The organism is Soehngenia longivitae (assembly GCF_004684055.1).
Lineage (GTDB): Bacteria > Bacillota > Clostridia > Tissierellales > Tissierellaceae > Soehngenia > Soehngenia longivitae.
This window is the reverse complement of the sequence record NZ_SRIB01000004.1, coordinates 115343-156927: the sequence shown is the minus strand read 5'-3', so window position 1 is coordinate 156927 and position 41585 is coordinate 115343. Positions and strand designations below refer to the sequence as shown.

General features: G+C 30.6%; 33 protein-coding genes and 1 pseudogene (1 of these 34 cut by a window edge). 31 read left to right on the top strand and 3 right to left on the bottom strand.

All coding sequences use genetic code 11. The annotated features are described in order from the left end of the window. Positions 1-201: 201 nt before the first annotated feature. From E4100_RS09590 to E4100_RS04305, 27 genes and pseudogenes are all read left to right on the top strand, one after another. Positions 202-1337 (top strand): annotated as a pseudogene (locus E4100_RS09590) (EpsG family protein). Positions 1338-1403: 66 nt separating this feature from the next. Further along, a complete protein-coding gene (gene rfbA, locus E4100_RS04435; protein ID WP_135270836.1) occupies positions 1404-2288 on the top strand; it encodes a glucose-1-phosphate thymidylyltransferase RfbA in 885 nt (294 codons plus the stop codon). A 13-nt stretch (positions 2289-2301) separates the two neighbouring features. Beyond that, positions 2302-3702: a dTDP-4-dehydrorhamnose reductase gene (gene rfbD / locus E4100_RS04430; RefSeq protein WP_135270835.1), complete on the top strand. Its 1401-nt coding sequence runs from the start codon at positions 2302-2304 to the stop codon at positions 3700-3702. Positions 3703-3706: 4 nt separating this feature from the next. Next, positions 3707-4762 carry a dTDP-glucose 4,6-dehydratase gene (gene rfbB / locus E4100_RS04425; RefSeq protein ID WP_135270834.1) on the top strand — a complete coding sequence of 352 codons (1056 nt, stop codon included), beginning with the start codon at positions 3707-3709 and terminating at the stop codon, positions 4760-4762. 313 nt (positions 4763-5075) lie between these two features. Further along, positions 5076-7490, top strand: coding sequence for a hypothetical protein (locus tag E4100_RS04420; protein ID WP_135270833.1), 2415 nt, complete (start codon positions 5076-5078; stop codon positions 7488-7490). 307 nt (positions 7491-7797) lie between these two features. Further along, on the top strand, positions 7798-8529 hold the full coding sequence (locus E4100_RS04415) for a plasmid pRiA4b ORF-3 family protein (RefSeq protein WP_135270832.1): 732 nt from the start codon (positions 7798-7800) through the stop codon (positions 8527-8529). Between the two features lie 51 nt (positions 8530-8580). Then, entirely contained in the window at positions 8581-8799 is a 219-nt protein-coding gene (relB, locus tag E4100_RS04410) for a type II toxin-antitoxin system RelB family antitoxin (RefSeq protein WP_135270831.1), read from the top strand. 742 nt (positions 8800-9541) lie between these two features. Continuing rightward, positions 9542-10546 (top strand): UDP-N-acetylglucosamine 4,6-dehydratase (inverting), encoded by a 1005-nt coding sequence (gene pseB / locus E4100_RS04400; RefSeq protein ID WP_135270829.1) that lies wholly within the window; start codon positions 9542-9544, stop codon positions 10544-10546. A 15-nt stretch (positions 10547-10561) separates the two neighbouring features. After that, positions 10562-11752: a UDP-4-amino-4,6-dideoxy-N-acetyl-beta-L-altrosamine transaminase gene (gene pseC / locus E4100_RS04395; protein ID WP_135270828.1), complete on the top strand. Its 1191-nt coding sequence runs from the start codon at positions 10562-10564 to the stop codon at positions 11750-11752. 8 nt (positions 11753-11760) lie between these two features. Continuing rightward, positions 11761-12495, top strand: a complete 735-nt coding sequence (locus E4100_RS04390; protein WP_135270827.1) for a cytidylyltransferase domain-containing protein — start codon at positions 11761-11763, stop codon at positions 12493-12495. 15 nt (positions 12496-12510) lie between these two features. Continuing rightward, the gene (locus E4100_RS04385; protein WP_135270826.1) at positions 12511-13491 is read left to right on the top strand and encodes a PseG/SpsG family protein; all 981 of its coding nucleotides are present in this window, start codon (positions 12511-12513) and stop codon (positions 13489-13491) included. A 4-nt stretch (positions 13492-13495) separates the two neighbouring features. Further along, entirely contained in the window at positions 13496-14266 is a 771-nt protein-coding gene (locus tag E4100_RS04380; protein WP_135270825.1) for an SDR family NAD(P)-dependent oxidoreductase, read from the top strand. A gap of 4 nt (positions 14267-14270) precedes the next feature. Further along, complete coding sequence (locus tag E4100_RS04375; protein ID WP_135270824.1) at positions 14271-14975, top strand: metallophosphoesterase family protein; 705 nt, start codon at positions 14271-14273, stop codon at positions 14973-14975. Then, on the top strand, positions 14965-15945 hold the full coding sequence (locus E4100_RS04370) for an ATP-grasp domain-containing protein (protein WP_135270823.1): 981 nt from the start codon (positions 14965-14967) through the stop codon (positions 15943-15945). Before E4100_RS04375 ends, E4100_RS04370 begins: the two co-directional genes overlap by 11 nt. Beyond that, positions 15935-16981, top strand: coding sequence for a pseudaminic acid synthase (gene pseI / locus E4100_RS04365; protein WP_135270822.1), 1047 nt, complete (start codon positions 15935-15937; stop codon positions 16979-16981). Before E4100_RS04370 ends, pseI begins: the two co-directional genes overlap by 11 nt. Positions 16982-17924: 943 nt before the next feature. Continuing rightward, entirely contained in the window at positions 17925-19325 is a 1401-nt protein-coding gene (locus E4100_RS04360) for a hypothetical protein (RefSeq protein ID WP_135270821.1), read from the top strand. A 326-nt stretch (positions 19326-19651) separates the two neighbouring features. After that, the gene (locus E4100_RS04355) at positions 19652-20383 is read left to right on the top strand and encodes a plasmid pRiA4b ORF-3 family protein (RefSeq protein ID WP_135270820.1); all 732 of its coding nucleotides are present in this window, start codon (positions 19652-19654) and stop codon (positions 20381-20383) included. Positions 20384-20580: 197 nt separating this feature from the next. Further along, positions 20581-20946, top strand: coding sequence for a helix-turn-helix domain-containing protein (locus E4100_RS04350; protein ID WP_135270819.1), 366 nt, complete (start codon positions 20581-20583; stop codon positions 20944-20946). After that, positions 20924-21802 carry an ImmA/IrrE family metallo-endopeptidase gene (locus E4100_RS04345; RefSeq protein WP_135270818.1) on the top strand — a complete coding sequence of 293 codons (879 nt, stop codon included), beginning with the start codon at positions 20924-20926 and terminating at the stop codon, positions 21800-21802. The genes E4100_RS04350 and E4100_RS04345 overlap by 23 nt, the downstream gene beginning before the upstream one ends. Continuing rightward, entirely contained in the window at positions 21792-22493 is a 702-nt protein-coding gene (locus E4100_RS04340; RefSeq protein WP_135270817.1) for a hypothetical protein, read from the top strand. The genes E4100_RS04345 and E4100_RS04340 overlap by 11 nt, the downstream gene beginning before the upstream one ends. A 489-nt stretch (positions 22494-22982) precedes the next feature. Then, positions 22983-26024: a PD-(D/E)XK nuclease family protein gene (locus E4100_RS04335; RefSeq protein WP_135270816.1), complete on the top strand. Its 3042-nt coding sequence runs from the start codon at positions 22983-22985 to the stop codon at positions 26022-26024. Further along, positions 26021-29209, top strand: a complete 3189-nt coding sequence (locus E4100_RS04330) for a UvrD-helicase domain-containing protein (protein ID WP_135270815.1) — start codon at positions 26021-26023, stop codon at positions 29207-29209. The genes E4100_RS04335 and E4100_RS04330 overlap by 4 nt, the downstream gene beginning before the upstream one ends. Before the next feature lie 116 nt (positions 29210-29325). Then, entirely contained in the window at positions 29326-29832 is a 507-nt protein-coding gene (locus E4100_RS04325) for a GNAT family N-acetyltransferase (RefSeq protein ID WP_135270814.1), read from the top strand. A gap of 12 nt (positions 29833-29844) precedes the next feature. Then, complete coding sequence (larE, locus tag E4100_RS04320; protein WP_209315261.1) at positions 29845-30660, top strand: ATP-dependent sacrificial sulfur transferase LarE; 816 nt, start codon at positions 29845-29847, stop codon at positions 30658-30660. Between the two features lie 4 nt (positions 30661-30664). Further along, positions 30665-31417: a nickel pincer cofactor biosynthesis protein LarB gene (gene larB, locus E4100_RS04315; protein WP_135270813.1), complete on the top strand. Its 753-nt coding sequence runs from the start codon at positions 30665-30667 to the stop codon at positions 31415-31417. Further along, positions 31407-32678 carry a nickel pincer cofactor biosynthesis protein LarC gene (gene larC, locus E4100_RS04310; protein ID WP_245196357.1) on the top strand — a complete coding sequence of 424 codons (1272 nt, stop codon included), beginning with the start codon at positions 31407-31409 and terminating at the stop codon, positions 32676-32678. The genes larB and larC overlap by 11 nt, the downstream gene beginning before the upstream one ends. Positions 32679-32760: 82 nt before the next feature. Beyond that, positions 32761-33579 (top strand): SDH family Clp fold serine proteinase, encoded by an 819-nt coding sequence (locus tag E4100_RS04305; protein ID WP_135270812.1) that lies wholly within the window; start codon positions 32761-32763, stop codon positions 33577-33579. Positions 33580-33616: 37 nt separating this feature from the next. Here E4100_RS04305 and E4100_RS04300 read toward each other — a convergent pair whose 3' ends face one another. The 3 genes from E4100_RS04300 to E4100_RS04290 are packed head-to-tail and all read right to left on the bottom strand — an operon-like array spanning position 33617 to position 37658. After that, positions 33617-35311: a [FeFe] hydrogenase, group A gene (locus E4100_RS04300; protein WP_135270811.1), complete on the bottom strand. Its 1695-nt coding sequence runs from the start codon at positions 35309-35311 to the stop codon at positions 33617-33619. Between the two features lie 2 nt (positions 35312-35313). Continuing rightward, the gene (locus tag E4100_RS04295) at positions 35314-37191 is read right to left on the bottom strand and encodes an NADH-quinone oxidoreductase subunit NuoF (protein ID WP_135270810.1); all 1878 of its coding nucleotides are present in this window, start codon (positions 37189-37191) and stop codon (positions 35314-35316) included. Then, a complete protein-coding gene (locus E4100_RS04290) occupies positions 37191-37658 on the bottom strand; it encodes a complex I 24 kDa subunit family protein (protein WP_135270809.1) in 468 nt (155 codons plus the stop codon). Before E4100_RS04290 ends, E4100_RS04295 begins: the two co-directional genes overlap by 1 nt. Positions 37659-37917: 259 nt before the next feature. On the opposite strand from E4100_RS04290, the gene E4100_RS04285 reads away from it, so the two are divergent. The 4 genes from E4100_RS04285 to E4100_RS04270 form a co-directional block, all read left to right on the top strand. Beyond that, the gene (locus E4100_RS04285) at positions 37918-38607 is read left to right on the top strand and encodes a response regulator transcription factor (protein WP_135270808.1); all 690 of its coding nucleotides are present in this window, start codon (positions 37918-37920) and stop codon (positions 38605-38607) included. A 43-nt stretch (positions 38608-38650) separates the two neighbouring features. Next, positions 38651-40024 carry a sensor histidine kinase gene (locus tag E4100_RS04280; protein ID WP_167792070.1) on the top strand — a complete coding sequence of 458 codons (1374 nt, stop codon included), beginning with the start codon at positions 38651-38653 and terminating at the stop codon, positions 40022-40024. Positions 40025-40088: 64 nt separating this feature from the next. Continuing rightward, complete coding sequence (locus E4100_RS04275; RefSeq protein WP_135270806.1) at positions 40089-40667, top strand: HD domain-containing protein; 579 nt, start codon at positions 40089-40091, stop codon at positions 40665-40667. 11 nt (positions 40668-40678) lie between these two features. Next, positions 40679-41585 carry the 5' portion of a tryptophanase gene (locus tag E4100_RS04270; RefSeq protein WP_135270805.1) on the top strand. The gene runs 473 nt beyond the window's last position, so the window shows 907 of its 1380 coding nt (coding positions 1-907); its start codon is at positions 40679-40681; the stop codon falls past the right edge of the window.

Sequence of the window (41585 nt, the reverse complement as noted above, 5' to 3'; positions counted from 1 at the left end):
AATAGAGAAAGAAAGTCATCTTGATTTTGATTATAAAACTTATCAAAATCATTAGAAATATCACAAAGATTTAATTGTTTAGCTGAAACTGGCATAAGATTCTCCTTTCTGTTTTGTTTTGAGTTATACACATTTTGACACTGTATATATACCCAAAATGGGGGAAATCTAGCCATTTCAATATATAAAAAGGCAGTAAATATGGGAGTTGTAGAGTTCTACAACCAGCTGCTAAAGATGATTAGAAGGGAGGGAGGAGCTTTGATTTATGCTTTGACTGTTATTACTATTTTTCAATCTATAATAAAAATTTCAAGGAAAAAAAGTTCTTACATAATTCTTTTGATTATGATGTTAGTTATATCAATGGGGAATTATTTCAACGCTGATTATTTAGTTTATGAAAGAATGTATAATAATGCAGAATATTCAAGACTAGAACCGGTTTTCTCTCTACTTATGGCTTTAGGAAGAACAATTGGTTTATCATACCATCAATTTGCAGTGATGGTTATATTAATAGGATTTATAATTATTTTGAGTTCGATTAAAAATAAGAATATAACTAATTATGTACTGCTAGCGTACTTGTTCTACCCATTTTTATTAGATGTAACTCAAATAAGGTTTTTTTAAGTGTGGCAATATTTGTATATTCTTCTAAGTATCTAATAAATGATGATAAGATAAGTATTGTAAAATATTTAGTATGCATTTTTTTATCCGCATCAATACATATTTCCTCTCTGTTTTATTTAATATTTATTTTGCTAAAGGTAAAAAACAATTCAATTAAAAAATTTTTAAAACTTTATACGTTTTTTTTAGCAATCTCGTTTGTTTTCATTGTTTTATTAAATAACAATCAAATTCCGTTCATAGATAATCTGCTAAAAATCTTTGATATGGAGATGTATTACGTTTATTTTAATACAAAAGTTGATTTTGGCTTTATCATCCCAGTGTTCTATTATTTAGCAAGTATTTATTTATTAAAGAAATCTTTATCTATTCTCAGAAAAAGTGAGTATTATGGGGGTAAAGAAGAAAAGTTCGTGAATTTGGTATTAGGAATGCACATTATAAGTATTATATTATTTCCTTTGTTTTTAGTGAATCTACAGTTTCTTCGCTTTTATCGTAGTTTGGCAATATTGAAATATTCAGTTTTTGCACTAACAGATTTAAGTATTAAAAGAAAAACTAAATTGAGATATTCGTATAACATTCAAGTGGCACTTTTTGTAGTTATTAATTTTGTCATGGAATTGATTTTACAGGATAGGTTTACAAGAGTATTTATTCCTATATTCGATAATAATCTCTTATTTAAATAAAATATGAATATATAAAATTTAAGTACGATAAATGAGCACTACCTAATAATTAAAGGAGGTAAAATAATGAAAGGTATAATTTTAGCTGGAGGATCAGGAACGCGTTTATATCCACTAACAATGGTTACTTCAAAACAACTATTACCAGTATATGACAAACCAATGATATATTATCCCCTCTCAGTACTTATGTTAGCAGGTATCAGAGAAATTTTAATTATCTCTACACCTCATGATTTACCTAATTTTAAGAGGTTGCTGGGTGATGGTAGTGAGTTTGGAATTAGTTTATCATATGCTGAACAACCTTCACCTGATGGATTAGCACAAGCGTTTATTATTGGTGAAGACTTCATAGGTGACGATAAAGTAGCCATGATTCTTGGAGATAACATATATTATGGGAATGGATTTACTCACATACTTAAAGAAGCAGCTGAAAATGCAAAGGATGGTAAAGCTACAATTTTTGGATATTATGTCAATGATCCAGAAAGGTTTGGCATTGTAGAATTTGATGAAAATGGCAAGGTAATTTCAGTTGAGGAAAAGCCAAAAAATCCAAAATCTAATTATTGTATAACCGGTCTTTATTTCTATGATAATAGAGTAGTAGAGTTTGCTAAGAAAGTGAAACCCTCAGCAAGAGGAGAACTCGAGATTACTGACTTAAACAGAATGTATCTTGAAGATGGTAGTTTATGTGTAAAATTACTTGGCAGGGGATATGCATGGCTTGATACTGGAACAATGGATAGTCTAATTGAAGCAGCAGAATTTGTTCAAATGATTGAAAAGAGACAAAGTATAAAGATTTCTGCTCTTGAGGAAATAGCTTATCGTAACAATTGGATTGATAGACAGACACTTTTAGCATCAGCTGAAAAATATGGGAAATCACCATATGGAGAGCATCTCAAAAAGGTTGCAGAAGGGAAAATTAGATACTAAGAGAGGTAACTCAATGAATATTATAAAAACAGAAATAGAAGATTTATTGATAATAGAACCAGAAGTTTTCGGAGATCATCGAGGTTGGTTTTCAGAAACTTATTCTAAAGCTAAGTTTAAAGATTTAGGAATAGATATTGAATTTGTTCAGGATAATCATTCTATGTCAGCACAAAAAGGAACATTAAGAGGATTGCATTTTCAAAAAAATCCAAAAGCACAAACAAAGTTAGTGAGATGTACAAAAGGAAAGATTTTAGATGTTGCTGTTGACTTAAGGAAAGGTTCCCCTACATATAAACAATGGGTAGGAGTCGAGCTATCTGAGGATAATAAAAAGCAGCTTCTCATTCCAAAAGGCTTTGCTCATGGGTTTTTAACTTTAACTGATGATGTAGAAGTTCAATATAAAGTTGATGAATATTATGTACCTGAGTGTGATAGAAGTATACGATTTGATGATCCAGATATTGGAATAAATTGGGGTATTAAAACTCCAATACTTTCAGAAAAAGATTTAAAAGCACCATTACTCAAAGACAGTGACGTAGATTTCAGCCTAAAATTTATGGTTACAGGAGTAAATGGTCAACTTGGTCATGATGTCATGATGAAATTAAAAGAAATGGATTTTGATGTTATTGCTCCTATGCGAGATGAATTTAATCTTACAGATAAGAACCAAGTTAAAAAATATATTTTAAAAGAAAGACCAAATGTAATTATTCATTGTGCTGCTTATACAGCTGTTGATAAAGCAGAAGAAGAGAAAGATTTATGCTACTTAGTTAATGTAGAGGGGACTAGAGCTATCGTTGAAGCAGCGAAAGAGATTAATGCAAAAGTAGTTTATATAAGTACAGATTATGTATTCGATGGCACAGGATTAGAGCCACATTCTGAAGACAAAGCAACTAATCCTATTAATTACTATGGGTACACAAAAGAGCAAGGGGAGAAAATCGTCAGAGAATTAATTGATAAACACTTCATAGTCCGAACTTCTTGGGTTTATGGATTGAATGGCAATAATTTTGTTAAAACTATGCTAAAACTTGCTGAATCAAGAAATGAAATTAATGTAGTGAATGATCAAATTGGAGCACCAACGTATACAAAGGACTTAGCTGATTTTATTGTCAAATTAATTAAAACAAAAGCATATGGAACTTACCATGGCGTGAATGAAGGTTATTGCAGTTGGTATGAATTTGCTGAATCGATTTTCAAAAAAACTGGGATTGACATAAGAGTAAATCCGATCTCTACTAAAGATTATCCAACGAAAGCAAAACGTCCTTCAAACTCAAGATTATCAAAAGAAAATACAACAAAAGCTGGTATTGATAAAATGCCACATTGGGAAGATGCATTAACCAGATTTATCGAAGAACTAAATAAGCAGGAGGATTAAGAAAATGAAAACTATTTTGGTAACAGGTGGGGCAGGATTTATTGGTAGCAATTTTGTTAAATTAATGCTCGAAAAGCATCCGGATTATAGAATTATCAATGTAGATGCTCTTACATATGCTGGAAATCTAGAGAATTTAAAAGATATTGATAACAACCCTAATTATAAATTCATCAAAGCTGACATTAGAGATAGAGAAAAAATTGAAGAAATTTTCAAGAACAATGATATTACTTCAGTTGTAAACTTTGCAGCAGAATCACATGTAGACAGAAGTATTGAAGAACCAGAAGTGTTTTTAACTACAAATATTATAGGAACTCAAGTACTTTTAGATGTAGCTAAGAAATATTGGAAAGTTAATCCAAGTGATAAATATTGTAAGGAGTATAAAGAAGGAGTAAAATTCTTGCAAGTGTCAACTGATGAAGTTTATGGAGCATTAGGCAAAATTGGAAAGTTTGTCGAGACAATGCCTCTCATGCCAAATAGTCCATATTCAGCTTCAAAAGCAAGTGCTGATATGATTGTAAGAGCATACCACGAAACATTTGGAATGCCAATAAATATAACAAGATGTAGCAACAACTATGGTCCATATCAGTTCCCAGAGAAGCTCATTCCACTAATGATTAACAATTGCTTAAAAGATAAAGAACTTCCTGTTTACGGTGATGGAATGCAAGTGAGAGATTGGCTTCATGTGTATGATCATTGTTCTGCAATTGATACGGTTCTACATAAAGGAAGAGTTGGAGAAGTATATAATGTCGGTGGAAATAATGAGAAGACAAATATTGAGATTGTAAAATTTATTATTCATACTATTGGTAAATCAGAAAGCTTAATAAAATACGTAAAAGATCGACCAGGGCATGATAGAAGATATGCTATTGATAACACAAAGATTACTACAGAACTTGGTTGGAAGCCAGTATATACATTTGAACAAGGTATGAAAGAAACAATTCAGTGGTACCTTGAGAACACTGAATGGATTGAGAATATCATTTCTGGTGATTATGCTAATTACTATGATAAAATGTACTCAAGAGTATAATTTTTGAATATGAATTTTATATTATAAAGTTTTTATGTCAGCCTTTTATCGACATATTCACCTTTAAACATAGCGTTATATAATTATAAATGTGAGCTGACTTGGGACTGTTATTAAGATGATGTAGAAAAGCTACACTTACTTAATATAAAAGTTATTAAAAGAAACTAGTATTATTAGGGTAAAGTTTATATGAGATAAAATTAGTATTAAATCAAAACGGGCATTTAAAACCTGAAGATTTGCCCGTTTAACTTTTATAAAGAAATGTCAGAATATTGCATAAATAGGTTTGCGTGGGAGGTGAATTGTGATGATTAAAACAAGAAAATTGATATTAACTACTTTATTGATTCTATTGTTTGGCATATTTATGGACATTTTATCTTATCAAGGAATCTCACTGATTAGTGTAAGTAAAGAATACATTTATTACGTGTACACAGCTATAGTGACAATTGCTGCCATAAGTGCAACATTACTTACAATAGTTGTGAACTCATTTGATGAAAAATATTATGGATTTTCAATTAAAGAGATTGCAAATTTCAGAAATGATTATTTAATATTATCTCGTATAATTCCTGTAGTATTATCATCAATAGTTATCTCAACATTGATATTAGCTATAGGTATGATAAACACTCTAGTGGCAATTCTTATTACTGTGGTTCTTTTGATCTCAACAACAAGTAAATATACATGGAAGCTAATCAGCGACGAGAACTTTTGTACAGATAGAGTATCGGAAGAAATCAATATTATTGTTGAAAAGAATAATAACAAAGAGATTGAGAGCTTATTTAAAAGATTATTTGCGGGCCTGAATTATTCAATTGAAACATATGGGATTTCAAGTATTGACAAACATTTAAATATGATTTCAAATACTATAGTGAAAAGCAAGTTAACAGAGGATATTTCTATATTGATAGATAAAGAATTAAGGGATACTTTTAAAATTGTTAGTAATTCTATTGGATTTATTCCGGCTATCGACAAAGTTCTTAAACTTTATAACTCAATGGAGCAAAAGTATAGTAGCTATGACAAAAGAGAAATTTTTTATAAAGAGCTTCAAGACATTCAATTTCTAAATGATAAAGAACTTAATTCAAGCTCTATGATTGAGATCTCAAATGGATTTGAGGATCAAAGTTATATAGAGGACGATGATAAGATATTCATACTATACCAATATTTTTTGAACATATATTTCAATGATATTATCAATAAAGGAGTAAAAAATAGTTTGTTAGAAAAGTTGATAATTCATGTTTCTGAATTTCGCTATCCAGTTGAAAACAACTATGATACTATTAAACAGAAGACATTATTATATATCGTCAGAGATTTCATACTGGTTAATAAAGAAATTGAAGATGCAAAGGATATATTAATTAGTATATCAAAGGTTTTATATTCTCAAAGGAATTCAAAAAGCGATAAGCTATTTGAAACAATCGCAATAATCTATTTAGCAATATATCTGTATTCTGAATTTGAAACAGAGACTTTATATAAAGAGCACCGTAAGAAATTGAAATCTTTAATTTATGAATATGAGCGAAACATTCATACAAGTAGAATATCTTTTAACTTAGTTATTAAAACATGTTTTAAGCAAATAGTGAAGGCACTTTGGAACTTGTCTCCTCAAGATTATAAAGAATTAAAATTTCTTGAATACTTTCCTCCGAAATTTATTGTCAAGACTAGTGTGTGGAATATAGATATGGGAGTAAACTTTGCTATATTTAATTACTTATTATCATATTATGAGTTTGGACTAATTCCATATAAGATGATAAATAATTGGGATGGAATAGAAAACAAAAAATTTTACATTGGTTCTATGTTGGATTTCTTTGACTATGACACTCAGACTATTAAAAAGCCAAATCTGGATAAGATGGAAGAAATATCAGAGTGGATTGGTATTAGATACTCATTAACACTGGATGTTCAAAAGGGTATGTTCAAAAACTTAAATGAAGAAATGGAACGATTAGTGGACGAAGAATTAGAAAAAGCAGTTGATACTGTACCAAAAATACCTGATATAAATTATCTATTAAAACAGCGTTTTAAAGATTTTTATGGATATAACGAATCGATCGATGTTAAAAATTCTAAAGAAATGCGTTTTAGACCTTTGATAGTGGATTTACAATATTGCAACAATGAACTAAACATTTCGGAGAGACTTGCTGGATATTTTGAAAGTTTTTTAAATGATCAAATTGAAAAAGAACTTTCTGTAGTGGAATTGAGCTTTGATTTGGATGGAGTAAAAGTGCTACTTGATCAATTAAAAAATAATCGCTACAATAAGAGGAATTATACTTATGTAGATGACTGGGCATTTAATAAAGGAGTAAAAGAATCAGAAGAATATAAAGAATTAGTTACAATAATTGAGGGTATCAGTTTTGAAAATACTAGTCCTATTGATTTTCATATATTTTTCAAAGAAGGTTGCTTAGACTATAACATTGAAATCACAGAGTATGAGCATGACTTCTTAACAGATGATGAATGTTCAGTTTATGTTGAGAATTTTAAAGTTGCAGATGGACTTTATAAATTAAAAGATGCCTACTTGAATAAAAGTAAAGCCATGGAGGTTATCATGAAAGGCTATAGGAAGGAATTAGTATCATTCAAATATAAGTCTAATCTGAATAGGGATTGTGGTTTTCTTATAAGGTATAAATATAATAGGTAGAGAAAATCACATTAAGAGCAGCTACATATCTTGATTCTAACTTAAAAATTGATTGATTCTATGGAATTATGGGAAGCATATGATAAAATAGATGAATAATAAAATAAAATATACTTACAATTTCTCAGTTTCCTTATGTTACAAGGGGAAGAGATTATAACATGTTTTTAATTGTTAAAGTCGTAAAGTTGTCCATGATTATTTGGAAAATCATCAAGAGATTATTAAGAGTTTCGATCAATCAGAATAGAGAACACAAGTATAAATATAATAATCCGTTTTAGAGTCTGAATGGAGGAGATTAAAAATGAAATCATATATAATAAGAATAGAACTTGAAGATTCTAATCCATTAATTTGGAGAAGAGTTATAATGCCTGCAGGGGCTACTTACAAAAGGTTACATGATATTATTCAAAATGTTACAAATTTCCAAAGCGGGTATCCTTTTGATTGGTATCACTTGTATGAATTTGATCTGAAAGAAGAAAAAATGATCGTTACAAATGATGAAGAAGCGTACATAGAGCATCAAGATTATGTAAAAAATAAGGAGTATTACGAGGAGCGACTTAAAAATACGTCTTCAGACATGCTAGGATTTGAGCAGTACTATCAGGAGCGACTTAAGCTTGAGGTTCGCAAACCCACAAAGCTAAAGATTGATGATTATTTTGAAAAATATAAAGAGATTAGGTATAGCTATGATTTTGGAGATGGATGGCACTTTACAGTTAAACTTGAAGATATTGTAGATGATTATTACTTTGGATACCCTACACTACTTGATGGTGCAGAGACAGCTCCACCAGAAGATGTCGGAGGTATTTATGGGTTTTATGATTTCCTTGAAATATATAATGATCCAAATCATCCTGAACATGATGAAGCTAAGGCTTGGGCAGAGGGGTTGAATTTCAAGGAGTACGATCCAGATTTGATCAATGAAAAACTAAAGGAAATTAATTACAAGAAAACTGAGTGGGACAAGATTGAACACGCGTATTACGAGCTGATAAAGGATAAGTATGGGAAGTAATTTTGATTATTTGTTTATGGAGTAAATCTAATGGGATTTGGAGGTGGTATCTTGCCTATAGTTTTATTAAAATTAAATGATAAAGAGGATATATTAATAAGAAAATATGCAGAGATTCATAATATGGACTTATCAACATTTATCTGTCAAGCTGTTATGGAGAAGATAGAGGATGAATATGAACTTTCATTATTTGACAAGGTATTAGAAGAAGAACAGAATAAAGAGCGTATAAGCCACGAAGACTTAAAAAAGGAACTTGGATTATGAAGTATAGGTTTAAGAGTATCACTTTATTTTAGTGGGATTACGAATATTGCTATGAAATCAGCGTCTAATACAACACCATTTAATCCGCAAAACTAAAAAACAAAAGAGATATTATTAGAAAAAATATTTATAATCATAACCAGTCAAATATGTTGATTAATATAGCAACGGAGCCTATAATATAATTAGATTATAACCCATTAGAAAGGTTATTATGAGCTCGATAAATGGAAAGTATATAGATATAAGATCCATTGTAAAATCTTTTGGATTAAAGGAATCTCACTAACTCATTTCTAAAAATAGCAATCAAGTTAGACTCCACTATGTCTACTCTTTTTAAATGGAAGAGAGCAGGACTTAATAGGAGTCATTTTCATATATTAAAATACACAGAGATGTTTTTGAGATATATGAAAAATTTAATGACAATCTTTAATTTTTTAAAGAAGAAACCGAAAATATATATATGAAAGTAGTTTTAAAAACATTTTTTTAAGCTAAAGAAATCTAATCAAATTGTGTTTTAAGTTTTTATAACTCATATTACAAATTTACTCGTTACCAAAAAAATACAGTATTTATAAAAAAGAATAGATGCGTAGCAAAGACTAATGTATTACATATTATAGATTGTAAGTTAATATTCCAAAGATTAAGTACAATTGTATAAATTTCATCATATAAAAAAATACTATGTTAATAAAAACTAAACTTTCAATTACAAAAAAGGAGAAATAATATGCTTGACAACAAATCAATTTTAATCACAGGTGGAACCGGTTCATTCGGGAAGAATTTTATTGAAATTCTCTTGAAAAGTTATAACCCAAAAAAAATTATCGTTTATTCAAGGGATGAATTTAAACAGGATGTAATGAGAAAAGATCTTGCACAAAAGTTTCCAGATAAAATTTCAAAATTAAGATTTTTTATTGGAGATGTTCGAGATAAAGAAAGATTGTATCGCGCATTTAATGGTGTAGACTATGTCATTCATGCCGCTGCAATGAAACAGGTTCCAGCATGTGAATACAATCCATTTGAAGCTATAAAAACAAATATTCATGGTGCTCAAAATATTGTGGATGCAGCTTTAGATTGTGGTGTTAAAAAAGTTATAGCACTTTCTACAGATAAAGCTGTTAATCCGATCAATCTTTATGGTGGTACAAAGCTTGTTTCAGATAAGTTATTTATTTCAGCCAACTCTTATCGTGGGGACGAAGGTACAGTGTTTTCGATTGTCAGGTATGGTAACGTGTCTGGAAGTAGGGGATCTGTAATTCCTTTCTTCAGAGAGTTACTTAATAATGGAGTGAAAGAATTACCAATTACAGATCCGAGAATGACAAGATTCTGGATGACTCTTGATGATGCAGCTGATTTAGTTATAAAAGCTTTAGAAGAATCAAAGGGAGGAGAAACGTATGTGTTTAAAAATCCTTCTTATAAAATTATAGATGTTGCTTCTGCTATGAACCCAGGAGGAAAGATAAATATTGTCGGTATAAGAGAAGGTGAAAAACTTCATGAGGTTATGATAACTAGTGATGATTCTAGAAACACGTATGATTATGGAAACTACTATATTATTTATCCTAACTATATATGGTGGTCTAAGGATGATTACTTTAAAGATGGAGGAACTTTGATTAAAGAAGGTTGGGAGTATAATTCAGGAACAAATTCTGAGTGGTTAGATGTAGAAAGTTTAAGAAAAAAGATAGAAATGTTAGGTCTATAAATTGGAGGAATTATTGTGGATAAACTTGCTATATTTGGTGGGAAACCAATAAGAGATACCTATTTGTCATATGGTAAACAAACTGTAGATGAATCAGATATTCAAGCCGTTGTTGATGTATTAAAAGGAGATTATCTAACCACTGGTCCTTTTGTAAAAGAATTTGAAAATAAAGTAGCTAGCTATGTAGGAGCTAAATATGCTGTTGCTGTTTCAAATGGTACTGCTGCTTTACATATGGCATGCTTTGCAGCAGGAATAAAAGATGGTGACGAAGTTATAGTTAGTCCTATGACATTTGCAGCTTCGTCAAATGCTGTACTTTACTGTGGCGGAACTCCTGTTTTTGCAGATATTGATCCAATGACATATAATATAGATCCAGATGGAATTGAAGCGAAAATTACGAATAAGACAAAAGCAATTATTCCAGTAGATTTTTCAGGCCAATCTGTTGACATGGACAGAATTAAAGAAATTGCTGATAAATACAATTTAATAATTATAGAAGATGCTGCGCATGCATTAGGAAGTGAATATAAAGGGACAAAAGTTGGAAGTAAGGCAGACATGGTTGAATTCAGCTTTCACCCAGTAAAACTTATAACTACTGGTGAAGGTGGGATCGTTACAACTAATAGTGAAAAACTGTACAAAAAGATGATGATTTTTAGAAGCCATGGTATTACAAGAGAGAAGGAGATTTTAAATGAAAATCATGGTCCTTGGTACTATGAGCAACAATATCTTGGATACAATTATCGATTGACTGATTTTCAAAGTGCTCTTGGAACAAGTCAAATGAATAAAATTGAAGATTTTATAAGTCGAAGAAGAGAAATTGTCAAACTATATAATGATTCATTTAAGGATCTAAAAGAAATTGTGACTCCATTTGAGGCTGAGTACTCAAATTCGGGCTGGCATATCTATGTAATCAAAATTAAACCTGAGTTATTAACTGTAACTCGGAAAGAGATATTTGAAGCGCTGCAGGCTGAAAATATTGGGGTGAATGTTCATTATCTCCCAGTATATCTTCATCCTTATTACAGAAATTTAGGCTATGAAAAAGGTTTATGCCCTAATGCAGAAGAATTGTATAAAAATATGATAACCTTACCTCTATTTCCTAGCATGTCTGATAAAGATGTGAATGATGTAGTGACAGCAGTGAAAAAAGTAATTGACTATTATCGAAAGTAGGGAAGAATATGAAAATAGGTGCAATTATCCAAGCAAGAATGGGCTCAACCAGACTACAAGGAAAGGTTATGAAAAATCTTCAAGGAAAAACTGTATTAGAACATGTGATTGAGCGAGTGAAACAGTCAAAATTAATAGGTGAAATAATAATTGCAACAACAACTAATGAAAGAGACACAGTTATAGAAGATGAAGCTTTAAGATGTGGTGTGAAAGTTTTTAGAGGAAGTGAAGAAGATGTTTTATCAAGATACTACTATGCTGCGAAAGAATATGATCTTGATGTTATAGTTCGTATCACTTCAGATTGTCCTTTGATAGATCCAAAGATAGTAGATGAAATTATAGAAATTTACAAAGAGAATAATTTTGATATTGTTACTAATGCTGGTAATGATTTAGCAAATCGTACATTTCCAAGAGGACTAGATGCCGAAGTGTTCTCATTTAATTTTTTAGAAAAGGCGCATAATAATGCTACTGAAAAATACCAGAGGGAGCATGTTACACCATATATTTATGAAACATCAAATAATATCTATTATTACAAAAATCAAACTGATTATTCTAAGTATAGATGGACTCTTGATACTGATGAAGACTTTGAATTAATCAAAGAGATATACAACAATTTATATCACGGTTCCCATGATTTTTATTTAAGAGATATTGTTAAATTATTAGAAAAAATGCCAGAACTTTATGAAATAAATGCTCACATTGAGCAGAAAAAAATTAAGTAGGTAGGATTGATAGTGATGAAAGTCAAAATTTTTACTGAATGCGGAAAAGATATAGGCTTGGGTCATATTTCAAGATGTACTTCATTATACGATGAGGCGGAAAGTAGAGGGTTAAACGTCGAATTTGTTATCTACGGAGAAAAAAAGAATATTAGTTTATTAAATAATAAAAACGTTACATATGTAAATTGGTTCGATAAGAATATTCTATACAAATCCATATCTAAAAGTGATTATGTAATTGTAGATTCTTATAAAGCTGATTTGGAAGTATACGAGACCATATCTCAAATTTCCAAAAGAGCTTTGTACATAGATGACTTTGGAAGGTTAAACTATCCTGAAGGGATTATTGTAAATCCATCTTTAGATGCGAGTCATATAGACTATTCTCAATCTCAAAATAGTATTTTATTATCTGGTCCAGAATATGTTATTTTAAGGCAGCCATTTAAGGGGGTCAAAAGAGATTATATAGAAAAAAACATAAGGAATGCTTTAATCGTAATGGGTGGTACAGATACTAGAAATTTGTTGTCTAGTATAACTACCGAAATTTGCCCAAAGTATCCTGATATAAATTTCAAACTAATTGTTGGGGCCACATCAAATGATGTAAAAGGAATTTTTGACAATGATGTTAATAATGTAAAAATTTACAACAATTTAACTGGTGACGAAGTTAAGCAAATAATGTTAGGAACAGATTTTGCTATAACTGCAGCAGGACAAACTATATATGAACTTATAGCTACCTGCACACCATTTATTCCTATTCAAGTTATTGACAATCAAAAGTTCACAGTGTCAGCATTATTAAATAATAATATTGTTCATAAAGTATTAAATTGGGAATCGGATAACTTATTTGAACAAATAATAGAAGAAATTGAATTTCTAAAGGAAGAAGAATACAGAATATCTCTTAGTAATAAGTATTCGAATTTAATAGATGGGAAAGGTGTACAAAGGATAATGGATGAATTAATGGGGTGAGTATATGGAGTATGTATTAATTACAGGAGCAAGTAATGGATTAGGTAGATCTTTAGCAAGAACAATTAATGATGAAGATAAAGTGTTAATATTAATAGCTAGAAATCAATTTAAATTAAATAAATTGAAATCCGAATTAAATAAAGAACGTAATCAAAAGATATTGGCATATCCATTTGACTTAAGTAACTTTGAAAATGTAGATGATTTAATGAATAATATAATCCTACAATTCAATCATAAAGATGATTTTAAAATTACTCTGATTAATAATGCTAGTACTATTCATCCAATTACAACGGTTGATTTGTTAGAAGAAAAAGATATTAGAAGCAATTTGACAATTAATATTTTGTCACCAGCTCTTATTATTAGCAAGCTGATTAAGTTTGCAAATCTAAACAGTAGACAATTGAAAATAATTAACATTTCTTCAGGAGCATATAAACAACCGATTGGTAGTTGGTCTTTATACTGTACGTCTAAAGCAGCAATTCAAATGTACCTTGAAGTTACATTATTAGAGAATAATAGCAACTCAAACTTAAAAATTCTATCAATTGATCCAGGGGTTATGGATACAGAAATGCAAGAATCAATAAGAAATTCAGAGTCAACAGGATTTAGTAAAAAAAATGATTTTATAGACCTATACAGAGAAAATAAATTACGAAACGTAGATTCAGTTTCTAAAGTTATAAAAGAAAATTTCATTGATGATTGGAATGTTAATGGTAACTTTATGAAACTTGATAATTTTTTTGAAAGTAAGTGATTATATGAGAGTAGGTATATTTTCAGATATACATGGTAATAAATATGCATTAGAAGAAGCTTTAATCAAAATGGATGAAAAAAGGATAGATGTTAATATATTTTGTGGCGATGCTATTGGTTATTATTATTATCACAATGAAGTCATTAACATCCTTCGAAATATGAAAGACATTATTTGTGTCTTGGGGAATCATGATAAAATGTTTATTGATATAATTGATAAGAAGAGAGATGCTAAATCATATTTTGAAAAATATGGTAGTTCTATATATAAATTTTTAAATTCAATAACGGAAGAAAACATATATTTTTTACGAAGTTTACCGGTGGAAAGGAATATTTTAATTGATGATTTGAAAATAAAAATCATACATGGCAGCCCTTGGAAACCAATAGATGAATATGTTTACCCGAATTCAGATTTTAGCAGATATTCTCATGTTGACTTTGATTATGTTTTCCAAGGTCATACTCATTATCCTATGATAGTAAAGCAAGGAAATTGTGAAATAATTAATCCTGGATCAATTGGACAGCCTAGAGATGGCGGTTTTCCATCCTTTGTAGTATTTGATACGAGTAAAAAGTTGTTTGAGTTTGTAAGTTTCGAGTATAATATTGATCAATTATTAGAAGATATACAACGTGTTGGTGGAGAACCAATCTATCTTTCTAATGTACTAAGGAGACCTTTAAATGAAAAATAAAAATATAAATATTTTAGTTACTGGAATAGGTGGAGACATTGGTATTGGAATTGTAAAAATTTTAAATGAGTTGAAGTATCACAAGACACTTGTGGGGTGTGATATAAATGAGTATCCTGCTAACAAATTAGATGTAGATTTATTCTATGTTTCTCCTAGAGCAGATAATAGAGATCAATACTTAAGCTTTATAAAACTGATATGCATTAATCATGACATTTCTCTAATTATTCCAAGCTCTGAAATTGAAATTAAAGTGCTGAACGAAAACAAATTATATTTTGGTGATAAAGTAAAAGTTTTAATAAATCATAATAAAATTATAAATACATTCATGGATAAGCTTCAAACTATTGATTTCTTAAAAAAAAATGGAATTAATCATCCAAAAACATATGATATAAAAGAATTTTCCAATCAATTAAACTATCCTTTTTTATTGAAAGAAAGATTTTCTCGGGGCAGTAAAGGAGTAGTGAGAATAGAAGATAATGATGATTTTATTTACTACAAAAAGAAGTTTCCTAACAGTATTATACAAGAAATAGTTGGAGACAATGAGCATGAATATACAATAACCATTTTTTCGGATGGTCAAAATATTTATAATATTGCATTTCAAAGAATACTTGGTTATGGAAGTTTAAGTAAATTTGTTAGAAGGGTGTCGGATCCTAAAATTGATGACTTAGCTATAAGGATCGCAAATTTAATTAACCTGAAAGGTTCAATTAATGTACAAGTTAGAAAGAATGCTGATGGTGAATACTTGCCATTTGAGATAAATCCAAGGCTATCTAGTACTCTGGCATTCCGTCACTATTTTGGGTTTAAGGACCTAAAGTGGTGGGTAGACCTCATCTGTTATGGCTCATGTTTAGAAATCACACCAAAATATTTCAATGGTATTGGAGTAAAAACTGTTAGCGAAGTTTATTTTGATATGGAGGAACCAATTGATGAAGATTAAGATAGATACACATACTATAGTTAATACCGAAAAAACTTTCGTCATAGCAGAACTTTCTGCCAATCATGGACATGATATCAATATCGCTAAAAAAACCATAAAAGCAGCTAAAGAATCAGGGGCTGATGCTATTAAGATACAAACATACACAGCAGATACGCTTACAATTGATTGTGACAATGAATATTTTAAATTAGATAGTGGTACCATTTGGGACGGAAGAACATTATACGATTTATATAGTGAAGCTTACACTCCATGGGAATGGCAAAGAGAACTTATGGAGTATGCCAATAGTTTGGATCTCATTTTCTTCTCTACACCATTCGACAAAACTGCAGTTGACTTTCTTGAAGAATTAAACGTACCTCTATATAAAGTTGCTTCATTTGAAATCATGGATATTCCATTAATTGAGTACATTGCATCAAAAGGTAAGCCTGTGATTATTTCTACTGGAGTTGCTACTTTAAGTGATATTGAAGAAGCAGTGAATGCTTGTAAACGTATGGGAAATGATCAAATTATTTTACTTAAATGCACATCATCGTATCCAGCAAAGATTGAAGATGCAAATCTAAATACAATACCAAATATGAAGGAAACATTTGGTGTTGAAGTAGGTCTATCTGACCATACTTTAGGCATAACTGTACCAATTGTATCAATAGCATTGGGTGCACGTGTTATTGAAAAACATTTTATTTTGGATAAATCAATAGGTGGCCCAGACGCAAGTTTTTCTTTAGAGCCTAATGAATTCAAGCAAATGGTGGAAGCAGTAAGAGATGCTGAAAAGGCTTTAGGTAAAGTTGATTATAGTATGAACGAAAAGAAAAAAAATAGTCGAATATTTGGGAGATCCCTATTTGTTGTAAAAGATATTAAAGCAGGTGAGACATTTACTGAAGAAAATGTTAGATCTATAAGACCTAGTTATGGGCTTGCACCTAAGTACTTTAATGAAATAATTAATAGAAAAGCTGCGACTGATATAGCACGCGGAACACCATTGAGCTGGGACAAAGTTAAATGAACAAATATAAGTTTAAAGGCTGATCAACTCAATTTCAATTCAAACAGCCATAAGATATGGGCTACATAAGTAGCCTATAGTTATGTGTTATAAAAAGCAGATGATATGTATTCATCTTTTTTTATAAAGCGAGTATTGGTAGATTTGGTAGCTATAGATAATAGAGCTGAATATATAAAGAATATTTTTACATATGGATTTTGGACAGATAAATAATAGACGTACAGAATTTAAGAATTATTCAATTTTTTAAATAGAGCATAGATCTTAGTGTAAAATAATTGTTGAACAAAGAACAAAAAAATACAGAGAACAATTCACCTTTATATATAATGTAATTTTAAAAACCATAATAAAGAAAGGAGAAAATCTCTATAGATAATATTATACAGTTAATAGCTGAAAAAGTTGAGAGGAAAATAGAAGAAAGTGTAATTAAAGTTCTTAAAGCTGAAGGTGAGTTAAACTTTGATAATATCGTAGATTCAGTAAGAAAAATGGTTAATGATATTGGAGCTAAACTATACTAGAAAGAATAGATTATTACATTAACATTATATGGTTAGCGAGTTATTATTACAATTTTATTCAGAAAAATAAATTAGTAAATTTTTTTAATTGTTTTTAACGATTAATTTACACAAATAGATTTGTGTGCTAAGAATTAATCAGCAAAAGATACAACATTGGAAACAAACAAAGATTCCTTGAAACTACTGTATAGACCTTTCTTAGAAGAATTGACTTGAGATTTTAATTCTTATAATATTTAGTAAAAGTAGTTGAGAGGGAAGTAAATGCAGATAGATAAGTGGCTTGTTGTAAACGAAAGTAGACGATAGAGACGGGCATAGGTGAGTTGGTAATTAAGCTGTGGCTGTTTTGTTTTTGGGTATAATTATCGGAATATTTTGTTAATGGGTTAAGTGTGGAGGTGAAATTGATGGCAGTATTTGTATCAGATGAATTAAGATTAGGTTCGCAACTTGAGGAGTTAAAGGTCTTTGATTCATTAATGGATGAAGACAGTAACTTTTTTATTAACATTAAAAGATTAAAAGATACAGAAGTTCCAGAATTTAAGAATTCATACGCTAAAATTAATGACTATTTTAGAGATCTTGGTATATTGTTGAAAGCTTCAAAAAATCCACAAGATAAATTTTATAAAACAGCGGTTAAAAAGTTTGATTTTTCAGAAATTAGAGGAATTAATTTAGGTTTTTCAAAAGGAACGCGTGGTGCTGGGTTTGGCACCAAATTGAGTAATCAAATAATTAAAGACGCTTCAGAAATTATTAAAAGTGGATCAGATCAGCCAGAGATATTTCATTTAACAAGCTTATTTGAGCAAAATGTAGGACCAGATAGATTAAGTGATATGATAGCAACACTTATTTATGATGATATAGTTAAATACACAAAACGAGTTTATATAGAGTTAGGTATTAACAAAGATAATTATCCTGAATACTCTTTTGAGGCCGGATTACTTATTAATCCATATAAGGGTTGTGAGTTGTTATTATTGCCAATTGATATATTGCATGAATTACCAATAGCTAAATCATGGGACGATATTGATAGAGTTGTCAGCGAAAATGAGACAATTAAAAAAGAGATGAATGAGCTAGTAGGAAAAGAGTGGAAGAAATTAGCATCTAGCCAGAAAAAACGTTATATCAAGGATTACATTTTTATGAAACCGGATATTTTGGCTAAAGTTATTGAAGATTACAGATCTACTAATGTAAAACCCTATGATATATATCAGAACACTGATTATAAAATCTTGAGATTAATCAATTTTATTATAAAAGGGAATAAAGAACTTAATCTATCTAATATAAACTCATATGAGTCATCTTTAGAAATAATAGGTATATATAAAAATTGGGTTGAAAATCAAAAGGGATATACAACTCTGAGAGGTACCAATACACGAGATGAAGAAAAAGCGATTCAGAAAACATTACATGGGATAGCGCTCTATTATTGTATGACAAATAATTTAGATATTAGTCCAGAGTCGAATACTGGGAGAGGACCAGTTGATTTTAAGATTAGTCGTGGGAACGATAAAACGGTAGTGGAGATTAAACTAACTTCTAATCGAGAAACCTTGCATGGATTTGAAATTCAGATTGAAGAGTACGCTAAGTCTGAGGGAACTGAAAATAAAATATTTCTACTAATTGATAATGGGAGATCATCGAACATAATTAGGAAAGTGGAGGAAAGCTATGAAAATAGGAAAAAAGCTGGTGAAAACCCTGCAACGGTTATTGTGATAGATGCTAAACCAAAAGAATCTGCAAGCAAATATAAGCCTCCCGAAAACTAATAATTTTAAAAATAGTCCCAGTACCAATGAACACAAAATCAATATTTAACGAAAAAATCAAATTAATTCAACCCATATTCGTCTCATAAGATCATTCAATGAAAACTTTCATAAATAGCTAAATAATAGTAAAAGAGTATGATCGCAATGTAATGCTCAATGTTAAAATAATAAAGATTTTAAAGTGCTTAAAGACAATACAATGTTAGAAATCGATCGAGAGAAATACTTTGCTCTAATGATGACAAGTTTATGGGTATAAAGATATTGATATTGAAGAAGATTTGAGAAATATAATCAATGAAGTGCTAGGAGGGGCTTAAAAAATGAAATCATATATAATAAGAATAGAACTTGAAGATTCTAATCCATTAATTTGGAGAAGAGTTATAATGCCTGCAGGAGCTACATACAAAAGGTTACATGATATTATTCAAAATGTTACAAATTTCCAAAGCGGGTATCCTTTTGATTGGTATCACTTGTATGAATTTGATCTGAAAGAAGAAAACATGATCGTTACAAATGATGAAGAAGCGTACATAGAGCATCAAGATTATGTAAAAAATAAGGAGTATTATGAGGAGCGACTTAAAAATACGCCTTCAGATATGCTAGAATTTGAACAGGATTACCAGGAGTGGCTAAAGATTGAAGTTTGTAAACCCACAAAGCTAAAGATTGATGATTATCTTGAGAAATACAAAGAAATTAAATATAGCTATGATTTTGGAGATGGATGGTACTTTACAGTTAAACTTGAAGAGATTGTAGATGATTATTACTTTGGATACCCTACACTACTTTATGGTGCAGAAACAGCTCCACCAGAAGATGTTGGAGGTATTTATGGGTTTTATGAATTCCTTGAAATATATAATGATCCAAAGCATCCTGAACATGATGAAGCTAAGGCTTGGGCAGAGGAGTTGAATTTCAAGGAGTACGAACCAGATTTGATCAATGAAAAACTAAAGGAAATTAATTACAAGAAAACTGAGATGGACAAGATTGAGCACGAGCATTACAAGGTGATAAAGGATAAGTATGGGAAGTAATTATGATCTTTGTTTTTGCTTATCTATAAAACATAATTATTTTATGAAACTATAAATTTCTTAATATAGTTTTTTTATTCAATGTTATTATTTATTTCTTATATAATGCAATTTTAATAAATATTGACGAATTTTGTTATTTATAGTATCATGTAGTTAGAAATAAGATACTGTACCCTTGAAAGGAGGTCCGAGCTATGAAAACTTTATCATCCAAAAAATTAGCAGAAACAGTTAAAAATTTAAGGGAATCAAAAGGATATACAAAAGAAGAACTTGGTAATTTAACTAATATAAATAGAATTATGATTGGTCGTATTGAAAGAGAAGACTTCATTCCGTCTATTGTACAGCTTGAAGCTTTATCAAATGTTTTAGGTTTTGATCTTACAGAAATGTTTGTGGAGAAAGAAAATGAGGACTCTTTTGTTGCTCTTCGAAGTGAATCATTAAGCGATAGTGAAAAAGAAGGTGTAGAAAAACTATTCGCTATGATGTTATCCCTTAGACAGCAAATTAAGTTAAGGAGATCATTTGAAAATGAGAAAAATCACGCTAAATGATATAGAAGTAAATGAAATTTGCAGATTAGCTGGTCGTATGCGGCTATCTTTAGGATTTGTGGACGAAACTCCTATTGCTAATGATATCTTCACAATTCTTGATAGACTAGATATTATTTTGTTGGAATATCCTATCAAGTCTGAAAACGACAGACCAGCTTTTTCTGCTGCTATTATGTATTTTGAGGAAGTTGACAAAAAACTTACTTTTATAGGTTTGAATACTGCGGATTATTATGATAAACAAATCTTTGCAATAGCACATGAGCTATATCACTATGAAACAAAAACTGGATCACATCTTAGTAGATTGTCAGATGAAGAAAATTCCCTTATTGAGGCAAAAGCTAACCGTTTTGCAGCAGAGTTCTTATTACCTGAGAAAGTACTGAGTAGTATTATACTTGATGAGTTTAAGACATCTAAACTTGAAAAAATCCCATACAAAACACTGTTGAGATTTATAGCTAGGCTCCAGTGTACATGGTGGCTTCCTTACCGTTCACTTGTTAAAAGACTTTACGAGATAGATGCAATCTCATTAGAGCAGTATGAAAAATTGTACTCTGTTGACGAAAGAGATCTTCAGGGAGAATATGGTAAGATAGGGCAGGCTATTAATAAGGAAGTGTTTATTAATCTAAATCAACCAACTAATAACATTGGCACTTCCGCTAATGAAATCGAGATTATCATTAGAAACTTTGAAGACAATCTCATAGATGAAGAGAAATTTGCAGAAACCCTAAGCCTTTTTAATAGAACCCCTGATGAATTTGGATATGAGATAAAAGTCTCTCAAGAAGATAGAGATGACCTTGATGCTTTCTTTGGTGGAGATGGCAATGAAGATTAATATTAATTACCCTAACTCAGCATTAATTAGTATTATAGAGAATCCAGAGCAAATGATAACATTAGATGCAAATTTCTTAATTGCTCCTGATAGAAGACCTTTAACTAAGAATGGTGTCGGATTTGAAAGGTTTAGGGAGATCTGGTTAGATCCAATTTTTAGTGCATTCCCAAATTTAGCTATTCACGAAGCTGTGTATGAAGAATTAGTTGGAATTTCTTCTAAAAATTATGTGGATTCTAAAATAGATAGTCTTCCACCTAAAATCATCATCCATAAAGATGCTTCTTTAACAAAAATCGAGAGGTACTTAAGGGATACCATTGAAGCTAAAATTGCTCCTTACACAAAATATGAGCCTTTTCTAGATAATAAAGATGATCGTGGAGAAGTGAAATCATTATCCTACATTGCGGCCAAAGGGCTGCTCTATTTTGCAGCAAATGATAGCAATGTCATTCAACTTGTTGAAAAATCAGAAGAGTGGTCAACTGGCCTTGATAATGTGCAAGTTATCAAAATGTATGAGTTGATCTACTATTTATACAGAAATAATTTAACAGATAAAGCAGGCTTGAAAAAGCTATACAAGTACCAGTACTATCTGACTGAACGAGAAAAAACGACAAACCCTAGCTGGGAAGATTTTTCATCTAATATGGAGAATTTGTATAAATCTTATTTCAAATAAGAAAATCGAACTAACTGTTAATAAAAGTTATATGCCTACTCAGTGAGTTTTTCTATTGCATATCAAATCCCAAGTTTTTAGGTAATTGGAGTTTTGTAATTTAGTGAATCACTTTTTAATTGTAATAAAGTGTCACCTTTAATTACAGAGATGATAGTACTTAGACTTCTTCCCAAATTATTTAGCAATATAATGAACAATTTTATTTTCTTCAAGTAATGTAAAAATTAATCATCGTTAATAAGATTTTTGATGTTAATGATGTGTTATAATTATTTTCACAAACCATAATGAAAACCTCCTTATGTTTAGATTTCTCACAAATATCATACATGATTTTAGCTATGGATTTAATATTTTTTACATGTTGCATTTAATCTTACAATTAATCATTTACCCCTAAGCAATGTTTTAGCTCACTTATTGAATATTCATAAATTAAAGTATAAAATTAATGTAATTCATATGTCAAATAATTGAGGTGGTTTTTTGTTCGATAGAATTATCAGCACAATAAAAATGAATAAAAAAGTTATATATCTAGCTCCATCTGATGAACTAATAGAATTTGTGAGAGGCAGTTTAATAAATAAGATGGGTGTACTATATAATATCGATGTCATAACATTTGATGATCTAGCGATGAATATTGCAATGGACTTTTTAGAAGATCGAGAAATAATTTCAGAAGAAAGTTCTTTAGTTATTTTAGAAGAGATATTGAAAAAGTTGCATGATGAGAATAAATTGACTTACTTCAAAGAAGTTTATAACAAAAAAGGATTTTTCATCAAAGTTTTAAATGAGATTAGAGATTTGAAAGATAACAACATAAATTATGAGGACTTTTATGCGAAAATCAGCTTTTTAAGTGACGAAATTACATATAATAAATCAATTGAATTTGCCGAAGTCTATAAAGAATATTCAGAAAGAATAAAAGAGTTAAACTTAATAGATTTAAATGATTTAATACCTATTGCAATTGAAAACATAGATAGAACAAGATTTTTTAATGGTGTGAGTATGTTCATAATTGATGGATACACAGATATAACGATTAGTGAAGAGCTATTGTTAAAAGCAATAAAGAAAAATATAGATATAAACTATATTTACCATCTGCCTTTAGATATACCATTTATAAGGCATTTTGCAGATGGCGAGATTTTAAAATTTGTCAGAGAAAATGGGTTTGAGATCGTCTATGATGATTATATTAAAGACAGCAAATTTAAAGAACTAGCCAGTGAGTTGTTTGAATCTGGTAAAACGAATTTTAAAGAAATAGAAATCATTGATTCTCCATGCATAGAGGATGAAATAAGACAAGTTGCAGGTAGGATAAAGGAGATTTGTCTGCAAAATAATGCCATTGACTTATCAAAGATAGCTTTGATAATAGCTGATAAGAAAGTTTATGAAGAAAAGATATTTGATGTGTTTAGTGAATATGGTATTCATATTGCATTAAGTAAAACTGAAAAATACACCAATATTCCATTTATCAGGACATTGATTGCTTTTCTTAGGTTAAAGACAGACAGATTTAATAAGGACTTATTAAAAGAAATTGCATCAAGCCCATATATCGATCTAAATAGTAGAGATACAATTTCTTTTATTTTGAATAACTATTATAAAGGATCTGAGACTGCTAAATATTTGGAGGATTTATCAGAGCAAGACGTTTTGATAAGAGAAATTAAGGATTCATTTATTGCATTTGATGATAAAGTCAGTGAAAGATTAGGACTTTTGAAATCAGAAGCTAAATTTTTAGAATATAAAATTGAAATCATAAATTTGATGAATGATCTTAAGCTTAAGGAAAGAATTTTAGACCTTTATAAAAATAATTATATTTCATTTGATTTAATGACAAGGGACTTAAAAGCTCTATTTGGCTTTGAAGATATCTTAAATAATTTAGAGAAATCGCATAATTACCAAAATAAAGAGATTACTTATAGTGAATTCATATATATACTTGATTCCAGCTTAAGAGATAAAATAGTGACATTAGATAATAAACCTAGTTACGGAGTTAAAGTTTTATCTCCCAATGTTATAAGAGGGACTTCGTATGATTATGTATTTTTCATGGGATTAAATGAAGGAGTTATACCTAATATAACAAAATACAATGGGATATATTCCGAGAAAGAAAAAGAACTATTAAATGAGAGAAAAATAAAAATTAACAACAATCAATATGAGATGAAAAAAGAGAAATTAAAATTTTTATTTTCAATTGCCTCAGCTACTAAAGCTCTATATCTAAGTTATAGAACAGCAGATGAAGATGGGTCATATATTGCGAAATCACAATTTTTAGATGAAATAATGCATAAAATAGATATGGACAGCTCAAGTAAGCAGACTAGGACAATGAAAAACAGGTTTGAATTAAATTCTATCTATTCTGAGAATGAAGCCTTGACAAGGTATTGTATTACACGTGAACAAAAGATTGGCAATTTACTAAGCGGTATTTCCAGCAAAGAATTAAGTAATATTATGATGGCTAAAAGTATTGAAGATAAAAGAAATAGCGAAATATACACAGAATACGATGGAAAAGTTGATGCAAAATTATTATATAAAATTTTTGATGATGATAAATACAGTGCTTCTAAAATAATGACATATAACAAGTGCCATTTCAAATATTTTCTTGAGCAAGGATTAAAACTTGGCGGGTGGGATGAGGAAATATTTTCTAACTTAAATATTGGCAACATCTATCATGATATATTAGCAGATTATTATAAAAAATTTATTCAAAGGAATCCAACTTACGATGAGGACGAAATTGAAAATATTGCAAATAAAGCATTTGTCAAATATGGGTTAGTACTTGATGATATTTTTACTAAAAATACTAAACAGGCGATTTTAGATAGGATAAAAAATTTTATAAATATCGACATCGAATTTAATGAGAAAATAAATTTTAGGCCATTTTTAATAGAGCAATGGTTTTCTGTAGATGATTTAGTTAAAAATGTTCAGATCAACGGACGTATTGACAGAGTTGATTTAGAATACATTAATGATAAACCTACTGGGCGATATGTAGTATATGATTATAAAATATCTAACACTAAAGCATTACGTGATGTTTTAAAAGGTGATGCAATACAAGTGGTTTTTTATTATTATGCTGTTGAAAAATTACTTAGATCGAAAGGACTAAACCCTGATTGTGTTGCTTTGGTGTATTATGATATAACTAAGACATGCGATGAGAAAAAGCCTAGATTTTCAGGAATAATTGTAGAAGAAACAAGAAAAATGCTCAACGTAGACGGAAGAACAAATACCGTTATGAAATCCAACTTGGAAGTTGTATTTTCTCATGTAAATAATAATTTTATAGATAACAGCATAAAGGAAATAAACAGAGGGATATTTACTTTACCGAACAAATGTATTTACATCAACAATTATGGTTACAATTGTGATTTTCAAGACATATGCAGATATGACGAAATCGCTTCAAAGAACAAAAGAGAGGTGCTAATATGATTGACCTAGCACAAGTGATGAAACAATACAATGTAAATGAAGAACAGGCAAAAGCATTAGACATACATAAAAACATTGCTTTGCATGCTGGTGCAGGTTCAGGGAAAACAAGGGTATTAACTAGAAGATTTTTAAAAATATTGTTTGATACTGATACAAAGATCGAAGAAATCGTTGCAATTACATTTACTAAAAAAGCTGCATTGGAAATGAAAGAGAGAGTATTAGCTTTAGTAAATGAATTTTTAGATGATGAGACTGATGAGGATAAAATATTTAAATTAAAAGAGATTAAAGAAAATCTCGTGTTTTCAAATATATCTACATTTCATAGTTTTTGCGATGGTATTATCAAAGATAATTACTATTTAATTGGGATTGATCCAATGTATAAAATAATAGAAGACGTAGATAAAAAGACTATATTAAAAAAGTGTGCTGTAGAAGTATTGGATTTATTTGTCGAAGACGAGAGTAATTCCAACAATTTTGATTTGTATTGTTCATGTATAAAAACAAAATACAATCTAAAGAATCAAATTTTAAATGAACTGATAAACATATATACAGAAATAACCACTCGAGGAGATAGTATAAAAGATGCTATAAAATATTCAACTGGAAATTTAAAAAATTACTATTGTGACGATGAAAATTATGAAGATTATCAGTCCGTCATTGACTTTATGCTAAAAATGGTGAGCGCTATTGATGAAAGATATCAAGAGGAAAAGAAAACTTTAAATCTCTTGGATTTTAATGATCTAGAAAGATATACTTTAAATTTATTAGAAAAAAATGAAATAATAAGAGAAATGATGAGGAATAGGTACAGATACTTTTTGGTTGATGAATTCCAAGACACTAATGAAATTCAATTAAAGATATTGCAGCACTTGACAGAGACTAATGGGGAGATTGAGGAAGGGAAATTATTTATTGTTGGAGATATTAAACAATCAATTTATCAATTTAGAGGAGCTAACTACAAGGTCTTTGACAAAATCACTTCTACCATACAACAAAATGGAGAGAAGATGAATTTGTTAAAGAATTACAGGAGCCACGACAAATTAGTGGATATAACTAATGAAATATTTAAAAGCATCATGGAAATTTATGAAGCTTCAGAAACCACAGATTCTATAGAAGGAGAACCTGGGTTTATATATACCTTTATTACAAATTCAGATGAGGTTCAAAATAACAAATTCGACTTAAAAAAATTAAAAAAAGAAAGAGTATCCGAAGAAGAACTTCTGGCAATACTTGAAAAAAATGAAAATGAAAGCAGAGCTAAAGAGGCTGATTTTATATCAGAAAGAATCGTTGAATTAAATGATAAAGGCATAAAATACAAAGATATTGCAATACTTCTAAGAAATAGAAATAATTTGAAAGAGTTTGAAAAATCTCTTAAGAGTAAAAACATACCATATACTGTACTTGGCGGAATAGGTTATTATGATGCACAAGAAGTTAAAGATTTGATAAATTTGATTAAATTTTTATACACTCAAGATGATAAAAGAGCTTTTCTAGCATTGATTAGGAGCCCTTTTATTGGGCTTTCCGATAATGATGTCATTGAAATCTTCTCTATGATTAGAGATGTTGAAAGTTTAGAGTTGACAAAGGGAATTAATGAAAAAATTGATATTTTATTTAAGTTAAAAGAGAAAGCTTCTTTTTTAAAAGTGCATGATTTGCTGAAATTAGCTGATTTTGAATTAGATATGCAAAAAATACTTCTAGTTCAAGAGGATGGCATACAGAAGTACAGAAATTTTGAAAAATTTTTTAAAATAGCCACTGAATTTGATGACAAAGGGATTTATTCTCCTTTTGAATTCATTGAGTATGTTGAGAATCTATCGCAAGAGTCAGATAAAGAATCATTGGCATTTTTAGATACAGAAAACAGTGATGCAGTAAAGATCATGACTATACATGCAGCAAAAGGGCTTGAATTTGAAGCTGTGTTTATTCCTGCATTGGATTATCAACTTTATAAAAATAATAGCGCTAACTTTATATACGATACATCAATGGACGACAGTGCTAGATTAGGTTTGTGCCTGAAGACTACAGAGACACAGGATATGTTTACAGAAATAGAAAATAAAAAGAGAGTAGAAAATAAATATGAGGAATTGAGGATACTATACGTTGGGGTAACTCGTGCAATTAGATTTTTATCATTAAGTGGTGTAGAGAAAAAAAACAGTAAAAATACTATACTCGATGAATTAAAAAAATTACCACTAAATGAATATGAAGAGCTAACTAGTTCGTTTAAAGATTATATCCATGATTCTAAAGAAACAATGAATGACAAACAATCGACTGAGATAGACGTAGAAAATATAATTCGCAATATCAATCATAATGTCGATTACAATTCAAAATCTACTGTTAGCATTTCCAAGTACAGGACTTTTAAAGATTGCCCCCAAAAATATTATTATAAATACGTGCTGCGTATAGATGATAGTAAATTGAATAAAGATATAGATTTAGAAGACTACAAAGATATACCTGAAAATGACACAAGTGATTTAGAAAAAGTAGATGCTTTAAAGATAGGGTCTTTCGTGCATGAAGTATTAGAGGACTTAGCAATAAATAGAGAAATAGACATTGAGCAAAGAATTCAAAAACACCTTGGCCAAATAAATGAAAATCAGCGAAATAGGATAAAAAAATTAATTGATAATTTTTTAAAAATAGAAAAGAATGGAAAAACAGACAAATCACTTCAAACAGAAGTTGAGTTTAGAGTAAGATTGTTAGATAGTTCGTTAGTTCTTTATGGCATCATTGACAGGGTTGATTTTTATGAGGAAAATGGAGTGAAAAAAATTGACATCATTGATTACAAGACCAATAGAGTCAATGGAGCTGATGATGAGAATAATATTAAAAAATATTATTTACCTCAATTTGTTGGGTATAACTATGCGATTAAAAAGATGTATCCAGACGTTGAGATAAATCACATTTATATGTATTTGCTAGATGAGGGTAAAAAATTGGAGGTTGTGTTTGAAAAATCTGAAGAAGACTATATATTAAATGACATTGTCAATATATTTTCAAAGCTTGAAGTGGATAGGGAAAATGAATTTTTAAAGCAAAAGAATTGTGACTTAAAATGCGAGTACGGTTTTTTGTGTAAATTTTAAAATAAGCTGTAGAGTTTTATAAGTAGTGGAACAAACTTTGTTCTACTATTTTTTTATTGTAAATAATTAGATGTATGAGTATAATTAGAGTTACAAAATATTATTGGGGTGAGATTATGGAGTTTAGAAAAGCTACAGTAAATGATGTTTCTCATATAATGGATATCATATATAAAGCAAGGGAAGATTTTAAGAAAAAGGGAATTGATCAGTGGCAAAATAATTATCCTAATGAGGATATAATAATAAATGACATTGAAAAAGGATATGGTTTTGTTTTAACTGACAATGATACAATCATTGGATATGTAGCAGTTTCTTTTGATGGTGAAGAAACATATGATAAAATCTTTGATGGAGAATGGTTAACAACTGGCGAATTTGCTGTAGTGCATAGAATAGCAATATCCGAAGCTTACAAGGGGCAAAAATTATCTTATATAATAATGGAAAATGTTGAACAATATTGTAAAGACAATGGGATATATAGTATAAAAGTTGATACGCATATTAAGAATATTCCTATGCAGAAGATATTAAATAGACTCAACTATAAATACTGTGGGAAAATTTACATTAGAGATGGTAGTGAAAGAATAGCTTTTGAAAAAATACTTGATTAAAAGAGGTAACAAATGAACACTATGGATTTATTGTATGAAAAAATAGAAGAATTATTAAAAGGTAGCCTTTGTATAGCATATTCAGGTGGAGTTGATAGTAGCTTATTACTTAAAGTTGCGTCAGATATAAATAAAGACAATAGGTATGTTTTATATGCAGTGACTTTTAACACTAAACTCCACCCCGTCAAAGACATTGAAATATCTTCTAAATTAGCTAAAGAAATGGGAGTGGCCCATGAGATAATTGAAATAGATGAACTTAAAAATGAAGAGATCTTAAATAACAGTGTTAATCGATGTTATTTTTGTAAAAAATTTATGTTTCAAAAACTAGTAGATTTTGCCAATGAAAATGGCATACAAAATATAATCGATGGCACTAATTTAGACGATTTATCTACATATCGTCCTGGTTTAAAGGCTTTAAAGGAGTTAAACATCAAAAGCCCATTTGTTGAGCTTGGCATTGACAAGAGTACTGTTAGAAAACTTGCTAATGATTTGGGTATAAGTGTTGCCAATAGACCTTCAGCACCATGTCTAGCTACACGCATACCTTATAACACTAAGCTTGATTTAGGTTTATTGAATAGAATTGACAGATGTGAAAATGAAATTAAAACTATGGGATTTGATGTTGTTAGACTTAGAGTTCACGATGATATTGTTAGAATAGAGGTAAAAAAAGAGGATATAAGGAGAATAATTGATAATTCTCATAGAATTATCAATCTACTAAAATCCAATGGGTTTACTTATATAACTGTTGATATTGAGGGCTTTAGATCTGGGAGCATGGATATACACACAAACGAAGGGAAGTGACAAGATGGAAACTGAAGAAATTTTATCCAAAGTAAAATCAGGGGATATTTCAATTGATGAAGCTGTTGAATTGCTAAAAATATTGCCGTATGAAGATCTAGGATACGCAAAGCTTGATCATCATAGAAAAATAAGAAAAGGGTATGGCGAGGTCATATTATGCGAGGGTAAGTCAACTGAGCATTTAATAAATATATTTAAGCATTTCGCTGATAATGAGACAGATGTATTGGGTACTAGGGCATCAAAAGAACAGTATGAAAAAGTAAGAGAAATAATCGATGTTGAGTATGATGAACTATCGAAGATATTGAAATTGAAGAGATCTAAATACGAAAATTTAGGAGAAATTGCTATTTGTACTGGAGGAACTTCTGACATACCCGTTGCTGAAGAAGCTGCACAAACTGCTGAATTTTTTGGCAGCAAAGTATTGAGAATTTATGATGTTGGAGTAGCGGGCATACATCGGCTTATATCAAAAATCGATCAAATATCTAGAACAAATTGTATTATTGCAGTAGCTGGCATGGAAGGTGCATTGCCAGGAGTGATTGCAGGCATGGTTGACAAACCTGTTATTGCTGTGCCAACTTCTGTGGGTTATGGAGCGAATTTTAAGGGAGTATCTTCACTTCTAACTATGTTAAACTCATGTGCTGAAGGTATTGCTGTTGTAAATATAGATAATGGATTTGGAGCAGGATATATTGCTAATCAAATAAATAGGTTGGTGGTGGGTAGCATTGGGAAATAGATCATTGTATTTTGAGTGCTACTCCGGCATAAGTGGTGATATGACCGTAGCTGCACTTTTAGATTTAGGATTAAATAAAGAAAACTTGCTTAATTATTTAAAAAGTTTAAACTTAGAAGGATTTGATATAAATATTTATAGAGTTTACAAAAGTTCAATATCTGCTTTGAAATTTGATGTAATTTTAAGCGGTAATTCAAGTAAAATAATAAAAGAAGAAAATCTTGAAAACTCAAAGATAAATTCATCATTGAAATTAAAATCAGTTAAAAAAGTGCACAAACATACTCATGATCATAGAAATTTATTTGACATTAGAAAAATTATTGATGATTCAAATCTCACTGAAAATCCTAAAAAAATTGCAAAAGGCATATTTGAGATAATTGCAAAAGCAGAATCAAAAGCTCATGGGATAAGTATTGAGGATGTTCATTTCCACGAAGTAGGAGCAGTTGATTCTATTGTAGATATTGTTGCGACTGCTGTTTTGATTGACGAATTGGGAATAGAAAATATATATTTTTCACCTATTTCTGAAGGATACGGAACAGTTAAAATCCAACATGGAATTTTGCCAGTTCCAGTACCTGCAGTAGCTAATATATTTTCTCAAAATGACCTTTTAATGAATTTGACAGATGAAGAGGGTGAGATGATAACACCAACAGGTGCTGGAATAGCTGCTTTTTTGAAAGCTAAGGATGAAATGCCTAAAAAGTTTAAGATAAAAAGAATTGGCATAGGAGCTGGTTCAAAAGATTTTTCTAGGGCTAATATTCTGAGAGTGTTTGAGATTGAAGAGGTTGAGACAACTAGTACAGAGGTTGATGAAATATATTTGTTGGAAACTAATATCGATGACTCCACAGGCGAAAACTTGGGATTTGTTTTTGAGGAGCTTTTAAATAATGGTGCAAAAGATGTTTACTATACTCCTATATACATGAAGAAAAATAGGCCATCTTACATGTTAAGTGTAATCACAGATGATTTGCATAAAACGAAATTAGAAGAAATCATATATAAAAACACGACATCAATAGGTATAAGAGAACAGAGAATAAAAAGGAGAGTGCTTAATAGAGAAAAAATAACTATTGACACAAAGTATGGCAAAGTGAATGCTAAAAAAATCTTTATCGATGAGAGTAATTATAGGATACAGCCTGAATTCGAAGACATAAAAAGTATTTGTATAAAAGAAAATTTAAGTTTTAATGATGTATATTATAGAATAATTTCTGAGATAAATAGCTAGGCAATGTAAACTTAAATTTTTGTGTGATCACTTGATAGTGCGGGTAATATTATAATGTAAAATCAAATAAGGAGGGACAACTATGTTTTTTAACTTATTTATGATTTTCTTTATAATATCAATTTTACAACCTATAATTAAACAACAAGCATTACGTGCTAGTAGAAGGAGAATTATTCATCAACTTGAAATTAAAAATAAATCTAGGGTTATAACACTTATTCATAGACAAGAGAGTATGAGCTTCTTAGGTTTTCCTGTGATGAGATATATAGATATAAATGACTCTGAGCAATTAATAAGAATAATCCAGACGATAGATGATGATATGCCAATCGATTTAATCATACACACCCCTGGTGGCTTAGCTTTAGCTGCACTTCAAATTGCAAGAGCTTTAAGAAATCATAAAGGACGCGTTAGAGTATATATACCTCATTATGCGATGTCTGGAGGGACTTTGATCGCTTTAGCTGCAGATGAGATCATCATGAGTGAAAATGCAATGCTAGGACCTGTAGATCCACAACTAGGGCAGTACCCAGCGCCATCGATAATCAATGTTTTGAATAAAAAACCAGCTGACAAAATAGATGATGAAACGCTCATCATGGCAGATGTAGCACAGAAAGCCATCAACCAATTATACAATTCAATAGTGTCATTACTGCCAGATAGCTATACTTTGGATGAAAAAAAGCATATCTCAAATATGCTAACTCAAGGGTTTTGGACACATGATTACCCTATAACAGTTGATGTTGCAAAAGCATTGGGACTGAATGTGAGCACAGATATGGATCCTTTAGTATACAAATTAATGGACTATTACCCTCAACATGTGAATACTACACCATCTGTAGAACATGGTTATAGTCAGAAAAACAAAAATGGTAAATAAAATACCTTCCTAAAGTGGAAGGCATTTTATTTTCTATCTAATTGTGATTTTTTTGAACATGAAGTATTTCATGATCATCTTTTAACAAGCCTTGAAATAAATCTCTTATCAATGGGTTTTCTTCAGATGACTTTATTTGAGCAGTTCTATTTAATGAATACAACCCGCTAGCTCTTTTCTTTCGCTTCTCTTCATCCATTGGAGTTGGTTGTCCTCCACCTGCGATACATCCACCTGGACAGGCCATTACTTCAACAATATCATATGTTTTTTCAACATTTTGTATTTGCTTGACGAGTTCTGAAGCATTTTTAAGACCATGAACCACTGCAATTTTGACTTCTTTTCCATCCAATACAAAATTCGCTTCTTTTACTCTTTTCATCCCTCGCACATTGTTAAAAATTATTTCTTTATCCGAAACGGATGGTTTTTGCTTCATCAATCTGGTCAATACAGCTTCAGCAACACCACCACTTGAACCAAATATTACACCAGCTCCACTAGATAGACCAAATGGCATATCGAAGGAATCATCATATAAATTTTCAAACATCAAGCCAGCATCTTTAATTAGCATTGCAAGTTCTTGTGTGGTTATTACTAGATCGACATCTCTGACTCCATCGGTGATAAATTCTTCTTTACTCGCTTCTGCTTTTTTAGCAGTACATGGTATGACGGAAATGACGACAGTTTCTTTACCATCTTCTTTATCTAGCTCTTTATAATATTTTTTAAGCACAGAGCCGAACATCTGCTGAGGCGATTTACAACTTGAAATATTATACTCTAGGTCAGGAAAATTATTGTCAGCATATTTTACCCATGCAGGACAGCAAGAGGTAAAAAGAGGTAAATTTTCGTTCTTTTCAAGTCTTTCTAAAAACTCTTCTGATTCTGCCATTACAGTTAAGTCTGCACCGAAAGATGTATCAAAGACACTTTCTACACCCATGTATTTTAATGCTGTGATAATTTTGCCGATTGTCACTGTGCCGGGAGCTAAACCGAAATTTTCGCCTAAAGCTACTCTGACTGCAGGTGCAATTTGTGCGACAACTCTTTTTGTTTTATCATTGACTAATTCCCAGAAATAATCATTTTGATTTTTAATTGTGATTGCACCAGTAGGGCATATTGCTCTACACTGACCACAATCAACACAATTAACTTCAGATATAGTTCTATTGAATGCAGGTGTAATTTTCATCTTTGAGCCTCTATATGCAAATGTTAAGGCACCGACACCTTGAACTTCTTCACACATTCTCACACAATCACCGCAGAGTATACATTTGTTTGGATTTCTTACAATAGCTAAACTGCTATAATCTATATCATGCTCTTTCATGCTATTTGGGAATCTTACATCATCCATACAAAGCCTAGAAGAAAGCTCTTGTAGCTTGCAATTACCTGTTTTTACGCAAGTTGTGCAATCCCTATCGTGATTTGCTAATAATAGTTCAAGTATATTTTTTCTGTATTTTTTTATTCTTGGAGTATTCGTGAAAATTTCCATACCATCTTTAGGTAGAGTTGAGCAAGATGCAAAAATTCCACCTTTATTATCTTCTACTATACACATTCTGCAAGCACCATACATACTTAATTCTGAGTGATAACAGAAAGTTGGCAAATCTATACCTGCTTTTCTGACTACCTCTAGGACATTTTGCTCATTTTCAAATTCAACTTTTCTTCCATCTATAATCATTGTACCTTTCATGATTAGGCCTCCTTAATAGCTGAGAATGAACATGATTCTATGCAGCTACCACATTTGATACATTTATTTTGGTCAATTTTATATGGTTCTTTAATTTTTCCGCTTATAGCACCTACTGGACATATTCTACTGCATTTACTGCATCCTCGGCAAAGTTCTTCATCGATATAAATAGTTTTTAATTTTGAGCATACTTTTGATGGACACTTTTTATCAACTACGTGTGAGATGTATTCATCTCTAAAGTATTTTAAAGAAGATAATACAGGATTTGGTGCGGTTTTACCTAAGCCGCATAACGAAGTTTTAGTAATAGTGTCACCGAGTTCTTCAAGCAGATCTAAATCTTCTAATGTTCCATTCCCTTCAATGATTTTATCGAGTATCTGTAGCATCCTTTTAGTACCTTCTCTGCAAGGAATGCACTTACCACAAGATTCATTTTGAGTAAAATTCATAAAAAATCTAGCAACTGAAACCATGCAAGTGTCTTCATCCATTACTACCATGCCACCTGAGCCTATCATAGCTCCAGCTTTATTTAATGAATCAAAATCTAAAGGTAGATCTAGATGTTCTTCGCTAAGACATCCACCAGAAGGTCCTCCAATTTGAACAGCTTTGAATTTTTTGCCATTTGCTATACCTCCGCCGATATCAAAGATTACTTCTCTTAAAGTTGTTCCCATTGGCACTTCTATTAACCCTGTATTTCTGACATTACCAGTCAAAGCAAATGCTTTGGTTCCAGGGCTATTTTGTGGACCGTAATTCTTAAACCATCCTGCTCCATTATTTATGATGTGTCTTACATTTGAAAATGTCTCGACATTATTTAATACAGTTGGTTTCCCCCAAAGGCCTTCTTCAACTGTTCTCTTTGCTCTAACTCTTGGCATGCCTCTTTCGCCTTCAATAGAAGCCATCAATGCGCTGCCTTCTCCGCATACAAATGCGCCTGCTCCTTTATTTATATGAATGTCGAAGGAAAAAGGAGTGCCAAGTATGTTTTTACCTAATATGCCTATTTCTCTTGCTTGCTCAATGGCTTTTGATAATCTCTGTATTGCAAGCGGATACTCAGCTCTTACATATATGTAACCTTCAGTAGCACCAGTAGCGTAAGCAGCAATCAACATACCTTCTATTATGCTGTGAGGGTCACCTTCCATGATACTTCTGTCCATGAAAGCACCTGGATCTCCTTCATCGCCATTGCAGATGACATACTTTACATCTGAAGAAAAGGATAGTACTTGAATCCATTTTTTGCCTGCTGGGAAACCTCCGCCACCTCTGCCTCTTAGGTTTGCTGCAATTATTTCATTGCATATATCTTCTTGACTCATACTAGAAAGTGCCTTTACAAATGCAGTATAGCCTCCAATTCCAATATATTCAATTACAGATTCTGCATCGATATGACCACAGTTTTGCAGAACCAATCTTGTCTGTTTTTCATAAAAAGGTATTGATTCTTGTGAAGGGTAGACTTTTTCATTAAATTTATACAATAACCTTTCTATTGGTTCATTATTCATTAAAGTTTTTTCAACAATTTCTTCACAATCTTCTACAGTGACTTTTATATATAATAAATTGTTAGGTTCGATTCTTACGAGAGGGCCAGCTTCACAAAATCCATGGCATCCAGATTTCTTTATGCCTATTGCACCTTTATCATCGTGAATATCTAATACTGTATCAACATTTAAATTCTTTTTTTCACATAAAGATTTAATCTTTTCATATACATCTAATGAACCACCAGCAACACAGCCAGTACCACCGCAAACTATTACTTTTTTTACTTGATTATTTAAAGCATTATTAAACAGCTTTTGATAATTATAGAAGTCTTCCATACTATTGATTCGCATTATTTTTCCTCCTTTAAAGAATTCAATAATTCTACTACATGTTCAGGAGTCATTTTGCCGTATACTTTGTCATTTATTGTTATAACAGGAGCTAGGCCACAGGCGCCTAGACAAGAAACAGTTTCTAATGTAAACATCAAATCATCTGTTGTTTTTTTACCGTCTGTTAGCTTTAATTCTTTCTTTAGAGCTTCCAATATTGGCGTAGATTTTCTTACATGGCACGCTGTTCCATCACAGATCTTTATTATGTATCTGCCCTTGGGTTCCAATGAGAAATTTTCATAAAATGTAACTATTCCAAAAGCTTTTGTGGGACTTATATCAAGCTTATTAGATATATATTCCAAACAATCTTCTGGGATATAATTATACTTACTTTGCACATCATGTAAAATTGCAATGATAGATGATTGATCATTACCGTGTGAGGATATGATTTCATCTATTTCATTAATCGAATACATAATCTGACCTCCCGTTAAATATTTAACTTAATATATTTATGCAATTATTTTAGCATATTATAATATATTGTCAATATTTTAACAAAATGTTTATATATTCTGTCAAATTATCTAATAAAGTGATTTAGAGATTTCTAAATACAAGTAATTATTAATTTTAATTATGATATAATTTTGATGGGTTAGTTTTTAATTAGTTTTCACATGAATTTCAGATTTGTAGATTATAATAAAATTATAATATATAGCAGGTGATAATATGATGAAGATGTTGATTGTCGATGATGAAGAAAAGATAAGAGAAGTATTAAAAGAATATGCAGTGTTTGAAGGTTATGATGTTTATGAGGCGGAGGATGGTTTTAAGGCAATTGAGATTGCTAAAAAAGAAAACTTTTCAATAATTATAATGGACATCATGATGCCTAAGTTAGATGGTTTTTCTGCGGTTAAGGAAATAAGGAAATTTTCTAAAGTACCAGTTTTAATGCTTTCGGCGAGATCAGAGGAATATGATAAATTATTTGGATTTGAACTGGGGATAGATGATTACGTAGTAAAACCCTTCTCTCCTAAAGAAGTGATGGCTAGAGTAAATGCTATAATATCGAGAGCAAACCAAAATGATTTTGAGGAAAGTCTGATATTTAGGGGTTTGAAAATTGATTTAGCTGGTAGAGAAGTCTATGTGGATGATGATAAAGTCAATTTAACTCCTAAGGAGTATGATTTGCTCATTTATTTAGCTACAAACAAAAATAAAGCCATAAAAAGAGAAACACTGTTAAGCGAAATATGGGGATATGATTTCTATGGAGATGATAGAACCATAGATACTCATATAAAGATGTTGAGAAATAATTTAAGAAAGTACAGAGATTATATTGAAACAATCAGAGGAGTTGGTTATAAATTTAACGAAAAGGCTCTGATAGAAGATGAAGATTAATATTGATAAGAATAGATTAAGCTTGAAATTATGGGAATATTTTATGGTTTTTGCTTTAAGCATTGTAGGACTCTTGTGGTTGTTACAAATAGTTTTTATGAATAGTTTTTATGAAACCATGAAGATAAGAGAGATTACAAAGATTGGAAACAACTTGGTTGAGATGTACAAAACAGAAGATTTTCAAGAAGAGCTTATTTCTTTATCCTTCAAACAGGGAATTGTAATTAACATCCTCGACGAATATGGCAATTTAATATATCCACTTGATATCTTTGATATTATAAAGCAACCAAGGCTTAACGAAAAACTGTTTAACGATTTTTTAAGCAGATTATATCTTTCTAACAATAATTATGTTGCGTATGTTGTAGAAGATGAAAGATTGGATGAATCAACTATCATATACGGGGCTATTTTAGAAAATGATGATGGAAGCAACTATTTTTTATATATCAATTCAATGCTTCAACCTGTTGATTCGACGACTAACATTTTAAAAAATCAACTTATAATGGTTACTTTCATTGCATTGATTTTATCGCTTGGGTTATCATTAGTCATATCAAAGAAGTTATCTAAACCAATCGAGAAGATAACTGATTTATCAAAGGAACTAGCTTTGGGTAATTATGATATCGAATTCGACAAAGGAGAATACACTGAAATAAGTAACTTAGCAAATACACTAAACATAGCAACTAAAGAATTATCAAAATCTGAAGAATTGAGGAGAGATTTTCTGGCTAATGTCACTCATGATCTAAAAACGCCGCTTACTGTCATAAAATCATATGGAGAGTTAATTAGGGATATATCTGGCAAGGATGATGTGAAAAGAGAGAAAAACATCAATATAATAATTGAAGAGACGGATAAATTATCAAAACTAGTAGATGATTTACTTGAATTAACAAAATTACAAGCTGGTCTGAGCAAATTAGATTTAGAGGTTTTTGATTTATCGGATCTTGCTGAAAATGTGGCAGATAGATTCAAATACTTTGTTGAAGAACAGGGCTATAGAATTTCGATAGAGAAATCAGGAGATACTAAAGTATACGCTGATAAAATGAAAATTCAACAAGTTATTTATAATCTCATAAATAATGCAATTAATTATACTTTAGAAGACAAATTAATTACAATAAAAATTGAAGAGAAAAATGAAAATGTTGTTCTATCAGTGATAGATAGAGGTCAGGGCATAGACAAAGATGAGATTAATTATATTTGGGAAAGATATTATAGATCTGGGAAAAGCCATATAAGGGAAAAAAGTGGCAGTGGAATAGGATTATCTATGGTTAAATCAATAATTCTAGCACATAATGGAGAATATGGTGTAGAAAGCGAAATAGGTAAAGGGAGTAGATTTTACTTTAAGCTTAAAAGATATGCCAATGTTAAAGATTAAAAAGATTGAATTATTACTAAATATTCAGTAAAATTAAATTAAACGATAAAAAGGTGGTGGTTTTTTGGAAAAATATATTCCTACAAGAGAAGATGCTTACAATTTATTGATTGAATACGTAGAGAATGAAAGTCAAATAAAGCATGCTCTATCTGTAGAGGCAGTAATGAGGCATTTTGCAAGATTATTTGGTGAAGATGAAGAAAAATGGGGGGTAATAGGTCTTATACATGATTTAGACTATGACAAGTATCCTGAACAGCATTGTGCGATGACAGAAAAGATATTACTGGAAAATAATTGGCCAGAAGATTATATAAGAGCAGTAATAAGTCATGGTTGGAAGTTTTGCACTGACGTAGAGCCGAAAGAGAAAGTAGAGATTGTATTATATACAATAGACGAGTTAACAGGCCTTATAACTGCTACTGCTCTTATGCGACCAAGCAAATCTATACTTGATATGGAGTCAAAGTCAGTTAAAAAGAAATGGAATCAAAAATCATTTGCGGCAGGAGTAAATAGAGAGGTAATCGAAGAAGGCGCTAACATGCTGGGAATGGATTTGACTGATGTAATTAGGGAGTCGATTGAAGGGATGAAAAAAGTTGCTGACGAAATAGGATTAAGAGGAAACCTTTAGGGAGGATAAAAATGAGTAAATACTATGCCGAACCTTTTAAAATCAAGATGGTAGAACCAATTAAAATTCTTACCAAAGAAGAGCGTATTAAAAAGATTAAAGAAGCAAATTACAATGTGTTTTACTTGAACTCTGATGATGTGTATATAGATTTGCTTACAGACAGCGGGACTGGTGCAATGAGCGATAGCCAGTGGGCAGGAGTTATGAGAGGAGATGAATCGTATTCAGGTTCAAGAAGTTACAAACATTTGATAGAAAATGCAAAAGATATTTTTGGATATGAATTTATTCAGCCTGTTCATCAAGGAAGAGCTGCAGAAAAAGTTGTTATGCCAATTTTTTTGAAGGAAGGTAAGGTGGCTATTGCAAACATGCATTTTGATACAACTAGAGCACATGTGGAGTTGTCAGGTGCAAGAGCCATTGACTGTGTAATTCCAGAGGCATTGGATACAACTGAATTTCATCCTTTCAAAGGCAATATGGACAATAAAAGGCTAGTAGAACTAATTGAACAATATGGGCCTGAGAATGTTGGCCTAATAATAATTACTGTCACTAATAATAGTGCTGGTGGGCAACCTGTATCAATGGAAAATATAAGGGAAACATCACAAATTGCTAAAAAATATAACATACCTGTTTGCATAGACGCTGCCAGATATGCAGAGAACTCATATTTTATCAAAATGCGAGAAAAAGGCTACGAAGATAAGTCGATCAAGGAAATAGCTAGAGAAATGTTTAGTTATGCAGATTTATTTACTATGAGTGCAAAAAAAGACGCAATAGTAAATATGGGTGGACTAGTTGGAGTAAAGAATGATGAGGAGATATATGAACAGGTAAAAGCTAGGACTATATCTTATGAAGGATTTATTTCATATGGTGGCATGTCTGGTAGAGACATAGAGG

Coding starts and splice junctions, on each gene's coding strand:
- E4100_RS04360 (WP_135270821.1), top strand. CDS start 17,925: ATGGCAGTATTTGTATCAGATGAATTAAGATTAGGTTCGCAACTTGAG.
- E4100_RS04325 (WP_135270814.1), top strand. CDS start 29,326: ATGGAGTTTAGAAAAGCTACAGTAAATGATGTTTCTCATATAATGGAT.
- rfbB (WP_135270834.1), top strand. CDS start 3,707: ATGAAAACTATTTTGGTAACAGGTGGGGCAGGATTTATTGGTAGCAAT.
- E4100_RS04300 (WP_135270811.1), bottom strand. CDS start 35,311: ATGAAAGGTACAATGATTATAGATGGAAGAAAAGTTGAATTTGAAAAT.
- E4100_RS04285 (WP_135270808.1), top strand. CDS start 37,918: ATGATGAAGATGTTGATTGTCGATGATGAAGAAAAGATAAGAGAAGTA.
- E4100_RS04340 (WP_135270817.1), top strand. CDS start 21,792: ATGAAGATTAATATTAATTACCCTAACTCAGCATTAATTAGTATTATA.
- E4100_RS04355 (WP_135270820.1), top strand. CDS start 19,652: ATGAAATCATATATAATAAGAATAGAACTTGAAGATTCTAATCCATTA.
- E4100_RS04295 (WP_135270810.1), bottom strand. CDS start 37,191: ATGCGAATCAATAGTATGGAAGACTTCTATAATTATCAAAAGCTGTTT.
- larE (WP_209315261.1), top strand. CDS start 29,845: ATGAACACTATGGATTTATTGTATGAAAAAATAGAAGAATTATTAAAA.
- E4100_RS04280 (WP_167792070.1), top strand. CDS start 38,651: ATGGTTTTTGCTTTAAGCATTGTAGGACTCTTGTGGTTGTTACAAATA.
- E4100_RS04415 (WP_135270832.1), top strand. CDS start 7,798: ATGAAATCATATATAATAAGAATAGAACTTGAAGATTCTAATCCATTA.
- pseI (WP_135270822.1), top strand. CDS start 15,935: ATGAAGATTAAGATAGATACACATACTATAGTTAATACCGAAAAAACT.
- E4100_RS04390 (WP_135270827.1), top strand. CDS start 11,761: ATGAAAATAGGTGCAATTATCCAAGCAAGAATGGGCTCAACCAGACTA.
- rfbD (WP_135270835.1), top strand. CDS start 2,302: ATGAATATTATAAAAACAGAAATAGAAGATTTATTGATAATAGAACCA.
- E4100_RS04375 (WP_135270824.1), top strand. CDS start 14,271: ATGAGAGTAGGTATATTTTCAGATATACATGGTAATAAATATGCATTA.
- E4100_RS04290 (WP_135270809.1), bottom strand. CDS start 37,658: ATGTATTCGATTAATGAAATAGATGAAATCATATCCTCACACGGTAAT.
- E4100_RS04385 (WP_135270826.1), top strand. CDS start 12,511: ATGAAAGTCAAAATTTTTACTGAATGCGGAAAAGATATAGGCTTGGGT.
- larB (WP_135270813.1), top strand. CDS start 30,665: ATGGAAACTGAAGAAATTTTATCCAAAGTAAAATCAGGGGATATTTCA.
- E4100_RS04305 (WP_135270812.1), top strand. CDS start 32,761: ATGTTTTTTAACTTATTTATGATTTTCTTTATAATATCAATTTTACAA.
- E4100_RS04330 (WP_135270815.1), top strand. CDS start 26,021: ATGATTGACCTAGCACAAGTGATGAAACAATACAATGTAAATGAAGAA.
- E4100_RS04380 (WP_135270825.1), top strand. CDS start 13,496: ATGGAGTATGTATTAATTACAGGAGCAAGTAATGGATTAGGTAGATCT.
- rfbA (WP_135270836.1), top strand. CDS start 1,404: ATGAAAGGTATAATTTTAGCTGGAGGATCAGGAACGCGTTTATATCCA.
- E4100_RS04420 (WP_135270833.1), top strand. CDS start 5,076: ATGATTAAAACAAGAAAATTGATATTAACTACTTTATTGATTCTATTG.
- pseB (WP_135270829.1), top strand. CDS start 9,542: ATGCTTGACAACAAATCAATTTTAATCACAGGTGGAACCGGTTCATTC.
- E4100_RS04345 (WP_135270818.1), top strand. CDS start 20,924: ATGAGAAAAATCACGCTAAATGATATAGAAGTAAATGAAATTTGCAGA.
- E4100_RS04370 (WP_135270823.1), top strand. CDS start 14,965: ATGAAAAATAAAAATATAAATATTTTAGTTACTGGAATAGGTGGAGAC.
- E4100_RS04350 (WP_135270819.1), top strand. CDS start 20,581: ATGAAAACTTTATCATCCAAAAAATTAGCAGAAACAGTTAAAAATTTA.